The sequence below is a fragment of the Deltaproteobacteria bacterium genome (assembly GCA_016208165.1).
GTDB lineage: Bacteria > Desulfobacterota > Desulfarculia > JACQYL01 > JACQYL01 > JACQYL01.
In genome coordinates, this window is record JACQYL010000123.1 from 1 (window position 1) to 57,671 (window position 57,671).

A 57,671-nucleotide genomic window follows, 5' to 3' on the forward strand; every position below is an offset into this window, starting at 1 on the left:
CGAGCTCTGAATTCGAGAGGAAGCAACGAAGGCGCGCTGCACGAAGCCTGAGAGTCAACCACATAATAATAGAAGGGAAAACCGTTCGAGAGGTTAACATTTCATAATCTAAACATAATTATGTGAATACACAAGCCGCAACTCAGAATTACGGGCAAGTTCTTCAAGCAGGTCGATTGCGTAAGTGTAGTACAATCACACAAGCCCTTCAACGTTTGTGTTCGCGAAACAGGAGACGGTTGCCTTTTCCGCGCGAACCTCGCCGCCGACAGGTCGAAATGTCGCGATCTTTATTCCGAAGCCGGCTTGAGGCTTAACCTTGCTTCACTGTGGCTTTCCACGTCTTGACGCGTTGTCCAGGCGGGATGGTAGCCGCCTTTCAAGTAGAGATCGATCTGATCCGCGTAATGTGGACTGCCCAGGTGCCCCGATTCCCCGGTGGGCAGAACGTGAAGCGCTGTTTCAGGATTCGATAGATCTACGATCATACGCTGGGATACTCCATGAATCGCAGCATAGGGATGGGCGTTGTCATACTGCTTCTTGTCCACCGTGTGGTTGCTCCCGTCCACCGGGAACGGGCCCAGATTGAAGAAACGATCCAGCAGGACTTTCTTCCCGAGCACGTGTTCAAAGGTGAGCGTGTGAATTCGTCCCCACGACCAGTCTTCTACCTTGTCGCCGACGAGTCCTTCCAGCTCGACAAAGGCTTGTTCAGCAGCGGCTGAAATGATGTCATCCATGGTTTCCGTTTGGGGGGTTTTGGCGTCGTCGAACCAGGGTGAGGCGCCGTTTCGGATCATGGCTGTCATGGCCCGGTATGGAAACCCCGGTGTGCTCAGATAGTCTTTGAAAAGAGGCTCTCCCAATTCGTCCATGAAGGTCTTTTCCAGCATGTTGCGCAGGATCGCTTCGAAAAGACACGCTCCGACGCTTTCTTTGGACATGACGAAGTCCCATTCCGCCAGGAGTTTTACGGCCTTTTGGGACTTGTCGCTCGTCAGACCGGCCGTAACGGCTTGGATCAGTTTCGGGGTAACGTCCTTGGCGACTTGAGAATAGGCGTCCATCTGCATCCGTTTCATGTCTTCCACGGACAAGGTCTTTGAGCCGCCGATCATGTCGTGGATCCGGTAAATCCGATCTGACGGCTCCCAGTAGCGGCTGATCTCGTACGGGTAGCCTTTTCCCGTTAGCTTGCTGTTGGCCGTGGCGATGAAGCCCTCAGCGGGGTTGATGAGGTGGGGCTTTTCCTCGAACGGAACGAATCCTTCCCACTCGTATTCTCCGGACCAGCCGGGAACCGGCAGAAGGCCGTCCCCCTTAGGACGTCTGGGAATGGCGGCGCAACACCAGTAGCCTATGTTTCCGGCGTCGTCGGCAAAGACAAAATTGAGGCCGGGCAATTCCCAGTGCGCCAGAGCTTTCCTGATGTCATGGATGCTTTCGGCCTTGAGCAGCAGGTAGGCGGCACGGAACGGCTGAGGCCTTTCGGCAAAGGTCCATCTCGCTGAAACGACCGGCTCTCCCTCGACGGGCTCCGCAGGGTTTATAACCGGCCCGTGGCGGGTCAAACGGATCTTGATCCTTTCGGAAGATTTCCCCTTGACATGGATTTCCTCCTCCACGGTTTCCATATCTTCCCAGTGGTCTATGTACCAGTATTGATTGGGATTCTCCGGACGGATCTTCTCGATGTAGAAATCCACGTCATCCACCATCACATTGGTGATGCCCCAGGCCACATGACGGTTGTGCCCTGCGGACACCCCGGGCACGCCGGGGACGCAGAAACCGGCGGCATGGATCGTGGGACATTCCAGATGCACTTCCCACCAGAAAGAGGGATTGGACAGGCCTAAATGGGTGTCGTTGGCGAGAAGAGGCTTTCCCGTTACGGAGCGCCGGCCGGACACTGCCCAGTTGTTGCTTGCGCATGAAAAAGAAAGGCCCGAAAGACGTTGAGCGGATCTCATGATTTTCTGATGAATTCTATTGAGCCGGGCGAGGGGAATGGAGGCATCGGGAACGATCAAGGGCGCACTGTCGGGCCATCCGGGGAACGCTTCCTCGAACTTAAGCTTTCCCACCCGATCCAATACCTCCGAGGCGGTCAGATCCACCTTCCAACCGGAACTCAATGCCCAGTTGACGACCTTCAGAATGGGGAGGAAATCGAGTTCCATCCAAGGTTCGGGTCGATAGCCCAGTAATATGAACTCGGGAGGAAGACGATCGCGGTGCGTGTCTATGTAGGCGTTAGCGCCGCTCGCAAAGGAGCGGGCGAGGGGGACAAGCTCGGGAAGGATTTCTTTCTTCATGCCTTTGGCGGTCAGCATCCTGAAATACCGATCCACTCCGATGAAATCTTCGCCGAACAGTTCGGATACCCGGCCGCTTCCCAGGCGGCGGTGGAATTCCATCTGCCACAATCGATCCTGGGCCATGGCGTAGCCCATGGCTAAAAAGAGATCGGATTCGTTTTGGGCGTAGATATGGGGTATTCCGTAGTTGTCCCGTATGATTTCGACCGGGAGTTCCAGGCCCGCGCAGACGATTTCCCCATCGATTCGGGAGAGACTTCTCGAGAGGGTATATTGGATCCAGAGATAGCCTCCTCCGGCAATCAGAAGGCAGAGGCATACCAAGCCAAGCGCGATGAATGTGATTCTTCTCCTCACAGCCTGCTCCTTGCGTGCCGGCCCCGGATCCGCTCGACACATTAAATTCATGGGGTTCGAAGACCGGGTAAGAATCCGTTATCCCAGGACGTCCGTAAGGCGATGAGGGACGAACAGCCTTTGGTTCGTTCGAGGCCGGGCCCGCGAAGTTCCGTCGGGTTGAAGAGCTTCTGTGGGATATTTCTCCGCTTCATCGGGAAGTGTCCATGGGGTATGTAATGGAATCGGACCCCTTATTCCTCCATGTATTCTCCCGGACGCGGCCGGATCCGGGGAGTTGTCTTGACACTTCCGGCCTGTTAAATTATCATCTTCTCCACATTGCATCACATGTTGAACACCAGGATGTTGCGGGTACAGATGATCGTGTATCAATACTTGCGGGCTCAAGCGGCATTTTGGCATGGGCGACGCTAAGGTGACACTCGAATACCTTCTGGCCTCCCCGATATACCTTTGAAATTACCACGAAAAGTCCAGCCTCGCAAGCAAGATCGGCCGCACGAGGTATTGAAGACCCGGTCCAGTCCGGCGTTTACATCCCACCAATCCGTCCGGGTGGAAACGCCTTCCGCGCACAGGAACATCTTGACTGCACGCAACACCGGTCCGATGCTCTTACCGTCAGGGCGTATATCGAGGGGAGATCCATTGCATCCGTTTTGGGAGAGCCCGGCGATGAAAGGAAGAGGCCCTATCGCTCCGATATGCCGGGTGGCGTGCTTGTGGGTGGTTATCAGCGTCCTGGCTGCCGTTGGCGTGGGACTGTGGTGTCCGGTTTCGATGGCGGAGACCGGGGAAGCCTGGCTGGAGAGAGTCCGGGGAGAGCAGACCGGCGTCGACTTCTCGGATGTGGCCCTCAAATTTCCTCGTTTCAAGACCATTGTGCTTCTGGTATTTCAGCCGAAGCTCGATTTCGAGCGCTTGATCCGTCTGTTGGATCTGGGCGTTCAGCCTTTGGGAGATGACTCATCGAATTTGCTCGGGCGGAGTTGGGCCGTTTGCCACACCCGAGCCGCCCGCCTGGATGAAATCAAACGTTCGGGCGTGGCGCGGGAAGTGATACCTCTTACGCGGTTCAGGATGAGCGGGATTTACCGCATCCACTTTAAGATCGTGGAACCGGAATTCAACGGCCCCATTTCGTTTCGCGTATCGGCGCCGCGCGAGGGATTCGGGAAAACGCTCCTTGCCGCGGAGGAGCATGTCCGGCCGGACCTGCCGTTGTCATTGGCTGTCGATGACGCGGGGAACCGGTGGTTCGAAGTGCGGATTCCCGATGCGCGTCATGATCAATCCGTTCATTTCGATTTCTTTTTCAGGTATCAAGTCGATGTCGGACAACTCCTGGAGCACGCTCTTCCCATGGCGCCGGGGGGAGAGGGAGGAGACCCGCCGGACGGGCATCCAGCTCTGTCATATCTTGCCTCCTCCCCGAAAATCGATGCCACCTTACCGGAAATCAGGTCACTGGCGGCTCGGATCTTCGGAGACGAAAAAGATCCTCGAACGATATACTTGAGGTTGAACGACTACCTTCAGCAGACGGTTAGGTACGATTCCGTCAAACGAGAGCAGTTTTTCGGAGGGATGAAAGTGTATCGAACGATGGCGGAGTGGCGGGGGTGGGTGTCTACATCCGTGACACCGACGGGAATACCCCTGGTGGTGGATCCGGGCGAGCGCCATGAGCCGTTTGTGCGTTGGGATCCGGCCGTGGCCGTGCAGACCACCCTGTGGTCGGGCAGCACAAGCATCGATTTAGAGGGACCAAATGAGTAGTATCGAATTCGCCGATCTGTCAATCAGACCGTTGACCGATGAAGACTACCCGCAGGTGGACCTGCTCTTCCAGGAGTACCCCCATAAAGACTTCCAACTCAGGCAATTGAACATTCCGAAACGCAAAATGGCGGAATTTCTCAAAACCACGCTGGCGGACCCGGAATTGGAGAGCGCTTGTCTCCGGCAAGGACAACGTCTTTCGGGGCTGATCAGTGCACGAAGTTTGCCGTGGATGTCGGAGATGTTCGGAGCCAGGATGTTCGCCATACAGCACTTTCTAACTCGCCTGGACAGTGTCGCCTACCTGAAGACCATGCTGCGGTATCTCCTCGATCACATGACAACCGCCGACTTCTTGGACTGCCGGGTGGCGAACGGCGATACGAACGCCATCCAAGCCCTCGAGGACAACGGGTTCCGATTCGTTGGAAACGAGGTGTATCTCGCGCGATCGCTCATCGAGTCGCCGGCGCCCGACGAATACGGCGACAACAACTGTGTATCATGCCCCGAGCAATTGCAGAACCAGGTGATCGATCTGGTCCGGAATACTCATTTCCACAACCGTTTCATGTACGACCCGGAAGTTTCCGAGCATGACGCTGCCGAGATATATAAGCAGTATCTTTCGGGTTTTGCGTTCAAGAAAGACTTCCGTTCCCGGATTGTGCTTCGTGAGGGTCAGGTCGAGGGCTTTATCCTGTACCGATTTAACGCCGCGTTTTCCAAGGCCGTGGGCGGAAATTACGCGAGTTTGGACTTCATCGGCGTCAATCCGAACAATCGAAGCGCCGGCTTGGGCGAGGAACTCAACAAGGCGGCGCTCTACGATTTGGCCAAGGCGGGCGCTACGCACGTCGTAGTCAGAACTTTCGGAAGCAATTACCCAGCCGTCCGGATATGCCATAAGGTGGGGTTCAAGATCACCTCCTCGGACCTTCATTTTCATCTCTGGTTGCGGCCCAAATATGACAGCAGAAGAAACGAGAAGGTGGGGCCGAGTCCCGCATCGGGTCTCGGCGAACTCGAGCGAAAAACTTCACTGTAAACGAAACCGGAATATTACCCTATTGGGAGGATCTCCATGAATGTTACGAACCTGAAACATCTGGAAAAACTCGAAATGACCCTGGAAGGGGCCAAGAACGTGGCCAAGCAGGTGCCCATATCCAAAGACCACGGCTCGCCCAATTTTTCGCTCCGCGTGTTTACGATCTCGCCCAACGGGCACACGCCTTTTCATTCACACCCATTCGAGCATCTGAACTATATTATAGAGGGGGAAGGCGTCATTGTCTCGGAAAGCGGCGAAGAACGGCCTGTTGGAAAAGGGGATTTCGCCTTGATCTTGCCTGATGAAAAGCATCGGTACAAGAACACTTCGCCCACGAACGCCTTTGTAATGATCTGTGCGGTTCCCAAAGAGTACGAGTAGTTTCTCAAGATAGTATGGTATGATTCCTGAAATCTCTTATTCATCGCATACACGCAAACACCATCGATTGTGATCCGGAACCGTTGGAAACAGAAGTCTACACTGTAACTCGACTCACCAGAGAGATCAAAAACCTCTTGGAGTCCCAGTTTCCCCTCGTATGGGTTGAAGGGGAAATCTCGAATTTTCGCGTGCCGTCTTCGGGCCACTTCTACTTTGTTCTCAAAGACAAGAAAGCTCAGATTCGCGCCGTGATGTTCCATCACCAGAACCAGCTTCTGCGGTTCAGGCCGGAGGACGGGATGGCCGTGGTCTGTCTGGGCCGCCTCACGTTGTACGAACCGAGGGGGGAGTACCAGATCATACTGGAACGTCTCGAACCTCTGGGACAGGGCGCGCTTCAACTGGCATTCGAACAATTGCTGAAGAAGCTTCAGGAAGAAGGACTTTTTGACGAGTCCTTGAAGAAGCCGTTACCCTTTCTGCCTCGGCGCGTGGTGGTGATCACCTCTCCCACGGGCGCGGCCTTACGGGATTTCATTCACGTCATGGATCGCCGTTACGGCGCCATGGAGATTCTGATCTATCCCGTGAGGGTACAGGGGGCGGAAGCCGCCGGAGAGATCGCGGAAGGTCTGGACCTCGTGAATGCTCAGATCGACGCCGATGTCATCGTTCTTACCAGGGGCGGCGGCTCTCTGGAAGATCTCTGGCCGTTTAACGAAGAGGTTGTGGCGAGGGCTATCTTCCGAAGCCGCATTCCGGTGCTTTCCGCAGTAGGACATGAAATCGACTTCACGATTTCGGATTTTGTGGCGGACAAACGGGCTCCCACTCCGTCCGTGGCCGCGGAGATACTGTCTCCTTTGAAAACGGACCTGTTGGCGGCTATTGCTTCACATGCGTCGGCACTCGGTCGGACGTTGACGAACCGGTTGGTCCTGATGCGTGAACGTTTGGAAAATCTGGCGCTGAGAGTCGCGGATCCCCGTCGGCAGATCTCCGAAGGCCGGCTTCGAGTGGACGATTTTCAGGACAGGCTGGCCTTTTATCAGAGATCGCTTTTGACGTCCAGGGAGCATAGGTTAGAGACGGCGGTTCAGACGCTTCATGGGCAACGCCCCTTGGAAAAGATCGAACGGTACGGCGACCGGCTGATCGATATCCACAGACACCTGACGTTTCTTCAGGACAGACTGCTCGAACGCTGCCGGAAAGATGTGCAGCGGCTCACGGAGCGTCTCAACGGGGTCAATCCGCTGAACGTGCTCGAGCGGGGCTACAGCATCACGACTCGGTTGCCCCAGAATACCGTACTCGTGAAAGCAGGCGATGTAAAATCCGGGGACAAGGTGCGGGTGCGTTTGCATAAGGGAACCATTCGATGCTCGGTGGAGCGGGTGGAAGACAGCTGAAATTTAGCGGGAAAACGCGTTGCCGCGTGTCGGGCAGGCGCATTCGGCTGCTTCATACTTCTGGCGGATCCGTATGGTAAAAGGCAGAAAAGTGACAATGTCAAAAAAGGAGATGACTGCCGGACCGTTCGCCGGATATGTAGGGCGCATCGGAGGAGTTCTTCTGGCATTCGCTGTTCTGATGACCGTTTTGGCTGCATCGGCAGGATCGAATCCGAGTTCTCCCGAGATCGCTTGGTTTCCGGATACGCTTTATCAGGGCGCCTTGATGCGGCTCGAGGTTTCTTTTCCGCATAGGGCGGAAGGCCTATCCGGGGACTTTTTGGGGCGCGAACTGCATGTGTACCGGGATGACGACCAGGCGAACCGATGGATCGGTTTCATCGGCATCGATATCGATCAGGAGCCCGGCCCCGTTTATCTGACGCTTCGCACCAAGGATGATGTGTTTACCTCCAAGGTGCATATCCTTGAAAAGGGGTATGGAGTCCGTCGGCTCGAGATCAAGGAGAAAGAGCCGGACCCGCAAACGTTGGAGCGCATCCGGGAAGAGAGCGAGCTTTTGGAGGCTCTGTGGATCCGTGTCGATCCCACGCGATTTTGGAGGGAGTCCTTTCTTAGGCCTATTCCGGGGAAATTAACCGGCGAATTCGGTGTCAGGACGTACATAAACGGCAATAGAAGAAGTCCACACTCCGGGGTTGACTTCCGGGCCCAAAAAAATGAAAATGTAATTTGCTCGAACGACGGCAGGGTGGCTTTGGTTCGAGACCTGTATTACTCGGGAATCAGCGTTTTTGTGGATCACGGTCACAGCTTGTACACCATGTATTTCCATCTTGAACGTCCCCTCGTTCGGCAGGGAGACCGGATTCGCCGGGGAGAGGTCGTCGGTAAGGCCGGAAGCACCGGACGTTCCACCGGCGTACATCTTCACTGGGGCGCCCGTCTGAACGGGGCTCGTATCGATCCGCTTCAATTGCTCGATCGGTCGCACATGTTAAGTCACTAAACCGGATTCATTGATGCCGATCTCCGTGGGCCCTAGCGGCGCGCATCGGGCGACTCTCCGCGACATCGTAGAACATCTCCGCCGGCTGGGTCGACCTGGTTCGGGAGGCGGGAGCAGGCCTCTGCCTTCAGCGATGCGCGAAAGAGAGTACCGGGGATACAGCGGAAAAATGGAGCTGAAATAGTGGGCAAGCCAAAAAAGTTTGAAGAGGCGTTGGTCGAACTGGAAGAAATCGTCCGGAAAATGGAAGGCGCGGAATTGTCTCTCGACGATTCGTTGGAAGCCTTCGAGACCGGCGTAGGGTTGGCCCGCTATTGCAGACAGAAGCTTGACGAGGCAGAACGAAAAGTGCAAATCCTGCTGCAGGACGAGAAGGGACGTTTAAAACCCGAACCTTTTGAAGTGGACGAGTCCGAATCCGGGCACGGCAAGTGAAATGGATCTGAAGGCGTATTTAGAGGCCCGCCGGAAGCGGATTAACGAGACCCTAGAAGCGCTCCTGCCTCCAGTGGATACTTTGCAGAAGACCGTGGTTGAGGCCATGCGGTACAGTCTTTTGGCCGGCGGGAAAAGGATCCGCCCTGTCCTTTGTCTGGCGGGCGCCGAGGCAGTAGGCGGAGACTTCGACGGCATTCTGAACTTCGCGTGCGCCATAGAAATGATCCATGCCTATTCCCTGATTCACGATGACCTTCCGGCCATGGATGACGACGATTTCCGTCGGGGCCAACCGACGAATCACAAAAAATTTGGAGAGGCCGCAGCCATTTTAGCGGGTGACGGTTTGCTTACGGAAGCCTTCGCAGTGATGACCCGGCGTTTCTTATATCCGGGTGTGGATCCCTGGAATCTGCTCGAGGCTACTCAGCTCCTGGCACAGGAAGCAGGATTCCGTGGAATGGTCGGCGGGCAGGTCGTGGACATGGAGGCTGAGGACACGCAGCCATCTTTGGAACTGGTCGACTTTATGCACGCCGCCAAAACAGCGGCTCTGATACGGGCCTCGGTCGCCGGCGGGGCGATCCTTGCCGGCGGGGACCGGGCTTCGGTATCCGCTCTATCCGAATATGGCCGGTACCTCGGATTGGCGTTTCAAATTCGGGACGATCTGCTGGATGTTTTGGGAGACAGCCGTGAGCTGGGAAAGCCCGTGGGGAGCGACGAACAAAGGAAGAAGGCCACGTATCCCGCTGTCCTGGGCATAGAGGAGTCACAGAGACGGGAACGCCGGACGGTGGAACTGGCGTTAAACGCTCTGTCCGAAATGGACGCCAGGTCGGACCCTTTGCGGGCCATCGCTGAGTACCTGTTGACCCGGAATAAGTAGTCGGATCGGTCTATTCCCTTTGGTAGCGACTTCCAAAGGGTTTTTTGCGTTTTTTGTTCCCGGGAAATAGCCGTGATGGCCGTGTTACCTCAAGAGTTGTCCATTTAAGACAACGGAGTGATTCCGCTTTTTTCCGAAATTTGCCCATCGGAAGTTGGTGAACGGCGAGTAGAAGGACGGGTGATTCATGCACATTCTCGACCGACTGAGGTCTCCGGACGACCTGAAACAGTTGGAACTTTCCGAGCTGCAAGATCTTTGCGGAGAACTCCGGGAGTTTATCGTGGACTCGGTTTCCAAAACAGGGGGGCACCTTGCCCCGAATCTGGGAACCATCGAGTTGGCTGTAGCGATTCACTACGTATTTAACTCCCCCACGGACAAAATCATCTGGGATGTGGGCCACCAAGCGTACGCCCACAAGATCCTCACGAGTCGAAAAGACAGGTTTCACACACTTCGACAATATGGGGGGATCAGTGGTTTTCCCCGCAGAGAAGAGAGTCCCTACGATGCATTTAACACGGGACACAGCAGCACTTCCATCTCTGCCGGGCTCGGCATTGCCGTGGCGAAGGATTTCAAGAAAGAACTCGGCAAGGTTGTCGCGGTCATTGGCGACGGGGCAATGACGGCGGGACTGGCCTTCGAAGGGCTCAATAACGCGGGACATCTGGACAAGAACCTGATCGTTATCTTGAATGATAACGAAATGTCCATCTCCCCCAATGTGGGTGCGCTCTCCGCGTTCCTGAGTCATAGCCTTACCAGTAAGCGATACGTAAGGTTCAAGAAGGAAATGGGCAATATCCTCAAGACCATGCGCGGAATCGGTGAAAACATCATTACTCTGGTGAAAAAGACGGAGGAATCCTTCAAGAGCTTTTTCACGCCGGGCATGTTGTTCGAGGCGCTCCAGTTCGACTACGTGGGACCGATTCAGGGACATCGGTTGGATAAACTGATACCGTCGCTTCAAAAGGTGAGCGAGCTGGAAGGTCCTATTCTCATGCACGTTTTGACCACCAAGGGAAAGGGATACGAGCCCGCCGAATGCGATCCGACTCGATTTCACGGAGTGGGCTGTTTTGACGTGAACAGCGGAAAAAGTTCGTCGAAATCGACGAAATGCAAGGACTATACATCCGTGTTTGGTGAAACCATAACGAAGCTCGCCGAAAAGGACAAACGGATCTTTGCAATCACGGCCGCCATGCCCGAGGGCACCGGGCTGTCGTTGTTTGCGGAACGAATTCCCGAGCGTTTTTACGATGTGGGCATAGCCGAGCAACACGCGGTTACCTTCGCCGCCGGTCTGGCCACCGAAGGGCTGATACCGGTGGTGTCGATCTACTCCACCTTCATGCAGAGAGCTTACGATCAGGTCATCCATGACGTGTGCATTCCCGGGTTACATGTGGTATTTGCTATGGACCGGGGCGGCTTGGTGGGCCAGGACGGCGCCACTCATCAGGGAGGTTTCGACCTGAGTTTTATGCGATCGGTGCCGAACATGGTGGTCATGGCGCCTGCAGACGAGGATGAACTCCGGCGGATGTTGTTAACGGCGATCCGGCACAACGGCCCTGCCTCCCTTCGGTACCCCCGCGGAGCAGGAGAAGGCTTGTTGCTGGGAGATGAAATTTCGCCCGTGGAAATCGGACGTGCAAAAGTTCTGCGAGAACCTGGAGAGATCCTGATCATCGCCATAGGCAACCGCGTGTACCCTTCGGTCCGGGCGGCGGAGAAGGCGGAAGAACTGGGGGTCAGGGTAGGGGTAGTGAACGCGCGTTTTGCCAAGCCGCTGGACCGGGAAACCATTCTGCAAGCCGTGGACAAGGCCCGATCGATTATAACCGTTGAAGAGAACGCGCTTCAAGGGGGCTTCGGCAGCGCAGTGCTCGAACTGCTTTCAGATCAAGGGGTTTTCAAGCCTTTCAAACGTCTGGGCCTGCCCGACAGATTCATTGAACACGGCACACCTGAGGAGCAGCGTCGGCATGTGGGCATTGATGAAGAAGGCATCCTGAAAACCATAATGGAGATGTCGGGGATGCCCCATGGTAAAACTGAGGGCGGATGAACGGTTGGTCCGGGAGGGACTCGCGGCGACCAGGAGTAAGGCCCAGGCCCTGATACTGAGCGGTTCCGTATATGCCGGCGGGGAGTTGGTGTCCAAGGCGGGAACGCGGATCGAAGACACGGTTCGACTGGAAGTCAAGTCCAGGATACCCTCGTATGTAAGTCGTGGGGGGAACAAGCTCGAAGGCGCCATCCAATCGTTCGGAATATCCGTAGCCGGACTTGCGGCGCTGGACGTGGGGGCCTCCACCGGGGGGTTCACCGATTGCCTGCTCAAACACGGCGCCCGGAAGGTCTTCGCCGTGGACGTGGGTCACGGACAATTGGACTGGAGTTTGCGGAACGATCCGCGCGTGGTGGTGCTCGAGAAGACCAATGCCCGCAATTTAACCAAAAGCACTCTGGGAGAGTCTATAGCAATTGCGGTTATCGATGCATCCTTTATTTCCCTTACTCTCCTGATTCCGCCGGTGCTGAACGTCCTCGAACCCCGGGGGCTGGTAGTGGCGTTGATCAAACCCCAGTTCGAAGTGGGCAGGGCGGAAGTGGGTAAAGGAGGCGTGGTCAAAGATCCGGAAAAACACCTGCGCGTATGCCGAAAAATCGAGGAGTTTGTCCTCGAACTTGGATGTGAACCTGTAGGCGTGATCGAATCCCCTCTACTGGGCCCCAAAGGCAACAAAGAGTTTTTTATCGCCTTTTATAAAGGAGTGAATCAGCCATGACACTTTCCAACAGAATTCAAAAAATCAAACCATCTCCTACTCTGGCCGTGGATGCGAAAGCGAAAGCGATGAAAGCCCAAGGGGTGGACCTGGTCAGTTTCGGCGCCGGTGAACCGGATTTCGACACCCCCGACAACATCAAAGAGGCTGCGATCAAAGCCATACGGGACGGCTTCACCCGCTACACGGCGGCGGGAGGCACCGATGAACTGAAAGACGCCATAATCGAGAAGTTCAAGAATGACAATGGGCTCGACTACGCCAGGAACCAGGTGGTAGTCAACTGCGGCGGGAAACACTCGTTTTACAATTTGGCTCAGGTCTTGTTCGGAGAGGGTGACGACGTCATTATCCCTGCGCCTTATTGGGTTTCCTATCCTCCCATGACCATCCTGGCGGACGCCAATCCCGTGACCGTGGAAACCACCGCGGAAGAAGGATTCAAACTTTCGGCGGATCGGCTTCGGGAGGTGCTGACGCCGGCCACAAAAGCTCTGGTGCTCAACAGTCCGTCCAACCCTACCGGTGCGGTGTATACCCCGGAGGAGCTGGAAGCGATCGCGGAAGTGGCCGTCGAGAAGGACTTCTACCTGATTACCGACGACATGTACGAACGGATTCTGTTCGACGGTGCGGTGTTCAAAAGCGTTGCTTCTTTTAGTCCCGAGGTGAAGGCCAGGACCCTCGTGCTCAACGGCGTGTCCAAAACGTATTCCATGACCGGCTGGCGCATCGGCTATATGGCCGGACCCGCAGAAATCATCTCCGCTGTAACAAAGATACAGAGTCAGAGCACCTCGAATCCCAACTCGATCGCCCAGAAGGCGGCGGTGGAGGCGCTTCGTGGTCCCCAGGATTTCGTAAAAATGATGACCGAGGCATTTCAGAAAAGGAAAGATTACATAGTCGAGCGACTCAACGCCATAGACGGGATCTCCTGTTTTGATCCCAGGGGCGCGTTCTACGTGTTCCCGAACGTTTCCGAATATTACGGTAGAACCCTTCGGGGCCGGTCCGTCCAGGATTCCAATTCCTTCACCGACTTTCTTTTGGAGGAGGCGAAGGTGGCCGTAGTGCCGGGCATTGGATTTGGGTCGGACGAATTCGTCCGGCTATCTTTCGCCACCTCTATGGACCAGATTCGCGAGGGTTTGAATCGAATAGAAAAGGCTCTGGCGGAATAGGGATAAGAAGCCGCCTTAAGGATAATGCACGTAAATTGCGGGAAGAGACACTCTGCTTTTCCTCCATGGGAAGCATCACCCGGAGCGGGCAAGGTCTCTTCCAGACATCCGGCTTTATGTCGGACGGTGTCCGGGAATCGAAGAAATATGGCGAGGATTTCTTTGGCCGTTTGCGGCGGTCAAGAAAACGTGCTCTGCCGGTCGGATTCAAAACTCACAGACGAATCCATGCGAATCCGAGAAGACCGGTGAGAGGTTGTCTTCCGAGATATCGCAACCCGATGAATATGGAAATAGAGACAAAAAAGGCAGCCTCTTATTAAAAGGGTACCTTTTTGTCTCGTCGATCTAAACAAAAGACGGCGGGCAAGCGTTCAAGAACCTACTTCACAACGTCTTTTAACCTGTTTCCAGGTTTGAACTTGGGCACGTTGGCGGCAGGGATCTTGATCTCTTCTTTGGTCTGAGGATTTCGGCCTGTTCTGGCAGCCCTTTTCGCAACCGAAAACGTCCCAAACCCCACCAGCGTGACCTTGTCACCATCTTTCAGTGCGCCCTCGATCGCACCGAGCATTCCGTCCAGAGCCTTTCCCGCAACGGCTTTGGAGACGCCCGCTGCGTCGGCCATTTCCGCGATGATGTCCGCTTTGTTCATACTCTTTACCCCCCCTTTTTTGCTTCAACGAAAGGCTTCCCGTTCCCTGTTGAACTAGGGAGTACTATGCCATAGCGCCTTTTCGGTTGTAAAGAAGAAAATACCGCTGTTTGCCGCTTCTTCAAAGGATTTGACGTTTGAGAGTGCATCATGGATTCAAACCCGAGGTTCATGTATCTCGATCGAGAGCCCTGTCGTGATTTTTTGGATTCGGGCTCGCCGGCAAACGGGGGAGCGAAGGAAGACTTGATCGTCAGTGAGGGGTGCGTTATAAGCCGAGGCTGCGCCATTCGAGGAAACGGGCCGTCTTCGTCCGAGTATTCGCGATCCGCCGAAACGCCTCTTCCGGAAAATGGATGTCCGATTCAGTGCTGCCTGCCGGGATTCCCTAATGAATACATGTGAGCATTTCCTGACGCACCTAAAGCGTTCCCACGAGTTTGGGCCGAGTCTGGTGTATCACAAAGAGATCCCGAAACGGGCCGCCCAATACGCACCGCCGTCGACTCCATTGCCTCCCCCGTTACTCCGGTTGCTGCGCCAAATGAACATCGAACGCCTGTATACCCACCAGGCAGAGGCTTTGGAACGCGTGCGCAAGGGGCAGAATGTGGTTGTGGCTACTCCCACTTCGAGTGGCAAAACGCTGGTCTACACCCTGCCGTTTCTCGAGAAGATCTATACGGAGCCGGAGCCGGTCTCGGCTCTGTTCGTGTTTCCGTTGAAAGCCCTGGAACAGGACCAACAAAGGATTCTTCAACAGGCGAAACGGTTGCTGGAGCCGGACATGGTTGTCCGCTCCGCCGTCTACGATGGGGATACCAGTCCCAACGATCGGAAGCAAATCCGGTCCGATCCACCGCATGTGTTGATTACCAATCCCGACATGCTGCATATGGGTATCCTGGCCTCCCATGCCTCATGGGAGACCTTCTTTCGGCGCCTCGCATACGTGGTCGTCGACGAACTGCACACGTATCGGGGCATTTTCGGTTCACACATGGCCCAGATTCTCCGCAGACTGCAAAGAATCACGGCCTTTTACGGTTCCGATCCGCGCTATATATTTTCATCCGCTACCATCTTGAATCCCGAAGAGTTTTCGGAACGGCTTACGGGCAAAAGGTTCAGCGTCGTTCGTCAGAGCGGCGCACCCCAGGGAGGCCGCCACTTCCTGTTCCTAAATCCAGAGACGGTCGGTCCGGCGCATTTCTCCGCCCGTTTGTTTATCCATTGCCTTCGCGAGGGACTGAAGAGCATCGTATTCACGCAATCGAGAAAGGTCACGGAGCTGATTCACGTATGGGTGAAACAGATGGCGCCCGAGTATACGCGGCTGGTGAGTTCTTATCGCGCGGGCTTCCTGCCCGAGGAAAGGCGATCCATCGAACGGGATCTGGCCAGGGGCGCCCTGATGGGAGTCATTTCCACCAGCGCTCTGGAGATGGGTATCGATATCGGCGGATTGGACGTATGCATCCTTGTGGGCTATCCGGGAACGGTGATGGCCACATGGCAACGCGGGGGGCGCGTAGGACGCGAAGAACGGGACTCGATTGTAGCTCTGATCGCTCAGCCGAATGCTCTTGACCAGTATTTCATGCACAATCCCGAGGATTTCTTTGCCAGGCAGTACGAGCGAGCCATCGCGGACCCCGAGAACTCCGAGGTCGTCAAAGCTCATCTGCCCTGCGCTGCGGCGGAGCTCGAGCTGGATGGGGACGATCCGTTCTACCCGTCCGAGCGATATGCCCGGGAGTATCGAGAACTGGAAGAGAAGAGGATCCTCGGAAGAAATGAAAGCGGGAACTCGTGGTTCTCGATCCTCAGGAATCCTCACCGTCAGGTGAGCATTCGAAGTGTGGGGGAAACCTTTACGGTGATGCACGCGGAAACCCAGAAAGTGATCGGGCGCGTGGAGGGCTTGAGGGCGTTTCGGGAATGTCATCCGGGAGCAGTGTATCTCCACAGGGCCACTCAATACGAGATTCTGGCCATGGACTTCGAGCACTCGAACATCAAGGCCCGTGCGGTCGATGTCCCCTACTACACCCGGTGCGAATCGGAAAAGGAGACGGAGGTCCTCGAGATTCTCCGCAGTCGTCCCTGCGAAAACTTCCTGATCAAACAGGGACGCGTACGCGTAACGGAGCGCATCACCGGATATGAGAAGCGACGCATACGCGGCCAGGAGTTGCTGAGTCGTCACTTTCTGGAGTTGCCTGAACAGGTTTTCGAGACCGTTGGCGTCTGGATCGAGATAGACGATGTAATCAAGCATCGGATCGAGGACCTGGGGCTTCATTTCATGGGCGGCATTCACGCCATGGAACACGCGGCCATTGCCATGTTTCCCCTGCTGGCGTTGTGCGACCGAAACGACGTGGGGGGCATTTCGTACACGTTTCATCCTCAAGTGGGTAAGAGCGCCGTGTTTCTCTATGACGGTTATCCGGGAGGCGTGGGATTGGTGGATCAGGGCTACGAGCTGATCGAGGAATTGCTCGAGAAGACCCTGGTAATGGTATCGTCTTGTGAGTGTGAGGACGGATGCCCTTCATGCATCCATTCGCCCAAATGCGGCGCCGGAAACAAACCGTTGGACAAAGCTGCGTGTATTCTCTGCCTCGAGCTGCTGCTGAACCGAAAGAGCCTGGGAACGAGCGACGCACCATCTTCGGGCCCCCGATCGGACGAGCCTGGAGTGGATAAGGCTGAGACGAAACGACCCCTTAGGATCGCGTATCTGGATCTGGAAACCCGTCGTTCCGCAGAGGAGGTAGGGGGATGGCGGAACAAACATCTCATGCGCGTAGCCGTTGTCGTACTATACGAGCAGCCCGAGAACCGCTTTCTTGAATTCTATGAGAACGATGTGGGGGACTTGATCAAGCGTCTGCCCGAATATGATCTGGTGGTTGGGTTCAATATCAAAGGTTTCGATTATGGAGTATTAAGCGCCTATACAAATACGGATTTTGGTCGCATATCCACCTTTGACATATTGGAATACGCCAAAAACAAACTGGGGTTTCGTGTCTCATTGGATAACTTTGCGCGCCGGACGCTGGGGATCGGCAAAAGTGGGGACGGCTTGCAGGCGCTCGAGTGGTTCAATGCGGGAGAGATGGAAAAAGTCGTAGAATACTGCAGAAAGGATGTAGAGATTACCCGTGATCTTTTTCTGTTCGGTCTGGAGAAAGGTCATCTTTTGTTTGAGGATTTAAAAAAAGAGGTGAAGAAGCTTTCGGTTGATTGGAATCTGGATCGATTGTCCCGCGTACCGTTGTGACACAACCAGGGCATGCGACTTGACATAGGCGGATCCTATATGTAATATAAAGATTAAGAGAGTGTAAAAAGAAGTCAGGTCTGGTCGGATGGATATAAGCGAAATCGAAAAGTCAGTACCGGAAGTAGGAGCGGGGCGCGGATCCCCCATGCTGAAGGGGAACGTGGACAGAGGCATGGTGGGCATCGAGTCTAAGCCGGAGGAGAGGCTGATGCGGGCCGGCGGGGGAGAGAGCGGTCGTACCGGAAGCAGGAGCCGATCCGGAAAGACGACCGAATCGCCTGTGAGCCCAAGGCTTTCAGAGGTTCCGGAATTGACTCACTTGGGGCGTGGAATCGACATCTTTGCTTAGCCTTCGTATTTCATAGTCCTACGTGCTGAAATCAGAATCACGGAGCCGTCTGTCATCGAGCGAGAAGGGGCGGTTCATTTCGATTATTAGGCGCCGAGTTCCGGCGCTTTTGTTATTCTGAACGGTTTTGATCATGATCGCTTTTGAGCTCAGGGCGGACGCGAAGGCCCGTGGATGTCTTGGCTTGGTAAAGTTGTGTGTCCGCTGCCGTCAAGATTGTCTCCGGATCTTCCGTATCGATGTAGTCCGTGGAAGCCACGCCGAAACTGGCTCTCATGAGTACGGTTCCCTCCTCCCATGGGATGGAAGCGGCGGCGGACAGACAGGCGAGTTTATTCGCGGTGATCAGCGCCTGTTGCGAGCTTGTGTGTGGGAGCACGACTACGAACTCGTCGCCTCCGTAACGCGCACAGATGTCCGTGGTTCGGACGTTGGATTTGAGTAGCTTGGCAAACTCGACTAAGAGGTAGTCTCCGGCTGCATGCCCCAGGGAATCGTTGATGGTCTTGAATCCGTCCATATCGATCATGATGCATGAAAAGGGAGTGCCATAACGGTTTTTCCGGTTCATTTCGTTGTTCAGCGCTTCCCTCAAGTGGCTTCTGTTGAACAGCCCCGTTAGAGGGTCCGTGGCGGACTGATGTCTGAGTCTCTCAAACATCAGCACATTATCTATGCCGACCGATATCTTTCGTCCCAAGCGAGCCAGGAAGCTGGTGTCCATGCCGGACTGATACCTGCCTGCCTCTTCGCTTCCTAAAGCCAGCCCTCCGAGAAGTCTGTTATGGGAACGAAGAGGAATCACGGCCATGGAACGGATCGGCTTGGCAAGGGATCCCAAGAAGTAGTCTGCATCGACGGACAGTGGTTCCTTGAGTAATACCGGATCTTCGCTGCCGTACACCCGTTTTGTCAGATCTTCCGACCATACCCATTTGAATTGTTCGTGTTCGATTTTCGGACAGAATCCTTCGCCCAGACCTTGGTGCTCGCAGGTCAGGACGAGCGCGGCCGAGACCTGAAAACGTTCTTCCAGTTGCGCCAACAATCGGTTGACGAATTCTTGGAGCGTGACCGTTTCCAGGAAGAGAGCCTCGATATCGGCGAAGTGGTTCATGATGCGCTCGTTTTCAACGACTCGCTCGACGACTTGCTGCAACTTCTTTCGGAGTTCCGTATTCTCCTGGGAAATCTTTTTGATGATTCGTTCGTTGGAGTCGATGACCTTGCTGTCGTCTTTCATATGAACATTCTCCGCGTCTAAAGGCGTATTCAGTTAGATAGCAGGTTCTTGGCGACCTGTACGAGCGCATCTTTCTTTTCTTCGATCCGATCTAGAATTTTTGAGACGAGCTGATCATTCAGTTTCAGACTGTGCAAGGCCGCAGGATCCAGTGGATCCGCGCACGCATTGCCGGAGTTTCCAATTTGGAGTTTGACGGCGATATGGTCGGCAAGGTGGACCATGGCCGTTTCTATAAAATAGACGCTTTCCGGGTCGGGTTGGTGGTGTTGACGGATGGTGCCGCATAATCGTTCGGGCAGATTCCATTTTTCGCCCAGATACCAACCTACCTGGCTGTGGGACAATCCGACGATTTCTTCGGCTTGTGCAAACGAAATCTGTCTGGATTTGGCCAGGGTCATCAGATCCCCCATGAGTTGGGGGTCTTCTTTCAGGTAGGCCACTTTTCCGATGTCGTGCAAGAGTCCTATTGTAAATGATTCCTGTTCGCAGCTCAGATCGAGGTTCTTTGCCAGAAATCTCGATATGAAGGCCACGGCCATTGAATGAAGCCAGAAATCAGACACTTTCAGGCCGGCAATGGGTTGCCTTGCGTCCAGCACATTGATGATTGCGGCGCTCACAACAATGTTTTTCAGCTCCTTGAATCCGAGCAGCACGATGGCCTTTGAGATGGTTGTCACATCGGAGTACCCGTAGAAGGGAGAGTTAATGATTTTTAAAACACGGATGGTTATGGCTTGATCGAGTTTGATGATCTGTTCTATCTCCCTGATGGTGGTGGATTCTTGATCGATCATATTGATGATCTTGTCGAAAGTGGAGGATATCGTGGGGAGATGTTCCACCTGCAGGAAACGTTTCTTGACTTTTTCGATACGTTCCGGTGACAGTCTTTCTTTTAACGACATAGGCTTAATCGCTTCATGTTGGGCCGGCAACCCGACCTGGATAATCGGAGTCGCGGAGTCATGGACTCCGGCGAGTGGGGGACGTCCGAGGAGCAGATTGACCCGTCCCGGATGGATTTCCCAATAGCCGTTCGTACCTTGCGAAGGGTATGTGATCTAATCATGAAGTGTCAAGGTTCATGCTGACTCTGTGGATAATCCGAGCGGAGGAAGAGTTTGGACCGGCGGGACGAGGGCCCCGGAACGAATCGGGGTGAAGGGCAATGGGACCATCAGGATTCCAGGCTGAGAAACACACAGTCCGTTCCTATCAAAACGTCCTCATGAGGAGTGATCTTTCGGATGGCTTTGATGAACGCTATCCGACTGTCCTCGTCACAATAACGGTTGAAGCAGATTTCCCAGGCTGTGTCCGCTTCGCGGATCAGGCACCAAAGCCGCTGGCGATCAGAAACCAGCAGGTAGCCTTCCTCCTTGCGGATGTCCAGATCAAGCCCGGAGAGCGCGCCCAAATTCCTCAAGTCATGGTAGAAACGCCTGAGTCTATTGCTTTCCACAGCTCTATTCTCTCTTTGCTATGTTCAAAATGGAAAGGGGGGAGCAGAAAGATGCCCTTATTTTAATTAGTTAAGGGTTGATGGCTATTCGAGAAAAAAATTACAAGCGTTCCACTTTTTTGTTGCGATTTGAAGAGGAATGCACTAAAAAGGACCCTAACTTTTGTTCCAGTATGTGTCAAGCAAGTGACCCTCCAAGAGCCTTGCATTCAAATTTCATATCTTCTTCCGATAAACGCCGCATTAGATTGGATGCGACGCGTAAAAATTTCGAAGGGTTCTTATGTGGAAAAGAACGTCGTTTAAAGGAATGCATATTCCTGAATGGCAGGGGGTGGACTACAAGATTGAGACTTTCCCTCTGCCTAAGAAAGTAATTCTGCCCATGGAACAGCACCATGGCGGAATGTGCGAGCCGGCCGTATCCAAAGGAGAGAAAGTCAAGACCGGTCAGATCATCGGGAAAAGCGACCGGTTTTCGGTGGCGCCGGTTCACGCCAGCATCTCGGGAACGGTAACGGACATTCTTCCTTGGCCGGAGCCCCGGGGCCGCAACGTGTTGAGTCTGGTCATAGAATCGGATGATAAGGATGAATGGATAGAGACCGCCCATCCGGATCCTGATTTCCTGAGTCGAAAACCATCTCAGCTTTTGAGCGATCTCAGAAATTCAGGCATCATCGAGATCGGAACTCCCGCCCTGCCGCTGCACGTCAAGCTCGCTCCCCCGGAACGGCCCAAAATGTACCTTTTTCTGGTTGGAATACCGGTTTTGAAGAAGGTGCACACACTCATCGTTAGCGCCATCGATCCGGAACCCGGCGTGTATGTTCGGCGCGCCGTCCTCCGTAACTTCCCTGAAGAGATCCTTCAGGGTATTCAGGCCGTACGGAGGATTTCGGGCGTAACTCGGGTGGTTTTGGCCATTTCCGAAAACGATCCCATTTCTACGGAAGTGCTGAAGCGGTTCGATGAAGCGGGAGTCGAGCTGTTCGTGGCGTCCGGCAAGTATCCGTCGGCCCTAGAACCGATTCTGATAAAACAATTCATGGGCGAAGAGATTCCCCTGCCGGACGGAAACTGCCGCGACGTCGGCGTTCTTGTTCAGGACGTGGTGACGGTCTATAATCTCTTGGCCGCCTTGCGCGACAAGAAACCGCACATAGAACGCCTCGTTACGGTGTGGGGTAACGGGATTTCAAAGCCTCGGCTTTTCATTGTGCGTATTGGAACGCCCGTGGGCGAAATCATCTCCTATCTGGGCGGATCGATCCCCGGTACCGGGAAGGTAATTATGGGTGGGCCGCTGATGGGTTATGCTCAGTACTCGTTGAATGTGCCTGTGACGAAAGAGACTTACGGCATTATGCTTCAGGCGGAACGGGACGTCCATAAATTCTCCCCGGACCCGTGCTTCAACTGCGGCGCCTGCGTGGGCGTCTGCCCTACGAATCTGCTGCCAAACGAGTTGAGCAAGTACTGCGAATTCGGCAGATTCGCGGACGCGGAACGGAATTATGTGTTTCATTGCATTGAATGCGGGTTGTGCGCATATGTGTGTCCCGCCAAACGTCCCATGGTTCATCTTATGAGGTACGGCAAGTCTGAGATTAATGCCAGGAAGGTGTCCGCATGAGTGCACACAAGTTCTATGTTTCCATGTCCCCGCATCTTCATCGGGGAATGACGGTTTCCAAGATATCCCGGCATATTCTGGTGGCGCTTGCGCCCACCATGCTGGTCGGCGTCTACTACTTCGGGTGGTCGGCGGTAAAAGTGCTTCTGGTCTGCATGATTATGGCTGTTGCCGGCGAGGCCGGAATGCAGCGCATCATGGGCAAGAAGATCACCCTTCATGATGGTCACGCACTGACGATCGGGCTTTTGTTGGGTCTGATGCTGCCTCCCGGTTTGCCCTGGTGGGGCGCGGCGGTGGGTGCGCTGATCGCCATCGTTCTGGGCAAACAGATATACGGCGGTCTCGGCAACAATCCTTTCAATCCGGCCGCCGTCGGATGGATCGTTCTCAGCGTGTCCTATCCGGGATACATGGACCTGTATCATGCGCCCCTAACGGGTCTGAAGAGCTTTACCACTTCCCCCGCGGCGGCCGATTTGCCGCTGAAACTCGTGCGCGAAGACCTGAGCGAACTGATTTCCTATCCGCCCTGGGATTTGTTGATCGGACTCAAGGCCGGAGGGATAGGAGAAGTCTGTATATTGGCCCTTGTGCTTGGAGGTCTCTATCTGATTCTTAAGCGTGTGATCACCTGGCACGTACCGGTTGCCTGCCTCGGCGTGGCGTGGATTTTCAGCCTCTTGTTCAGTCAGATTGATCCGGAAACTTACGCAGGCCCGTCTTTTCACCTCCTCAGCGGAGGTTTGGTGTTTGCTTCGTTCTTTTTGGCAACGGACAAGGGCACAATGCCCGTAACGGCGCCTGGAATGCTGCTCGCCGGCGCTATGGTGGCGTTGATCACCATGATCATCCGTTACTGGGGCGGGTACGTGGACGGCGTATATTTTGCCATTTTGCTTACAAACGCGGTTGTGCCGCTTATGGACCGCATCCGGCCTGCCGTGTATGGGAGGGTGAAGGAAGTTGCGTGACATAATCCGAATGATAGTCGTATTGACGGTGATCTGCGGCGTCAGTGGCTTCACTCTGGCGTTTGTAAAGCAAGTCACGGAGGAGCCTCGAGAATACGCGTATCTCAAGTTCGTGAAGGAACCCTCCATAAAGGCCGTGCTTTCAGGGTACGACAACGACCCGATTAAGGACCGCATCACTCTGACTCTTGGCAAAGACGAAACCGGCAAGCCTGTGGAGAAGCAGTTCTTCCCCGCCAAACAGGGCGGAAAGGTCATCGGGGTGGCGTTCGATTCGAGCGCCCCCGGATACGGCGGGCCCATCGACGTCATGATCGGGGTGAACGAACAGGGCGTCGTGGACGGCATCTCGATTATGAAACATTCCGAGACGCCCGGGCTTGGCGCGCGCACCACGGAACCTTCCTTTACAGGTCAGTTCAAGGGATTGAATCTGGACGGTGCTCTGAACTTGACCGGGAATGGCGGGAAAGTCCAGGCTGTCAGCGGCACCTCCGTTTCCAGCGGCGCCGTTGTGCGAGCCGTGCGACAGGCGCTCGAGCTATTGCCAAAAATCAAGCAGGAGGTATTCTCATCATGAGGCTGCTGAACGAATTTACCAAAGGCCTGTGGCGCGAAGTCCCTCCTTTTCGTCTGGTGTTGGGGCTGTGTCCCACACTGGCGGTTACCACTGCCGCTGAAAACGGTTTGGGTATGGGATTGGCGTTCACGTTCGTCCTTGTGTGTTCAAACATGTTAGTGGCTCTTCTTCGGAAACTGATCCCCAGCAAGGTCCGACTCGCATCGTACATAGTGATCATCGCCTCTTTCGTGGTTGTTGTGGAACTCTGCATGCAGGCGTATACCTTCAAATTGTATGAAGCGCTGGGCATCTTCATTCCGCTTATCGTGGTGAACTGCATCGTGCTTGGACGGGCCGAGGCCTTTGCATCCAAGAACGGCGTGATGCTCTCCATGGCGGATGGCCTGGGGATGGGAATCGGATACACGGCGGCTCTTACCGTGATAGGGGGAATGCGTGAATTGTTGGGAAACGGAAGCGTTTTCGGAGTGAGTGTCATGTGGTCTTCGTTCGAACCCTTCGGTTTCATGCTGAAAGCGCCCGGCGCGTTTGTCTGCCTCGGTTTTCTTCTCGGCCTCATGAACATAATCGGAGCCAAAAAGTAGGAGGGCCTGCTCCCATGACCGAATACATTTTGCTCATTGTAAGCGCCATATTCGTAAACAACATCCTGTTGGCTCGATACTTGGGGAACTGCCCGTTCCTGGGAGTATCGAAGAGCATGGACACCGCCATCGGCATGGGCATGGCGGTCATATTCGTCATTACCTTGTCGGGCGTAATGACCTGGATGGTCCAGAAATACATGCTGGATCCCTTCGGGCTGGGCTACTTGAGCACCATTGCTTTCATCCTCGTTATCGCCGCTCTGGTGCAGCTTGTTGAAATGTTCCTGCAGAAATCCGTACCCGGCCTGTATCGCGCCTTGGGTATTTTCCTCCCATTGATCACGACCAACTGCGCCGTGCTGGGTGTCGCGATCATTAACATCCAAGAAGAGTACGACCTTCTCACAACCTTGGTGTTTTCGTTTGCCTCCGCCGTAGGATACAGTCTGGCGCTGGTCCTGTTTGCCGGTATCCGGGAACGATTTGCGGTGATGAAGATGCCCAAGCCGTTTGACGGAACGCCGCTGGGGTTGATAACGGCGGGGCTGCTGTCCATGGCCTTTCTCGGGTTTTCGGGTCTTCTGAAATAGGAGGCGGTTCGGGGCAAGCGGGTCTCACCGGCTGAACCAAGGTTGAAAAAACAAGGCGCGGCCTGTAGACCGCGCCTTGCTCACCGATTTCAACAATCCGTTGATATCAGACATAGAATGCTTAAATTTATAAATTGAAATTCTTTTGTAACTGTATCGGCCCAGGCTGCAAATCAAGTGGAACGGTGGCGGATCGGGCCTGGGCATGGACTCTCGGGTATCTACCTATTAGAATGTGTAACATATTTTTTGAAAGGTTTTTTTATGATTGAAGCGGCTCTGGCTATAGGCGGACTGGGGTTGTTTGCCGGATTGGGCCTTAGCATTGCCTCTAAGGTGTTTGCCGTATACGTGGACCCCAAAGTGATGGAAGTCGAAGGAGCTCTTCCCGGTGCAAATTGCGGCGGATGCGGATTTCCGGGCTGCAGCGCCGCAGCTGTCGCCATCGTGGCCAAGAAAGCTCCGGCGAACTGCTGCGTAGGCGGAGGGCCGTCGGTTCAGGTTGCCGTATCCGCCATCATGGGTGTGGCCATGGAAGAAAAGGAACCGGAGTTGGCCCACGTGAAGTGTACGGGAACCGTAGAGAAATCCGACCGAAAAATGATCTATTCCGGCGTGCACGACTGCGCCGCCGCCGTGATGGTCGCCGGAGGCGATCGCATCTGTAACATCGGATGCGTCGGGTTCGGCACGTGTGCGGCAAACTGTCCTTTCGACGCCATACACATCGGTGAGAGCGGCATACCCGTCGTGAATCACCTTAAGTGCACCGGATGTGGGACCTGCGTCCGAAATTGTCCCAAGAATGTTTTGGAGCTGGTGTCTGATTCCGCCAGGGTGCTCCAATTCAATTCGAGTCAGGAGTGTCAGGCGCCCTGCGCGCAAACATGTCCTGCCCAGATCGATATACCACGATACATCTCCCTGATCGCCGACGGACAATATGAGCAAGCGGTGAAGGTGGTAAAGGAACGAAATCCCTTCCCGCTGAGTATTGGGCGCGTATGCCCCCATCCCTGCGAGTCGGTGTGCCGTCGTCTGAAGGTGGATGAAGCGGTCAATATCAACCATCTCAAACGGTTCTGCGCCGATTATGAATTAAGAAGTGGAAAACGGATCGATGTGCCCATAGCCCCTAATTCGGGCAAGAAAGTGGCGGTGATTGGAGGAGGCCCGGGCGGTTTGTCCGCAGCTTACTACATCACGCGTCTCGGCCACAAGGTGGCTCTGTTTGAAGCCATGCCAAAATTGGGAGGCATGCTCCGATACGGTATTCCGGAATATCGCTTACCCAAAAAAATCCTGGATTGGGAAATTGAAGGCATCACGGGCCTGGGCGTAGACGTGCACCTGAATACGTCCTTCGGAGAAGGCGTTACCATTGAAGGGTTCATGAAGGACGGCTACGACGCGGTGTTCCTGTCCACGGGAGCATGGGACAGCAGACGGCTGGGGCTGGACAATGAGGGTGAAATCCAGGGAGTGCTTTCCGGTACCGAGTTTCTCGTCAAACGAGGTCTTGAAGAACCGATCAACATAGGGAAGAAAGTGGCGGTCATCGGTGGCGGCAACACGGCCATAGATGCGGCCCGTACGAGTTGGCGACTTGGGGCCAAGGAAGTAACCATCGTGTACCGGCGCTCTCGAAATGAAATGCCCGCCAACGAGATCGAGATCGTCGAAGCGGAGCACGAAGGTGTCAAGTTCCAGTTTCTGGCCGCTCCCACCCGTCTGATCTCGGAAGGCGGAAGGCTGAAGGCCCTTGAATTTGTGAGGATGGAACTGGGGGAACCGGACGCCAGCGGGCGCAGAAGACCCGTTGCGGTGGAAGGCTCGGAAACCGTACTCGAGGTCGACAATGTGATCAGCGCCATCGGTCAGTTTCCGGACCTCACCTTCCTCAACCAGGGGAAGTATGAGTCGGAGGTTGTGATCACCAAATGGAACACGATTGACGCCAATGAAGACACAATGCAGACGAGCGTTCAGAATGTCTTTGCCGGCGGAGACGCCGTCAGCGGCGCCGCGACGGTAGTGATGGCCATTGGAGCCGGACGCAAGGCGGCTCGATCCATTCACCTTCACCTGAGCGGAAAGGAAGTGGCGGCCCCGAGGTACTTGCGCAAGGAACTCTTCGATGGTGCGAACGAGTTGGATCTGCAAAGTAGAGTGGACAAATCGCCCAGGGTTCACATGCCGGAATTGACGGTCGACCAACGCCGCCTGAATTTCGATGAAGTCGAGCTGGGGCTTTCGGAGGCCGACGCGGTCCGCGAGGCACAGCGATGTCTGCAGTGCGGTCTTTACTGTTTCCGGAAGACACTAGCCGAGATTCAGCCGGAACACAAAGGGTAACGACATGTTGGATCGTCGCGCATTTCTGAGATTGTCGGGCGTCGGTGGCATGGCCTTGGCGACCGGAGCCGCGGCCAGCTCGTTGTCTAGTGTAAAGTTTAATCACGAATGGCGCCAGGTGTCGAAGACCCGGCTTCAAATGGGGACCTTTGTCAATATAGCCGTGTTCCACGAGTCGGGTTCGTTGGGCGAAGAGGCCGTAGAAGCCGGTTTCGATCTAATAAGTCAGAAGGAATCGATACTAAGTCGCTTTTCCGATCAGAGTCCCGTTTGTGCGCTAAACAGGGAGGCAAGTCTCAAAGATGTGGCCCCTGAAGTATCCCGCGCGCTGAATCTCTCGGTTTTGTTCCACCGTGAAACCGACGGCGCCTTCGACATCACGGTCAAACCATTGCTCGACTTGATGCGCGAGTGTTTCGAGCGGAGCCAGAAGCCCCCTTCAAGGGAGGCTGTCAGGCGCTGCCTCAAGTCCGTAGGCCTGGGGTATATGGAGATGTCGCCTTCGGGCGTATTTTTCCGAAGAGAAGGCATGGGTATTACTCTGGACGGAATCGCCAAGGGTCTGATTGTGGATTGGACGGCTGAAGAACTCACCCGGCGAGGAATAGAGCATTTTCTGATCAACGCAGGCGGGGATATTCGCGTGGCCGGCGGCAAGGGTGATGGAGCGCCGTGGAAAATCGCCATACGGGATCCCAAGAGTTCGGATTCGTATGCGGCCATAATCCGACTTCGGGATGGCGCCCTTGCCACCTCGGGGAATTACGAGGTCTATTTCGATCGTGAAAAGCTTTACCACCATATCGTGAATCCCTGGAACGGAGTCTCTCCACGATTTTACTCCAGTGTTTCCGCGCTGGCGCCAAGAGCCGTGGAGGCGGACGCGCTGTCCACCGCTGTCTTCGTCATGGAACCGGCCGACGGGATCGCGTTCATGGAGCGGAGGTATGGGGTGGAAGGGTTTGTGATTACGGAAGACGACCGAAAACTGCATACGTCCGGTTGGAAGAAGTACCAAACATAGCGTTTTCAGCGTTCAGATGAAAAAAATCCCCCTCGACCAAAGGGGGATTTTTCATTCTGGAGCAGCGTTCACTTGCGATAGAACCCGGCCGGCTTGATGTTCCATCGCCGATCCCGGCGGCGCGGGTCGTCTTCAACGGGGTGAACGAAAAACGAAAGTCAACTTACTATGCAGACGGTACATCCTTTCAAACCTTTGATCACTGAACTGCTGAGGTCTCCGGACAAGACACTAAAAATGTTCGTGGTAGCGCGATAGGGCATCACCAGGGTGCCGAAACCGCCCTCCTGGACTTCGCGGATGATCTCCTTGGCAAGATGGCGCGTCTCCTGGAACTTCATGTCGATCCGCTCGCACTGGATTCCGGCCTTGGCCAAAAGGTCCACCGCACCGCCTATTTGGGCTTTCATTTTTTCCTGCTTGATCTCCATGGAGTGGAAACTGGCTCTGAGTTTGTCCATGCCGGGGGCATCTCCCTCGAGGTCATGGCCCGGAATGTGCTCGGAGACTCCGATCAGTGTTACCGAGACACCCTGGACTTTCCCGAACATCTTTCCCACATATTCCACAGCTTTGAGGGACGTCGGGGAATTGTCATAAAGCAATAAAACGCGATTCCAAAGCATAATTCCTCCTGCTCCTTGAGGCGGGCAAAACACCTCGACAAACTGTGTGCGTCGATGTGGTCAACCGGTTGCTGTGTTCGATGCCTGCTCTTTGGCCAATATCCTCGTAATAATGGGGACATACTTCGACTGCCGGCCGAGCTTTCTGCCGCCTTGACGTACGATGACCAGGGATACGGCGAAAGCGACGATCCCGAACAGGAACGCTGCAATGTCGGTATCCTTCTCCAAGCGCGCCCCCAGGATTTTGCCGATAGCCGCTCCAATCAACAGCATCACCACGGGAATCAAGTAGACAAATACCGAGGCTTTCAGAACAGACGTTTCTTCGATGGAAATCTCGACGCGATCGCCAACCGACGCCTGGGCCTCATTCAGAGCTTCAACAACCATTTCACGCCCGCCGCCCATGGCATTGCACGCTCCGTGCGCACCGCAGGATTCACAGGCCGTTCCCCTATGGGTCGACACCACGGCGTTGTCTCCATGCACACTCCTGACAATGCCTTCTTCGTGCAGCATCCGTCACTCTAAAAGAAGTCTTCCGGGTCGAAGATGAGTTTGGATTTGTTTTCATTTATAATGATAGCGTCATCGACTTCAGCGATCAATAGGCTGTGATCACCCACGTTGTGGGTCCTAACGAGTTTGCAGTTGAAGTACGAATGGATATCTGGAAGAACGGGACACCCATTGGAGGAGAGGGAGTAGTTGATTCCCTCGAACTTGTTTTCCGAGTGCCCTGTTTTGAAACCGAAGTCCCGAGCCAACTGTTCCTGGCCCTCGGTCAGAACATTTACCGTGAACTTCTTGCTGCTCAGAATCATGCCGTGAGTCAAACGCATGGGAGATATCCCAACGCCGATGAGCGGCGGATCCAAAGAAACCTGGGAGATCCAGATCGCCGTCATTCCGTTGATACGGCCCTGATCCTCAACAGTGATCACGTAAACTCCGCTAACCAAAGCTTTCAGCACATTATCGTACATTATCGACACCTCGTTTTCTGCTGCAGACAGAACAAATGGAACAACGAACCACCGGGTTCATGGTGGCCGGAGGCCGAAAAGGAGAATACTTTGGTAGCACGTTTTGAGGACGGTATGCAACTGATTCCGGTAGGAAAAGTGAGATCTCACTGGAGCCGAATCGGAGAGGCCCCGAAGCAGGGAAGGGAAACGGATGTGCCTTCCGCTCTCGAGGTTTTTGAAACCTTTGAAGCGGCGCTGGAGGGTCTTGCAAATATGCAAACCCTGGTGGTGCTCACATGGTTTGACAGGGCGGATCGCGAGATACTCAGGGTCCATCCCAGAGGCGATCGGTCGGAGCCCCTCAGGGGCGTGTTCTCGACAAGGAGTCCCCATCGGCCGAACCCCATAGGGCTCCATGTGGTTGACGTACTTCGGATTTCGGGGAATCGCATCGAGGTGCGAGGCATGGACGCCCTGGACGGCACCCCGATTCTGGACATCAAGCCATGGCTGAAGAACCTGGATGCGCCCGAAGCCAAAGCCTCCGCGTCCCCACCGGACCGATAGAAATCTGAAGACAGGGGACGGAAAGCTGTTGTTGCGGGCTGCCATGTTCTCGGTTCAGCCTGTTAGGCTCCGTCCTTGGAAACACTCGTCCCGTGTTTTTCCCGGCTGAAGCCGTCCTATAGAAAATCCTCCCTTGGAGGTGAAAACACTTCCACCACACGCGCGGGTTTGTCGCCGGCCTTGCCCCCGTGAAGTATGTTGGAACGCACGTGATATGCGTGACCGGGACTTACCGAACGTCGCTCGCCGGCAATGTCCAGTTCGATGGTCCCCTCGATCACCATGCCCATCTGCTCGTGGGGATGCGAATGCATGGGAATCACTCCTCCGGCGTCGATGCTGTAGAACACCATCATCTCCCGATCTCCGGGCATGACCTGGATGTGTACCCCGTCCCCTAATTTCTTGCGGTCCAATTCGTCAATAACGTAAAAGGCCATTTGCGCTCTCCTTTAAAGTGCGGCCACGCAATCCATCTCGACCCGAGTTCCGAAGGGAAGCTTCGCGGCCTGAATACAGGTTCTTGCGGGTGGATCGATCTTGAAATAACTCCGGTAAACCGCATTGAATCGGTCGTATTCCTCCATGTCCAGCAGGTAGACGGTCACTTTCAGCACCTTTTGCAGTGAGGAACCCGCTTCCTCGAGCACAATACGCATGTTTTCGAGGCCCATTTGGGTTTCTTCTTCAATCGTGCCAAGAACCAACCGGTTCGATGAGGGGTCTACTGCGCCCGCTCCGGACAGATAGATGAGCCCGTTGTGGATAATCGCCTGAGAATACGGTCCTCCGGTGACTGCGGCCTTTGCCGTGAGAAACGGCTTCCTTTCAGACATAACTGGCTCCGTCCATTTGCATACCGACAGGGTGACATGGCATCCAGATCTCTTTTTCTTATAGCAGAAAACGCACTTTCAGGAAAAGGGCTCGGCTCGTCGGGGCATCCTTTTTCCGGAACCGGAAGACGGAATCGTCATGACATGATCAAATAGGGTTGCTCCAGATATCTGCTCACGGTTTGCAGGAACTCGGCCGCAGGCGCGCCGTCCACCACTTGGTGGTCGATGGTCAGGCTCAGAAACATCATGGACCGTATAGTGATTTGACCGTTATAAACCGCCGGCTTTTCCTTGACACGCCCGACGCCGAGAATACCGGTCTCCGGAGGTTTGAGAATCGGAGTCACTCCGTCCACCTCGAACATGCTGACGTTGGTTACCGTGAAGGTTCCACCGGTGACCTCGTCCACGCACAGGCGGCCTTCGCGGGCTTTCCTGGCGAGTTCGCGCGCATCCCGTGCGATTTCGAGAAGTCCCTTTCTGTCCGCATTCCTCAGCACGGGCACAATGAGCCCTACCGGCAACGCCACTGCAACCCCCATGTTCACCGCATCATGGACAAGAATTTCATCGCCCGACAACGTAGAGTTCATAATGGGAAAGCGCTTCAGCGCCCTGGATACGGCGAGTATGATGATGTCATTGTAAGACACTCGGACCGAATCGTCCCTTTTGTATTCCTCCCGAACACGGTCGCGAAAACGCACCATTTCAGTCACGTCCACTTCCACAAAGGTGGTCAACTGGGCCGTGCTCTGCAGGCTGGATCGCATGTTCACCGCAATGGCTTTGCGCATACCGGTGAACGGAATGGACGTCGCAGGAGGGGGCGGTTCTTCTTTGGTCTCAGCGGCCATCGAGCGCTCCACGTCCCCGCGCGTGATTTTTCCTCCTTCACCGGTTCCTCGAATGGAGGCAATATCCAGGCCTTCCTGCATTGCCATCTCCATGGCCAGAGCAGTAATTTTCGGCGCGGGCGGCCCTTCTTCATGAGCCTTTCTGACGTCCCCTTCCCTGACGCGTCCACCGGGCCCTGTACCTTCCACCAGGCTCAGATCGACGCCCAGTTCCGCGGCCAATCGTCTCGCGGCCGGGGACGATGGCGAAGAGGGTTTTTGCTCCGGAGCCCGGGCTTTTGGAGGCGCCTTCGCAGCAGCGGTTTTGGGGGGTTCAGCCGCCTCAGCAACCGCGCCGGAGGGCTGCTCGACCTGGACCTGTTTCAATTCCTCTTCCGTCCCGGCCAGCAGTCCGATCACCGTTCCTACATCCGCTTTATTTCCCCTGCCCAGAAGTATATGAAGGAAACCCGCGCCCGGCGCCTCCACTTCGTAGGTGATCTTTTCCGTTTCTATGACCAGCACGATGCCTTTCTTTTCAATCCAGTCGCCCTCTTTGGCCCTCCATTCGACTATCAGGCCTTCCTTCATGGTCATCCCAAGTTTGGGGACGTGGATGGGAACCGCCATAATCGCACTCCTAACGCTGGTTATTGTTTCATATGTATCTGAACGGACCAAATGGGCGTTCCGATACCCGTGCAGGCTCTGTCCCGTTGGGACCGGGATGGAGCCGCGGCTTTCCCGGTTTCAATCGGGCGTCATCCGGCGCCATTCCTGAAAGCGTCAACACCCGATGTTCCGGGTTATCGCCTTTCCGGTCGAACCGATTTGAGCGCCGAGGGCCCGAAAACCGTCTCTAAGATGTGGTAAGGTATCCGAGGGGGCCCCCCCTTTAAGGGGTCCCCTCGAACGATTTCATCGTAATCCTGTTGAGGTGAACCCGTGCGCATGGCGGGGTTGCGCACCGCGATTCCTGAACGGTGAACCCTTTTTTAAAACACGCCCTTGGTAGCAACTCGACCTGCGACATTCAAGGGTTCGGAGTCACCCGTCACTTCCGCCACGGCGTTGGCAATGTCCTGCGGTTGCGGCAGAACGAACTGCTCGAGATACGCGCCGGCAATGGGATAATTCTTCGCTGCAACCCGCTTGACCGGAGCGTCGAGATAGTCGAAGGCGTTCTCCATGATCTGCATCCCAATCTCGGCTCCCGGTCCGCAACGCATCGTATCCTCGTCCACGATGATGGCGCCCTTGGTCTTTTTCACCGACGCGAGGATGGTGTCCAAGTCCAGAGGCTCGAGGGTTCTGGGATCGATCACCTCGACGTTGACGCCTTTTTCTTTCTGCAGCAGATTCGCCACCTGGAGCGTCACGGAAACCAGATAGCCGGTGGCCACGATGGTAACGTCCGTGCCTTCCCTTTTGATTTCAGCCTTTCCGAAAGGCACGGTGTAGGTCTCTTCGGGGACGGGGCCTTCCATGCCCATGAGGTTCTTGTGTTCCAGAAATACCACCGGGTTATCGTCCCGGATGGCGGTTTTCAGCAACCCTTTGGCGTCGTAAGGATTCGAAGGGATGGCGATCTTCAGCCCGGGCGTTCTCCAGACCCAGGATTCCATGCATTGAGAATGCTCGGCTCCTATGCCCGAGTAGCCGCCGATGGGCGCTCGGACGACCAAGGGGATCTTCACCTTGCCGCCGTGAGCAAAGCGCCATTTGGCTGCTTTGTACAGGAGTTCATCCGCGCCGCACATCATGAAGTCAGCGAACATCATGTAGGAGATGGGCCTGTAACCGGCTAGAGCGGCTCCCACGGAAGAACCGATGATGGCCGCCTCACTGATGGCCGAGTCACGAATTCGATGGGCGCCGAACTTTTCGCTCAATCCTGCGCTCGTCCCCCAGACACATTGGCTGCATTCCTCACCGATCATGTATACGGTCTCGTCCCGTTCCATTTCTTCATGCATGGCTTCGTTTATAGCCGCGTTGTATAAGATCTGTCTCACGTCGCACCTCCTTTCTCAGTCGGCATAGAGCGCTTTGTCGAAATCCTTGGGATCCGGCCATGGACTTTCGGCGGAAAAACGTTCCGCCTCGGCCATCTCGTCGTCGGCTTCCTTATCGATTCGTACGACGTCGTCTTGAGTGAGCACTCCCTTTTCCATCAGAGAGGTTTTGAAGAGCCGGACGGGGTCTCTCCGCATCCACTCCTCTGTTTCCGTGGAAGGGCGCATGCCTCCCTGGGTTTGAACCGAAAAATCGGGGAAACCCTCGGCATGGGGACGGAAGCGGTAGGTTTTCATCTCGAGGAACGTGGGACCCTTTCCCGATCGGGCTCGTTCGACGGCCGGACCGACCGCCTCGTACACGGCCATCACATCCTGGCCGTCCACAATGGCGGCCGGTATGCCGTAGCCTTGGGCTAGATCCGACAGATCTTCTCTTGGGTGCGTCACGTTCACTCTGGTCCATTGGGCGTATAGGTTGTTTTCACAGAACCAGATTACAGGGAGCTTCCATGCGGCGGCCATGAGCATGCCTTCATGCAAGGGCCCTCTCCCCGTGGCTCCATCCCCGAAGCAGGACACCACGACCTGTCCCTTTCCTCGGAGTTGGCAGGCGATGCCGGCGCCCGCGGCCAGCGTGAGTTCTCCCGCCACCATGCCGCCCATTCCGGGAAGACCCAGGTTCAGATCCGCATAGTGGAAGCCTGCAAAACCATTGCCGCCCCCCGTGGCTCTTCCAAAGTGCTCGGCCAGGATCTGTTTGGCGGGCATACCCTTGGGCAAGCACTTGTTCAAACCATGCGAGCGATGATTGTAGAAGACCATATCGTCGTCGTTCAGGTGCGCGCACAGGGCGACGCCGGGAGCCTCCTGCCCTTGGCCGCTGTGAAAAAAAGTGCGCAGTTTGCCCGCAAACAGGCACTCGATCATCTTCTCATCGAGCTTTCGAACGCGCACCAGTTGAGTGTAGAGCTTTATCAAAAGTTCGTTCGTGACCTCCATTGCCTTCCGACCTCCTTCCGCAGATAAGTGGTTGAAGCGATCAGCCGACTTATTACCCTTGCCTTGTCTGTTTCCTCCTTTCCATTTGGTTAAATCGGTGAGTACGGAGAAGCTGAACCCGCTTGCCTTACGAGTTGACGGAGTGAGTCGGCCTAAAGACCGTCTTTTGTCCCGGTTTTCCGCACTCGGCATGCGATACCTGTGACAAACAGAAGTTGTTCGAGGGTAATCTACTATTTTACGATCATTTTGCCAGGATCCGAGCGGCAGTCAATAGCTGAAATCAGTCATTTATCTTGCCCTCGAAGCGGTTTGCTGATAGTTTTTCAGAAAACCCTCAAATCCGGACCGGGCTATGTCACGCTTGATGGAACGAGACTTGAAGGACGTGCTCCTGGTTACGCGAGCGGCCCTCGAGTGCAACGAGATGGACGAAGCGAGGAAAGAGTCGCTCCGTCAACTGGAACACATCTTTCGGTGTGACAAGAGCACGTTCTTTCTGGCCGACGCCCATGGTATTGGCCTCGAGTACGATGGGGTCGTCACGCGCGGTTTCGATTTCGAATTCATGAATCTGTATGAAGCCTATTTCCATGCCCTGGATCCTTACGTCATCGGACTCCCCGACATGCCGTGCGTGGTTACCACACCCCGGCTCATTCCCTTCGAGGAGCTGATCCGAACCGAGTATTACAACGATTTTCTTGCGCCTCAGTCCATCTATTATCAGATGGCGATCATCCTGAAAAAGTACGGAAAGCTGCTGGGAGCCCTGGCCTTTCTGCGTCCCAGGATCGCGGACGATTTTTCTCCCACCGATATTTCCAAGGCCGAATTGCTGGCGCCGTATCTGTACGAGATATTCCGGAAGTTAAGGGACCTGGAGTCAAGAGAAGCCCGATCCGACGGGAGGGACGGCGATGGGAAAAGGATCAGGAACGCGCCTGTGTGCGAACGTCTGGCTGAACGGGGCCTGGGTCGACGGGAATGCGACGTGGCGCTTCTGGTCAGTCAGGGGTTCACCAACACGGAAGTGTCGGAGAGACTGTGCATCAGCAGATATACGGTCGAAAATCATCTTAAGTCTATCTTCGCGAAATGGGGGTACGCAATCGAACCCGTTTGACGCATCACCTCCTTCAACTGTACTAAATCCGTTATCGTTCTTGGAATAGCTTTCCTCAAACATCCCTTCCGTGCATCCACCCCATCCTGCGTCAGGAGGGTCTTTTTCTCCGTGCCGCAGCCCGGAGCCGGAGAACCACGACGAGCGCCCTTGACAACGGTCTTCTCATGTTTAATAAAATCAGTACACCCAATTTTGTATAGATGGGCTACAGGCCAAGGCTGTTTTTTGAATCATTCACCCAAATCAGCAGTGACACCCTGGCCCCGCGTGTTTTGGGGCGGTTTCCGGGGGGAGAAACGTCATGTACAACTGGATGTGCACGAGTTGTGAATATACAACCGAGTCCGAGCGGTGTCCCACCTGCAAATACGCAAACTGCAGAGGCTGTCATATCATCGAATACGCCAGAAAACCCCCGGCCGTGTGCCCCAGATGCCGCCGCTCCACCGAATTTATCGATCTTGATGAACACGAGGATCCGCGCACGCACTGACGGGCGGTGTGGTGCCGGAAGCGAACGTTGAGAAACCGATCGTTCCGGCCAGGGCCCAGGAAGGAGGATTCGGCTCCCTGTCGAGCCTTCTCAGGCGGCCCCGGGAGGCCAGGCTTCATTCGGATCAAGGACTTAGATCTATTGCACCATTTCCGTTGAACCTATTCGCGGCGAGTCCTTGCTGTCCTGACCGTTTCCAGCCGCTTCCGGGCTATCCCTATTCCTACTCCGATTCTATAACGAGATCCGTGTACACGGTCTTGGGAATGAGTTCGATCCGGATTTCCTTCAGCGATTCCATTCCCGAAAACGTTTCACTCCCCAGTTCCCCGTCATTCAGGAAAACGGAAACCGTGTCCCCACGCTTGACAAACCGGACATGCGCCCAGTGCGACGTTTTGTTCAGGTCTTTCCGAACGGTCTTGACGTTCCGGCTCTTGGGAACGAACTGAATAAAAGGCGTGGGGGCGCAAGCGAGGCAGAACAGGATTCGATCCTCCCGCTTACGCAGGCCGTCATCCAGAGAGAACCACATACTGTCCGTTACGCTGCCGATGAGCACGTACATCCTGAAGGAGATGGTAAAATCATCCGGGAGCCCGACATTTTCCCGATTGAACGCCAGATAGGAGGAAGAGGACGAGGCTTCGATCGTCTTCTCGCCGATCCCCTTTTCCACGTATGGATTTCGGGCTACGCGGATCATGGAGCCGTATTTTTTCAAAGGATCTCCGACCTGATAGTCCGACGGATTTAGCGTGAACACCGTGCGACCTCTGACCGGTTTGTCTTCGGATGTGGGTGGAGCCGGTTCCGCTGCCGACACACGGTACTGTTCGATGGCAAGGGGGGTCACGGAAAGACGGAAGTCGTAGCAGTACGACAGAGTCGACATGTCCAGCTTTTCGTTGCTGAATACAGCGCCTTTTCCCAATCGATCGAGCGTTTCGGAATCCGCGTTGATCATGGCAGGATTGATCCGCATCAGGGCTTTCCTTACGGCTTCCCTTCTCGCGGCCTCCTTCAGGCGGCCGATGGGCAATGCTTCGTTGCTATAGCAAAAATCAGGGAGCTCGATGACCTGAGGCGTCACTTTCTCCAAGTCCGGTTTCGCTATGAAGAACACGCCTTCGAGACACATTTCTCCGAAATTGGACCCGCTGAAAAAGCGTGAGGTCCCTTTAACTTGAACCATGTCCGCAGCGAGATCGGAGAGGCCGAGGTCACTCAGTTTCGCGCCGGGCGGCCCTCCAGCGGCTGTCGTCTCATTCGTGAGGATCTCGTTCAGCGCTTCCCGTTTCGCCCTTTCCAGCAGAACTCGTTTGATTTCCGAAAGCGATTTCTCGCCATAATCCTCGGGGCTCACGCACACCGTCTTTGGCGAAGACACGCCGCCTTCCTGGGAAAAGACGGAAAAAGGCGCCATCATTGTCAGGGAAAGAACGGCAGCGCCAAAAACACGGGCGGATGTTCGCATCTCGAAGCCTCATTGGATCCGTATGTATTCAAGGGGCGCCGGGTGGGATCCCCTCGTCGATGGTTCGATTTCGCCTTTTCGTCCGGACAGAGCGGACTGGATCTGCGGACCCTTAAAATCTCTTCCATTTTTTGCGTTATGTCAATAAAGTCCGGTGGAGAAAATGGTTGAAACGCTTTCCAAGCTACGACTTCTCCGGATTTCTCAGGCTGGCCCTGCCCCCCGATGGCTTTTGCCGCCTTCGGGCAGTTGCGGAATCGCCTCACGAAGACCGCGTCTTTTTTCGGGGTCTAGCCGGAAAGCCTTGTGAGCGGGTTGTATACAACGTATGGACAGCGACGCTCGTCTCGGATAGAAATGCGAAAGACGGCGCAGGGCGCTGGAAAATTGAGATTCTTGGGTTGAAATCGGCTGGAGGACCTGCAGGCATGGCGCGTGGGCGCCGGCTTCGCGCAGCGTAACCAGGAAACACGGACTTCCCGGCCGAAGGATTGGAAAAAACCGACGTTGTCATGGAGGCTCGTGGTTGGATCGATATCTGGTCCTGTTGAAACAGGCGGTCAGAACAGAGGAGTGGGACTTCTCGGCCAAGTACCTCGCGGTGTGCGAACTTCACAACCGGGCTAGAGAAGAAACGGACTCCATTTGCTCCGACACTCTCCGTGCCCTGGAAAGCCTGTTCGAGGACAAAACGGTATGCGAGCACGAGGTGCAAACCGTTCGCAGGGCCGCTGCCGAGGCCATGGGCTCGCTGCCGTTTTTTGTTCATGGACCTGTGCTCGATATGCCGCTTTGCCGGAGCCGACCACTGGTGTCCTGGAACGAGTTGATCGAGAGGGCGGGAACACCTGCGCAAGCGGACCCGACCATCATGGGGAGGAGTCTCGTGGTGCGGACGGATCCCAAGGGCGGACTATTGGTGGTGAAAGTGGCTCGCGCCGGGGAAACACCGGACCAGCTTTGCTCAGAGGCGTTATGGATGGAACGCTTGAGATCCGACGAGCACCGGTTTCCGGTCCGATTCGAAATACCCGAACCTATGTGCTTCCAGGGCTCATACGTGTTCAGGCTGGAGGACCTGCCGATCTTGACTGATGGTGGCGGGCAGTGGCATCCCGAACGCTACGCCATGGCCTATCGAGCCACGGAAGATTACTTCTCCTATCCAAACCGGCCCGAAGAGGCCAAAGGACGCCGGAAGAATGAACTGCCGGAAGTACTATTCCGTAACGCCCTGCTTCTTGGAACGCTTTCGTCCAGAGGTATCGTTCATACGGCGCCCATACCGCTTTTTCACAACCGGGTCCAGCGAGGGCGACGCGAGGACGGCGGTGTCTACGAATGGCCCCTTCGAGGCAGGCTTGATAAATGGCTCGAATCCTGCGCGTACCCGAATGTCGGACTGAGCGGGGTGCGGGACTTCGAACATTTTTCGGTCTTCAGGGGGCAGGGAAGAGGACTCTATCGTCCTGTGGGAACGCAATTGCTGAGCCTGCTGCTGGTGACGGGAAGCTGTTTTCGAAACAGAGAACCCCGTCGAATCGGATTGGACAAGGACGGACTTCCAGTGGACGCGAGAGATCTGTTCGACAGGGGCCTGCTGGAAGAACTGATTCGGGGGATCTTCCTTCATTATTATGAGGGATTCGTGGGGGTGGAATACGACGGAGACCTTCCGGTGGACGTATCCCGTTTGGCCGATCGGATGATTGAGGAAATGGGTGTGGACCGCCACATGGAGGAGTTCCTACGGGTCGCGGACCAGGAGCGTATGACGGACGACGAGTTTAAAACGTTCCTGCGAGACCGGGGAGTATCGGAGCTTCGTTTGCAGGCCCTCAACCGAGCCGAGGAAGAAATCAGTCTGATGACCGGGCCACATCTGGGAGCATTCAACAGCACCATATCCCTTCCAGAACTTATCGATTTTGTCGAGACCGCTGCCGCCCTTTGTATGCTCGGACGATATCGCAGGGAAAACGCGGCGTCGATGCCCGTCAAAAGACAAAGGATTGTGAGCCGTTGAATAGGTCTGATGGATTACAGAGCGCCTATCAGCCTGGCGATGACCAGGCGCTGGACCTCGGATGTGCCTTCTCCGATCTCGAGGAGCTTTTGGTCCCGGTAGAACCGCTCGACATCATATTCCTGCATGAGACCGTAGCCGCCGTGCAACTGCACGGCGTGGTTTACACAGTCCCGCATAACTTCCGAGCAATACAGCTTGGCCATGGCGGATTCCTTGCTGAAATTCCGGCCCGACTCGCAAAGCCAGCAAGCCTTGTACAGAATGAGGCGGGCGGTTTCGATCATCGTTGCCATGTCGGCCAGTTTGAATGAATTCACCTGAAACTTGCCGATTGGCTGTCCAAACTGTACCCGCTCGCGGGCGTATTTCATGGCGAGATCGTATGCTCCCTGGGCCCCGCCCAATCCCATGGCTCCGATGCTGAGCCGGCCCCTGTCCAAAGTGCCTAACATCTGATGAAACCCTTCGCCCCGGGGCCCCAGCAGATTTTCCTCCGGCACGCGGCAGTCGTCAAAATAGAGTTCGCTGGTGTTGGATGACCGCCACATCATTTTTCCGTGCATGGGTCTGGCCAGAAATCCGGGAGTACCGTTTTCCACGACGATGCAGCTGAGTTCCTTTTTTCCGTCCTCCCGTTTTCCGGTCCTGCATAACACCGTGGAGCCCCATGTAATGTCCGTTGAGGCATTGGTGATGAAGATCTTACTGCCGTTTATCACCCATTCGGATCCCTCCAGGACGGCCGAGGTCTGGGTGTTGCCTGCATCCGAACCGGCGTTGGGTTCCGTGAGTCCGAATCCCCACAAGGCTTCCCCGGTGCAGAGCTTGGGTAAATAAGTTCTTTTCTGCTCTTCGCTGCCGTAATAGTAAAGAGGGCCGATGCCCAGGGAGTTGGCGGCTGCAACGGTGGCGGCATGGGAACCGTCCACACGAGCGATTTCTTCGACGGCAATGATGTAGGAGGTATAATCCACCTCCTGACCGCCGTACGCTTCGGACACGAACATGCCGAACAGGCCCAGTTCTCCCATGGCCCGCATGGTATTATATGAAAACGCTTCCTCTCGGTCCAATTCCTGCGCCACAGGCTTGATGACGTTAAGGGCGAAGTCCCGAACGGATTTGCGCAGTATTTCCTGTTCCATGGAGAGCGAGAAGTCCATTTCGGCTCCTATGTTTGGTAAGAAATCAACCCCATCAAATTCGTCCAAACTATAGGCGGAAGACGAAGTTAGTGTCAACAGAAAAGGGGAGGCCCCCCGCGGTATCGATCATGTTTTTTGGCTTTTATTACAAGTAGTTAAACGCATGCAAGCTCCGGGAGCCCGGCAGCTCTAGTTGTATGCAGTATACATGACGCCGGCGATGCTCCGTCTCGGGCGGCCCGCTCAACCTTGATCTTATGCCTCTCTCGGTGTAAAAAATGAGGGGAGTGAACACGCGAAGACCTCTCGGACGCCCGACGGAAACGGATTGGAAGATCCCGACCGGCAAAACTGTTTTGTGCTTTCCCGATAGTACTTTCAACGAACGACCTTTATCAAGGAGACCTTATGCCTTTCCAACGAGTTGCCAAGCGTCTCGATGAAATGATTCCGGATTTTATCGAATGGGAGAAGGAGCTGACGGCTATCCCGGCCCTTGGACCGGATAACGACGGGGAAGGTGAAGAAAGAAAAGCCGAACTCATCGCGCAAAAAATGAGGGAGTTGGCGCCGGACGAAACTCACGAGATTCATGCGCCCGACGACCGGGCGCCCTGCGGATACCGGCCCAATCTGGTTTATGTATGGAAAGGCGCCGATTCGAGCAAAAAGATCTGGGTGCTGAGTCACATGGATATCGTGCCTCCGGGGCAACGGCAACTTTGGGACAGTGACCCGTATGAGTTGAAAGTGGACGGAGACAAACTGTACGGGCGGGGCGTGGAGGACAATCAGCACGGTTTGGTCTCGTCCGTTGCCGCCGTAAAGGCGATCCTCCAGGAAAACATTACGCCTCCTCACGACATGGGTCTGGTGTTTGTGGCGGATGAGGAAACCGGCAGCAAATACGGTCTGCAATATATTCTCAAGCATCGGGCCGATCTGTTCGCGGCCACCGATCTGATCGTCGTTCCGGACGCGGGGAATGAGGATGGGACCCTGATCGAAGTGGCGGAAAAGAGCATGTTGTGGCTGAGGTTTCGCGTTGTGGGCAAGCAGTGCCATGCGAGCATGCCCCAGCGAGGGATCAATTCCTTCCGCGCCACGGCCCGATTGGTAATCGCCCTGGAACGTCTGTATTCTGAATACGCGGCCGAGGATCCGTTGTTCCATCCGCCCCAGAGCACGTTCGAACCCACAAAAAAGGAAGCCAACGTCCCCAATGTAAACACGATTCCGGGCGAGGACGTGTTCTATCTGGATTCGAGGGTGCTTCCACAATATCCCATAGATGACGTACAGCGGGAAGCGGAGCGTATCTGTCGATCGGTGGAGCGGGATACCGGCGTGCGTGTCGAGGTTGAAGCGGTGATGAAAGATCAGGCCTCGCCTCCCACGCCGGCGGACGCCCCTGTTGTGCTGGGCCTGCAGAAAGCCGTGGAAGCGGTGTACGGCCGTAAGGCGCAGCCGGGCGGAGTCGGAGGCGGCACCGTGGCCGCGTTTTTCCGGAGGGCCGGACTCCCCGTCGCCGTCTGGTCTACGTCCTGCGAAACGGCGCACCAACCCAACGAGTACTGTCCCCTCGACGCTCTGGTTGGTGACGCCAAGGTATTCGCGCACCTGTTCCTGAATCCCTAACAGGCTGTCGAAAAACGCGATCTGCGGCGTTGCGCTTCATCCTTCGTCACTGCGACGTACTCTATGTACGCCTTCCTCAGGATTTGCGCGCCTTGCATCTCATCGTTTTTCAACAACCTGTGATAACCGGGGTTTCTCAACACCCCGCTAACCCATAAAGACAAAAGGAAAACCCATGATTCACAAGAAGCCGGGCCCCATCACGGATCAGTTGTTTTTTCTGGGCGACGATCATATTGCCATGTACCTGATCAAAGGCCAGAAATACCTGATTATCGGCGGGGGCATGTCCTTTTCGGTCCCCCTGGTGGAACGCCAGCTGGATGAATTCGGCATCGACCGGAAGCGTATATACGGCCTGTTGATTCTTCATTCCCATTTCGATCACTGCACGGCCGTCCCTTATTTTCAGAGGGCGTATCCCCACCTCGAGATTATGGGCTCCGCTGAAACCAAGCGCATTTTCGGTATACCTAAAGCCGCCGAACTGATGTCCGGTTTCGAGGAAAGGGCGAGAACGATGCGGGGTATGGGACCGTCCTTTAAGGGCATAGACCTCTCGTTTTCTCCGCCGAAGCTGACGCGGGTGGTGGGCGAAGGCGATCAATTGGATCTTGGGAATGGCGTGGTCGTGCGGATCCTCGAGATCCCCGGACACAGCAAGTGCTGTCTGGGCGCTTACGTGCCTGAACTCAAGACTCTCTTTCCGTCTGATGGCGCGCCTATTCCGGTACTCGAAAAAGATGAAATGTGTATCATGGCCAACGACGATTTGCCTGCATATATTGAATCCATGGAGAGAATGAGCGCGCTGGAAGTGGAAATCTGCGCCTTCGAGCACGGCGGAGTTGTGAGCGGTGAGGAGGCCCGGTCCCACATTCAACGAGGCTTGGACGCGGCCCGATCCCTACGCGAGCAGCTCCGGGAACGGCTCGGAAAAGGCGAATCCGCGGAGGATCTGGCCCGCGAAATCATGCAACGATATACTACCGGAGACCATTTCGATTTCATTCCGGACAACGTGTTTCTCAGTGTAACCAAGCACATGGTGTCCAGTGCGGCCTGAATCGGCTCCATGTAGTTCATGTATGGCAGGGCCCTGCGTTTCATCTCCGTTTAGGGCCTGCGTCAGATCCCTCGGAACCCGCCCGATGTCCTACAGGGCCATATTCAACACATCCACCTTGCCGGTGTCCTCTTCCATGATCTGAAGGCGGAGGTTTTTGGCGGAAGACGCCTCTCCGGGGAAAAAGAGAAATCCGTGGGCAATGGTTTTGGGCTGCACAGGGACATTCTCGAGGGTCTTCTCTCGAAGGTCGTTGATGATTTCCTTGCGGGCTTCACCGGAGGCGTACCCTTTGGTTCCCCCGATGGTCGCTCCGGCCGCGCCGCCCAAAGCAGCACCTTTCCCCAGCGCCGCCCCGACGTTGGCGCCGGTTACAATGCCTACCGCCGCGCCTATGATGGCTCCCGCCGCGGCCCCAAGCGCGCCGTGGTAAACGCCTTCTGAAACGATCTGCTTGCTCTGGGCATATTTGGTAGCCCGGTCATAGGCTATTTCCCTTTCAAGTATGGGCCATAAATTGCCCTCGTTATCTTCGAGGAAGGTCTGGCCGGGGTTGATTTTGATCGGATGATCGCCTCGATTGTCGAAAACCACCTGAACGGGAAGCATCCCGGCTCCCCGAACGTCAAATCCGAAGGCCTGTTCGGCGTGTTCCTTGTCAGCGTAAGCCTGGGCGCCGACCCATGCCCCTGCCACCTCTTTCGCATTGGAATACGATTCCGCCGCGCGAAAAGGCAGTGGTTTGGCTTTATAGGCCGTCGAGCAGGCGATCACAAGTGCAATTGAGAGTGCGATCGCCAAAATCTTACCGAAGTTCCGCATGGCTTGTCCTCCAGTCAGGTCACTATCGTGCGGGAAAGTACGTTAGTGTATTATTTTTGTATTTGAGGTTCTCCCGGACACGGATCAGTCCTACGCAATCCGGAATTATGGGAACATACAATACTCTAATTTTTCTTAATTGTAACACGCTTTCGATCCTTGGGAACAGCTGTAGGCCGCGACCCCGGAGGGCCTGAGTCAAAACCGGAACCGCTTGCCTCCAAACGTTCAGCCCAACATCGGCGCCTGGGCTCAGAGACCAAAAAAATGATACAACGCGAATGTCGGCTTCCGCTCGTTCCACTCGCTACCTCAACCTTGTCTGCATCCTAATCCCTTACTGAGCGTGGGAGGCGCATCGCGCAGGTTGGGTCGAGCTCGGCGATACGCGACGACACTTGGGCGCCTCCAAAAAGGCGCGTCCCGGACGGCATCGACTGTTTTTGCAATTATATTTGAATCGACTTAAACTTAAAAGATGGATGACAAGGAGTTTCGGGAATTGCTCGACTGGTATGGGTACTCGTGGGAAGGATACCGCCGGGTTCGAAAAGGAGTGATGAAGCGGATTTCCCGACACATGCAGGAGTTGGAATCCCGGTCCGTGAAGGAGTATGTGAGTCTGCTGGACGTACAGCCGGCGCAGAAAGCCCGAAGCGAGCGCCTGATGTCCGTCACCATAAGCCGCTTTTTAAGAGATCGGAGCATGTGGAATGCACTGGAGCGAGAAATTTTGCCGGATCAACTTTTAACGGCAGGGTCGTGTATGAAAATCTGGTGCGCCGGATGCGCTTGTGGGGAGGAAGTGTACACATTCCTGATAGTGTGGACCCGGTTGGAGGAACGCTGCGGCCCTCTCCCCGAGTTTGAATTATGGGCCACGGACATGAACGTGGAGGCGCTTACCAAAGCCCGGACAGGGATATATCCTCGCAGCAGTCTCAGAGAACTGCCGGATGAATGGCGATCCCGGTACTTTTCAGCTTCGGATGGGGGGAAAAGGTTCGCTGTTTCCGAGAGCTTGAAACACGGCATTCGCTGGGAGGTGCATTCCCTCGACCGCGAGAACCCTCCGGCATCGGGCTTTCAGCTGATCTTACTCAGGAACGGCATTCTAACGTATCTGTCCGGTGCGCGTCGGAACGATGCGTTCTTAAAGGTTTTTCAAAGCCTGGCCGCCGGAGGCGTCTTGGCCGTGGGCGCCCACGAGCAGTTGCCTTCATGTATATGCGGCCAAATGGCGAAAACGAGTCATCCCCTCCTCCATCGGAAACGGCCTCTGGAAGGAGAAAATGGATGAACAGGGGAAACGTTCTCGTCACCGGGCCGCCGGGAATCGGTAAATCCACGGTTATCGAGAAGTTGCTTCAGCGGCTGGGACTGCCCGCAACCGGCTTTTTCACACGTGAGATCCGGGAACAGGGGAGACGAGTAGGGTTTTCCATCCTCACGTGCGATGGCAGGGCGGGCGTACTGGCTCATGTCAACATAAAAAGCGCGCATCGCGTGGGCCGGTATGGGATCAATTTGGAGGCCCTGGATCGATTGGCCGTTCCCTCCATGGTTCCGCAAACGTCGAAACAGGTTGTTGTGATCGATGAGATCGGGAAAATGGAATGTTTCTCGAAGCTGTTTCGCGAAGCGGTCGTTCGAGCCCTCGATGCGGAGAATCGGGTGATCGGTTCCATTTCGATGAAAGGGGAATCCTTTATTCAGAACGTCAAGGCCCGGCCTGATGTACTGCTGGTGAAGGTGTCGGAGGAGAATCGGGATTCTCTGGTGCCATACCTGCTGGAAGCGCTGTCATAACAAGGTCGTTTGATTAATCAGACCATCATGATGTAAAAGGATAGGGTCCGATCGGCAAGGCCGTCTATCGCAAATGAACCCGACGGAAGCAAAACAGAGACCATGAGAACCGAAAAATCGCCCGACAGCAGGGATTTTCAGAATTTGGAATCGAATACCGGCTCCCCATTTGCTCCTTTAGCTCAGCGAATGAGACCGAACGATCTGGATGAATTCGTGGGGCAAAAGCATCTTCTCGGAGAGGGGAAACTCTTGCGTCACCTGGCCCGGAGCGGGGAACGGGCTTCCATTATTTTCTGGGGACCGCCCGGTTCCGGTAAGACCTCGCTCTGCAGGATTCTGGCGAACCGAATGGGGGGGCGTGTCGAGACCATTTCCGCGGTTCTGTCGGGTGTGAAGGAGCTTAGAAAAATCGTCGAAGGCGCCGAGTCGAATCGTGACGTGCCTACGCTCTTGTTTGTGGATGAGATCCACCGCTGGAACAAAGCGCAGCAAGACGCCTTGTTGCCTTATGTCGAAAACGGGCTCCTTACGCTGCTTGGATCTACAACCGAGAATCCATCGTTCGAGATCATTCCGCCGTTGCTGTCCCGCACCCGGGTCCTGGTGCTTCGCCCCTTGGAAACCGAGGAAGTGATCGGGATTCTTCGCGCCGCTCTTGCGGACAGGCAACGGGGGCTGGGGGAGGCCGGCATCGAGGCGGACGAAGAGGCCCTTGTGTTCCTGGCGGAATTCAGCTCCGGGGACGCCCGGGTTGCGCTGAATCAGCTCGAGTTGGCGGTGGGAGTGCTGTCATCCATGTCCGAAAGGCCGCGTCGGTTAAACCTGGAGCTCTTGAAAGAGATCTCTCAAAAGAGGATCCCGAGTTATGATAAAGACGGCGAAGCACACTACGATTTAATATCAGCCTTCATCAAGAGCATGAGAGGAAGTGATCCCGACGCGGCGGTCTACTGGCTGGCCCGCATGCTGGAGGCGGGGGAGGATCCGCGCTTCTTGGCCAGGCGGATGGTCATTCTGGCCTCGGAAGACGTAGGAAACGCGGATCCGAGGGCGCTGCAGGTAGCTGTTGCCGCCTTTCAGGCTTTCGAGTTCGTTGGATTGCCGGAGGGTTACCTGCCCCTGGCTCATGCGGCGATCTATCTGGCTGCCGCTCCAAAAAGCAACGCAGTGTACACGGCCTACAAGGACGCGGAAAAAGAAGTAAAAACGAAGGGGTCCCTTCCGGTTCCGTTTCACTTGAGAAACGCGCCGACTGAGTTGATGAAAAAAATGGGCTACGCCAAAGGATACCAATACGACCACGATTATGAGAACGCGTATTCGGGTCAGGTCCATCTTCCGGCGCAGCTTGCCGGCAAAGTGTTCTATCAGCCTCGGAGCAGAGGCTACGAGAAAAAGCTGGGCGAGTGGCTGGCATGGCTCAAGAGAGCCCATAAGGCAAGGGATCCACAATAGAACCGGCAGTAACATAGGCGTTGTTTTGTCCTGCCGGGGAAATACGGACACAGGTTTCCTGAACAGCCCCACCAATTTTGAACACGGAGACCTCGACTTCGGCGGAACGGCGGGGGCCCCGGAAGAATGATGAGTTCCCGAACCCCGTCCGGGCGGGGTTCGGAGGTGCTCGCGGGCGTCACGCCCTCGGGTGGTGTTGGACTGCAACTCAGGCATCCGGTTAATACACTCATGCATACGACACAACATAATGAGCTGGAACTTCAAGGAAAAGCGCTGAAGCCCTTTCGTTTGGTCAAGTATTTCTCGGTGGCCAGTTTCGTGGTGATCCTTGTGGCTACAATCCTATTGTCCTTCTTCTTCTTCCAGAGGGACAAGAGCATGCTGCTCAAACGGAACGAGGAGTTCGCCGTGCTGCTGGCCGAGAATTTGAACCATCAGGTGTTTCAGAAATTCGTAATGCCCACGGCATTGGTCTATGGAAAAATGTCGTTAAGGGATCCCAAGCAGTATAATTTGTTGGATAAAGTGGTTCGCGGCACCACATACGGTTTCAACGTCGAACGTGTCGTTATTTATAGTCACGATGACTTGATGGTCTACTCGACCGAGTACACCATCGACCAGATGCTCGAAAAAAGCCGGCAGGAGGGACCGTTCGGGCTTTCCATCAAGCCTGACGAACACTATCTGAGCGCACTCAGGGGCAGAGCGTCTTCTTTGCTCGAGACAACAGGTTCTATCGCGAGCCTGCTGGTGCGCGGCGATCGAGGTGACGGCGTCAGACTTTTGAGTACTTATGCTCCCTTTCGAGTGGATCTGACGCTGGAAACCAAATCGGAGAAAGTCATCGGCGTTTTGAAGATCACTCAGGACATTACCGTCGGTTATCTGTCCATATTGAAAAACCAGACGTTGACCATCGCCATTTTTATAGTGGTAATGACGTTTCTGTTTGTCAGCCTTCTGCTGATCGTCCACAGGGCGCAGCGGATCATCCATCGACGCGCTGAAGAGAAGAAACGGCTCGAAGAACAGCTCAATCATGCCGAACGTCTTGCCGGCCTGGGCCAGATGGTGGCGGGCGTAAGCCATGAAATCCGTAATCCGTTGGGAATCATTCGAAGTACGGGAGAAATGCTGGCGCAGAGAATGGAAAAGTACGAGCCGGGTAACCGGCTTTCCCAGGTGATTGTCGAAGAATCGACGCGCCTGGACCGGATTGTAACGGAATTTCTGGATTTTGCCAGGCCACAGGTACCGAATCCGGTACCGTACGATCTTCGTCAGTTGATCCTCAGAAACCTCGAAGTCTTGGAGCCCGAGTCGAACCGGTTTCAGATAGAGATACAGACCTCTCTGCAAGCCGACCTGGAGCCCATACACATCGATCCTAATCTGATGTACCGGGGACTCCTGAATGTATTCAACAACGCCATCCAGTCCATGCCGGACGGTGGAAAGATGCGCGTTTCTCTGTCCAATGGCATGCATGCCGGCGTTCCCGTTCAAACGGTGCAGGTGGAGGACACGGGAGACGGCGTACCGGCCGAAACCCTCAAACATATTTTCCAGCCTTTTTTCACTACTCGGGAAAAGGGTACCGGACTGGGGCTTTCCATCGTGAAGAATATTGTAGAGGGGCATGGAGGCTGGATTGACGTAGAGAGCCCGGTGACAAGCGACTTGAACCCTTCACGAGACAGGGGCACACGGTTTACGATCATCCTGCCCATGCGCCGGGAAAGCATCTACCAATAAAGGAAACCACATGGAAACCATACTGATCGTCGACGACGAAAAGAACTATCTCGTCGTGCTCGAGACGCTGTTGAGCGAGGAAGGATATGAGGTACTGACCGCCGAAAGCGTGGTTGATGCCATGAGGAAATGGCGCGACAGCGATTTGGATCTGATCGTTACCGATATGAAGATGCCTAAAGTCAGTGGGATAGAACTGCTCGAAATGGTGAAGAAGCAGGATACGGACCTTCCCGTAATCATGATGACCGCCTACGGTACGGTGGAAAAAGCCGTGGAAGCCATGAAGAAAGGAGCATTCGACTACGTCACCAAACCATTCCAGAATCAGGAGCTGAAACTCACTGTCCGGAAAGCCCTGGAAATGCACCGCCTGCTCAAACAAAATCGCTTGCTGAACAAGGAACTCAGCGAGCGATACCAGTTCGATAACATTGTGGGCAAGTCCAAAGCCATGTTGAAAGTGTACGAACTGGTACAGAAGGTGGCGAATACAAAGGCTACGGTGCTCATCAGCGGTGAAAGCGGCACCGGGAAGGAACTCATCGCAAGGTCCATCCATTTCAATAGCGACCGAAAGGGAATGCCCTTCATTTCCGTAAACTGTTCGGCGCTAACGGATACCCTGCTGGAAAGCGAGCTGTTCGGACACGAAAAAGGTTCTTTTACGGGCGCCGTATCCATGCGAAAGGGGCGTTTCGAATTGGCGGACACGGGAACGCTCTTCCTGGATGAGGTTGGCGACATGTCGTCCAATCTTCAGGTCAAGCTCCTGCGCGTGCTTCAGGAGAGGGAGTTTGAGCGCGTGGGTGGAAACCGGACCATCTCTGTCGATACACGGATCATCGCGGCCACAAACAAAGATCTATGGTCGGAAGTACAGGAGGGGAATTTTCGGGAGGACCTTTATTTCAGGCTGAATGTAGTGCATATCAACGTTCCTCCCTTACGCGAACGGGCGGACGATATTTCGTTGTTGGTTTCGTATTTCCTCAAGAAATACTCGGAGGAAAACGGCAGGGGACCTATGGAATTGAGCCAGGAAGCCTGGCGCATCCTATTGAGTCACAAATGGCCCGGCAACGTGCGGGAACTCGAGAACGCCATTGAAAGAGCCGTGATACTGTGTAATGAGAAGCAAATTAGGAAAGACGACCTGCCGGAGGAACTCCTGGTCGTGAAACAGTCGGAATTCGACGTCGACCGGTGCGTTCCCATCGGTAAGAAACTTCCGGACGCGCTGGCTGAAATCGAGGAGAAAATGCTCAGGCGCGCTTTGAAGCAGAGCGAGAACGTTCAAACACGAGCTGCGGAACTGTTGGGCATCGAAAAGAATCTTCTTCGCTACAAGATGAAAAAATATAATATCGTACTTTGAAGCGGTACAATTTTCTTTACCAGAATAAGTTACGGGATATCAGACTCTTATTCGACAGCAGAAAAAACGGGGGATATGAACGGTAAAACATTTTTTACTTTTGTGTTCGCATCGCGTTGAAGGCAATACAATGGCTGGATATAATCTATTGATATAATTCACTGTTTTTCATTTCGCCGGGCTTTACTGGTTTGGCCCGAAACTTGCTTTTGCAATAGGGCAAGTAACCCCCGCAACGGTAGGCGGCTTTTTCATAACTCTTTTCTCCTTTCTTGTTAATGCCAACCGGACTAACAGTCCGGTTGGCATTCCTTTGTGTGCCGAAGGCCCCCAGAACCACCCATAAGGACAGGTCGCTTTTCCAGGGTATTCGAAAAAAAGGGCCTCTCGGCGGCGACCCATGACTGAAACCGCCGAGAGGGTTAGGGGAACGCCTATCTGAGCAATGTCATCAGGGTCTGGGGCATGGTGTTTGCCTGTCCCAGCATCGCCACTCCGACCTGCTGCAGAATCTGGTATTGAGTCATCTCGGATATGGCCTTCGCCATATCCAAATCCCGGATGGTAGACTCAGCTGCAAGCTGATTCTCCTCCTGGACCGCCAGACTAGCTATGGTGTGATCCAGGCGATTGACGTAAGCGCCGATCCGAGCCCGTTCCGATGAAACCATCTGAATCGCCTGATCGATGCGATCCATCGCCTGATACGAGGTGGCCTGGTTGATCACCAGCGCATTCTGGACGCCCAACGCGAGCGTGTCCATTTGAGCGATGTACGCGTTCATGGTCTGTCCGGGGTTGGCGCCGATTTGGAAGTCCGTGGTTGAGCTGACAATGTGGAGATACTCGACTTCCTCGCCGGGGGAACTGTAGAAATCGACCTGCTTGGTTGTCGCGTTCCATGAAGAGGACACATCCACGTTCGAGTCGATCATCACGTCCACACCCTCGATCACGCCATGGAGCACGTTGTCGCTGACTTTGTCCGAACCGATCAGTTCACCGGTGTGCGCGTTGTAGACCTTTACGGTCAGAGGATCGACCTCGTCGGCAGGATCATTGATGGTCGCCAGACTCAGCGCTTTAAGAACATCTTCCTCCGCACTGAAGTAGAGATAGCCTCCTGTGCCTTGCTTCGGCGAACGAATAACGATGGTTCCCGGCACGGCTTCGTCGGAATTTTCCGTGCTGTTCATGACGTAATCCGTCACGTGGTTGATTCCGACGTCATCCAGCACCCGGCCCAAATTCAGGCCGGTCCAGCCCTGGTCCGTCGTATCGAGGCTGATGATCTGCTCGAGTTTGTCCGCCAGCTCTTGTATGGTGTCGCCGCCGTCTATGTAGAGCGTCGCATTGCTCCCGTCGGCGGTGTACACATCGATCCATTTCCCATCTTCGCCCAAAACGAAATTGCCATTGGAGTCATAGAACCGATCCACTTTGGACAACAAGGTGTCAGGTCCGGCTACGTCCCCGGAACCGAGCACCCTGACGTTGGTGCTCCTGTCCGTAAACGTGCTGCCGAACTGCACGTCCATGGAACCGAATTGAATCCGCCCTTCCTGGTCCATTCGGGCAAAGGTTAAGCTCGCACTTCCGTTTGCCGGGTTATCTCCGGCGCTTTCCCACAAGCCGTGGTTGAAGGTGTTGAAATCCGCCCCGGCGCTGCCTTCTCGGGGATTCCAATCTCCGTCCGCCGACTGCACATTTATCCACTCGTTGGCCGAACCGGTCAGCCTGACAGCTCCGAACTCATCCGTAATCGCGTTCTGCAATCCGAGAAGGAATTTGTCTCCTGCCCGAAATGTCCCTGTATCCAACGTGAGAGTGAATTGATTGGTCGCATCCCCTTCCACTTTCTGAATCGCATCCGCGCCGGAAGTATAGTCGAAATGGGTGGACCAGGTCGAACCTTGGTCCCAGGAAACCCGCAGGTCCAGGGCCCCACTGATGCCTTCGCCAATGACTTCCACAATCGCGTAGGAGTTTTCCGCCAACGCCACACCGCCGATACCGGTGATTTCCCCGGTGGATTCGGAGGTCCGAAAAGCTCCTATCAGGAAAGCGGCGTCCGTTTCCAGATCCAGTGATCGGTTGGCGTCGCCGGCGACAGTGATGATGTCGTAGTCACCGTCCGTCAGTCCCCGAGCGTCGTTCACCTTGTCGATGACCACGTTGTCCGTGTTGTTCTGACGATCGCTGCCCAGAGTGCCGGCGGTTCCGCCCTCGATGGTCAGTGTGTCGAATCCGGTGAAGGCAACCCCTGTGTTCCAGATGGCCGAATCCGTGGCGAGGTTACCGCCGGTCCAGTCACTGATCTGACCCTGCCAGGTTGTGGTCGATCCCCCCGTGACGGTCATGGTCAAACGATAGAGATCGGTGGAAGTGTCCATGCCCTTCGCGCGAATGATGATATCCCCACCACTCACCAGCTCGGCCTCCACAAACGGACTGATGTCCTGATCTGAATTGATGGATCGCGCCAGGACTTCGGCGTCGGAGAAACCCGCCGCAGCGCCTGAACCGGAGTTGACGGACACGGAAAACGTGGTAGCTCCGCCGTCAAAGCTGAAAATCAGGTTCAGGTTTCCGGTGGTGGTGGCATCCGTCACGTCTCCATTGGTTCCGAGGGAGAAACGGAACTGGTTGGGGGACCCGTCCTCCACCTGTGAAATGGCGCCGTCCTTCACCCTGAAAATGTCCGATTTCAACACGTGGTTGGTCAAAGGTTCGGCGCTCTTGACAAGCTGATAGTTGCCTTCCGCCACCTTGCCTCGGATAATCGCCTTGATATCCGAGTTGTCCGCGCTCCAGAGAGCTGCAGAAGAGCCATCCAGCAGCTTCTTCGTATTGAACTCGGTAGAGTATGCGATCCGGTCGATCTCCTGCTTAAGCTGATCGATCTCCCTCTGAATCTCAAGCCGATCGCTACCCGTGAGTACGCCGTTGGCCGCTTGCACAGCCAACTCGCGCATTCGCTGCAAAATATTGTGTGTTTCCGCCAAAGACCCTTCAGCGACCTGCAGCATGGACTGAGCGTCCATCGCGTTTTGAGTAGCCCTGGCGAGACCTCGAATCTGCGTGCGAAACCGCTCCGAAATCGCAAGACCGGAGGGATCGTCCGCTGCCGAGTTGATGCGAAGTCCCGTGGAGAGATGGCTCAAGGCCTTCTCCAGATGGGAAGTGGTTCGCGCCAACGACTGCTGCGCAGTAAATGCAGCCAAGTTGTTTACAATAGATAAAGCCATACGAATCCTCCTTGATTACGCACCCGGGGATTCCCTTCCCCAGAAGAGCTTTTCGACATCCCGCCTATCGGGAGTCCTCTTTTTCCTGTCAATTACCGTCGCCCACCCGGGGGGCGGGATAGGTATCAACAGACTGACGCCGGGTAGAAAGATCGGATAACACTTCGTTGCTATCTGCTTCACGTGCCTCGATCCCCTTTGTCGCCATGTTTGAGTAGCCAAGCCGTCATATGGTCCGATATCTCGGCTGTACCAGTTGCTTTTATATATCGACAATTGGCTGTAGAACTTTACTTTCAAATTCATGATCGAAGTCATTTTTTTTATTTTTTGTAATTCAGGCTATAATAACAATGAATTGCACTGAAAAGCAGGATGTAAACTTAGCAATTATTTTTAAATCGGAGGGAAAAGTTCATGTTTATGAAAAGGCCGGATGAACGGATGACCGGTCCGGAGATCGAAGCGGGCCCGGGCTCAAGCCGGGTGCAACGACGGCGGCTCGTCCGGTACATGCGGTTTCGGGTCGTGGTTGAAACGCGGGGTCATGACCGGCGTTGGCCTCGATGGGGATGGGCGGAGAGAGGATCGTTTAGCGTTGAAGAGTTGGAGCGAGCTCCCCTCCGCCTTTGCATGCACGGACACTCTGTCTCCGTGCGAGGCACGCGGCTGAAAAGGACCAATTCAAGGCGCCCCATCGTTTGGATGAGTCCGGCGCACCTGAAGACGCCCTTTTGACCGCGTGCATCCGCTCCGTCGGAGGGAAGGATCGATTCTCGGGGCCGGTTCGGGGGACGGGACGGTTTTGGTGAGACTGAAACAACGGAGAGTATCCGCGCTGACCGTTAGCCCAAGGCTTTGGGGAGGGTGGTGACATCCACGAGGGCCGAGAGCTCTGACGTCATCGAGGCGCACTTCACGTGCGCGAGGCTTTCCGGTCCTCGTATTCGCATTCCGTTACAGGCTTCTTTTCTTTAATCCCGGATACTCGAGAACGCGCGCCGGTCCGTATCAGTCGATCCATTTCAGGGCGTCGGGATAATTCTTCCGTTTGGGCACGTAGAGTCGGCTTTTGGATGGATAGCCGAGGGTTATGCCGTTAGCCAGCCGGCCTTCCGACACCTGGAGTTCGTTTCGGATCTCATCTTCACAATACAGCACTCCGGCGAACCAACAAGTGGCCAGTCCTTTTGAGTGGGAAGCGAGAAGAAAAGTCTGGGTCCAGGCCGCAGCCGATTGCATGTCGATTTCCACACCATGACCGCTTGGAACCACGAAAACGAAGATCATTGCCGGGGCGCCGCCCAAGGTAGAAAAGAAACCTCGTGTACGCGAAACAACTTTCGGCTTCTCTTCGAGCGCCTTTCCAAGCTTTTCCTTGATCTGTTTATCAAAGGCGATGGTCAGGAATCGTTTGATTCTGTCGAGCATTTCCGGATTCCGAACCACGACGATTCTCCAATTCTGTGCATTCTCAGGAGAGGGAGCCCAGTTGGCAATTTCAATCAGCTCCTGAAGCGTCTCCGTAGTCACGGGCCTTTCCGAGTATTCCCGTATGCTGCGCCGCGTTTCGATGATCGCCCGTACCGTATCGTAAACGGACAGCGCGCCTTTCTCATGGGAAATTCCCAGCCAATTAGGAATAAGCTCTTCCGAAATGCGTAATGTAGATAAATCCATCATAGGCTATCTCGATCGCAGAAAACCATGTTGCAGTACATGAGTGTTCTCCTTGTACGATCGCTGCCTTGAGACTATTCCGTTTCAGTGCGTTGGCGCCCGACGGGGGGGTGACTCTGAAGGCAACGTCAGGCGGCGAATCGCTTCAGACGATGGAGATCCTTCCGTCTATAGGTATACATATACACAATGAAGCAGAAACCTTCAAACGCAAAAGCCAAACTCCCGCGCGGTCCTTTTTTCGATGGGATACGGCAGCCCGGCAGCCCATACCGGGACGGCCTTATCCCTCTCCGCCGGGCAGATGATGGAAATGGTATGGTTTGGTCCGCAAGCGAAAGTGTTACTCAGTGAGAAGAGCGTTGCCCGAATCGGACGTCCGAGGATTTAAGTTTGCCAGAGTTTGATGAAGTCGAGATTGCAGTGATGCAAATGAAAACGCGTTCCGTACCGTTAAGAGGAACATGTCCCGATTTCGAAGCAAAGGTTTTTCAAAATAACCGAAAATGTCCGGATCCTCCAGATCCACCAGAGGCCACCTTTCCTCCATTTCAAAGATCAGAATGATTTGAACGAAAGGATTCTTCATGCGGAGTTGAGGCAACACGGCGTGTCCGTTAAGCCGATATTCATCGCTGGACACGATTACGACCTGAACGTTGCCCATATCCGACCAGTCGGCGTTGTCCGACGGAGTGATCCGCAACACCCGGAAACCCTTCTGGACCAGATAGTAGGCCAGCAAGTCGTGAAATTCGTTTTGTTCCATTAAAAGCAGTATCGAACCCATGGTTTTTCCCCTCGACGTCCTACGGCTCACCAGAAGTTGTTTCGCGCGTTTGCCGGGCTTTACCAATACAGCACAGGCAAAGCGGCTCCTCGATGTCCCCGCCGTCACGGAAACCCGAGCCCAGTGCTCCTCAGTAAAGCAAGATACATGCCAAGTAGGCCGCGATTCGCAGCGAGATTTGGGGGCGGCTTACCTATTGATATTACATACAAAATAGCGATAGACGATCTTGATGCGAAAAAGAGGTCGGGGAGCCGCTCAATAATTGAGCAATTGGTGGGGTTCAGCCTACTCCGGATTGCCCAGATTTTGAGCAATGGAATCCAATTCCTCCTCCATGCCATAGGCCTTGATTTTCGAAATGAGCGTATTTCGACTGACCCCAAGCAGTTTGGCGGCCAAGGTTTGGTTGTTTTCAGCTCTGACCAGAGCAAGGCGAATCATACGCCGCTCCATTTCTTTCAGGTGGAGCGAGCCGGCGCGA

49 protein-coding genes (1 of these 49 running past the window's edge) are annotated in these 57,671 nt (G+C 55.0%); 29 read left to right on the top strand and 20 right to left on the bottom strand.

Features of this window, described 5'->3' with window-relative positions; genetic code table 11:
* Positions 1 to 290: 290 nt before the first annotated feature.
* A complete protein-coding gene (locus HY788_22035; GenBank protein ID MBI4776824.1) occupies positions 291 to 2,681 on the bottom strand; it encodes a penicillin acylase family protein in 2,391 nt (796 codons plus the stop codon).
* Positions 2,682 to 3,359: 678 nt separating this feature from the next.
* Between HY788_22035 and HY788_22040 the strand changes: the two genes are divergently transcribed.
* The 10 genes from HY788_22040 to HY788_22085 all read left to right on the top strand — a co-directional run bounded on the left by HY788_22040 (position 3,360) and on the right by HY788_22085 (position 13,646).
* Complete coding sequence (locus tag HY788_22040; protein MBI4776825.1) at positions 3,360 to 4,463, top strand: hypothetical protein; 1,104 nt, start codon at positions 3,360 to 3,362, stop codon at positions 4,461 to 4,463.
* Positions 4,456 to 5,514, top strand: a complete 1,059-nt coding sequence (locus tag HY788_22045) for a GNAT family N-acetyltransferase (protein ID MBI4776826.1) — start codon at positions 4,456 to 4,458, stop codon at positions 5,512 to 5,514. The genes HY788_22040 and HY788_22045 overlap by 8 nt, the downstream gene beginning before the upstream one ends.
* 36 nt (positions 5,515 to 5,550) lie before the next feature.
* Positions 5,551 to 5,901 (top strand): cupin domain-containing protein, encoded by a 351-nt coding sequence (locus HY788_22050; GenBank protein ID MBI4776827.1) that lies wholly within the window; start codon positions 5,551 to 5,553, stop codon positions 5,899 to 5,901.
* Positions 5,902 to 5,963: 62 nt separating this feature from the next.
* The gene (locus HY788_22055) at positions 5,964 to 7,316 is read left to right on the top strand and encodes an exodeoxyribonuclease VII large subunit (GenBank protein ID MBI4776828.1); all 1,353 of its coding nucleotides are present in this window, start codon (positions 5,964 to 5,966) and stop codon (positions 7,314 to 7,316) included.
* Positions 7,317 to 7,413: 97 nt separating this feature from the next.
* The gene (locus HY788_22060; GenBank protein ID MBI4776829.1) at positions 7,414 to 8,328 is read left to right on the top strand and encodes a M23 family metallopeptidase; all 915 of its coding nucleotides are present in this window, start codon (positions 7,414 to 7,416) and stop codon (positions 8,326 to 8,328) included.
* 183 nt (positions 8,329 to 8,511) lie between these two features.
* Positions 8,512 to 8,763: an exodeoxyribonuclease VII small subunit gene (locus HY788_22065; GenBank protein MBI4776830.1), complete on the top strand. Its 252-nt coding sequence runs from the start codon at positions 8,512 to 8,514 to the stop codon at positions 8,761 to 8,763.
* A gap of 1 nt (position 8,764) precedes the next feature.
* The gene (locus HY788_22070; protein ID MBI4776831.1) at positions 8,765 to 9,655 is read left to right on the top strand and encodes a polyprenyl synthetase family protein; all 891 of its coding nucleotides are present in this window, start codon (positions 8,765 to 8,767) and stop codon (positions 9,653 to 9,655) included.
* 187 nt (positions 9,656 to 9,842) lie between these two features.
* Positions 9,843 to 11,738 (top strand): 1-deoxy-D-xylulose-5-phosphate synthase, encoded by a 1,896-nt coding sequence (locus HY788_22075; protein MBI4776832.1) that lies wholly within the window; start codon positions 9,843 to 9,845, stop codon positions 11,736 to 11,738.
* Positions 11,716 to 12,462 carry a TlyA family RNA methyltransferase gene (locus tag HY788_22080; protein ID MBI4776833.1) on the top strand — a complete coding sequence of 249 codons (747 nt, stop codon included), beginning with the start codon at positions 11,716 to 11,718 and terminating at the stop codon, positions 12,460 to 12,462. Before HY788_22075 ends, HY788_22080 begins: the two co-directional genes overlap by 23 nt.
* Positions 12,459 to 13,646: a pyridoxal phosphate-dependent aminotransferase gene (locus tag HY788_22085; GenBank protein MBI4776834.1), complete on the top strand. Its 1,188-nt coding sequence runs from the start codon at positions 12,459 to 12,461 to the stop codon at positions 13,644 to 13,646. The genes HY788_22080 and HY788_22085 overlap by 4 nt, the downstream gene beginning before the upstream one ends.
* A 382-nt stretch (positions 13,647 to 14,028) precedes the next feature.
* Here the strand turns inward: HY788_22085 and HY788_22090 are convergent, their stop codons facing one another.
* Positions 14,029 to 14,301, bottom strand: coding sequence for an HU family DNA-binding protein (locus tag HY788_22090; GenBank protein MBI4776835.1), 273 nt, complete (start codon positions 14,299 to 14,301; stop codon positions 14,029 to 14,031).
* 391 nt (positions 14,302 to 14,692) lie between these two features.
* On the opposite strand from HY788_22090, the gene HY788_22095 reads away from it, so the two are divergent.
* Complete coding sequence (locus HY788_22095; protein ID MBI4776836.1) at positions 14,693 to 17,593, top strand: DEAD/DEAH box helicase; 2,901 nt, start codon at positions 14,693 to 14,695, stop codon at positions 17,591 to 17,593.
* A gap of 148 nt (positions 17,594 to 17,741) precedes the next feature.
* A complete protein-coding gene (locus tag HY788_22100) occupies positions 17,742 to 17,945 on the top strand; it encodes a hypothetical protein (GenBank protein ID MBI4776837.1) in 204 nt (67 codons plus the stop codon).
* A gap of 112 nt (positions 17,946 to 18,057) precedes the next feature.
* Here HY788_22100 and HY788_22105 read toward each other — a convergent pair whose 3' ends face one another.
* The 3 genes from HY788_22105 to HY788_22115 form a co-directional block, all read right to left on the bottom strand.
* Positions 18,058 to 19,188 carry a sensor domain-containing diguanylate cyclase gene (locus HY788_22105; GenBank protein ID MBI4776838.1) on the bottom strand — a complete coding sequence of 377 codons (1,131 nt, stop codon included), beginning with the start codon at positions 19,186 to 19,188 and terminating at the stop codon, positions 18,058 to 18,060.
* Between the two features lie 29 nt (positions 19,189 to 19,217).
* Positions 19,218 to 20,102: an HDOD domain-containing protein gene (locus HY788_22110; GenBank protein MBI4776839.1), complete on the bottom strand. Its 885-nt coding sequence runs from the start codon at positions 20,100 to 20,102 to the stop codon at positions 19,218 to 19,220.
* Positions 20,103 to 20,374: 272 nt separating this feature from the next.
* Positions 20,375 to 20,659 carry a hypothetical protein gene (locus HY788_22115; GenBank protein MBI4776840.1) on the bottom strand — a complete coding sequence of 95 codons (285 nt, stop codon included), beginning with the start codon at positions 20,657 to 20,659 and terminating at the stop codon, positions 20,375 to 20,377.
* Positions 20,660 to 20,942: 283 nt separating this feature from the next.
* On the opposite strand from HY788_22115, the gene HY788_22120 reads away from it, so the two are divergent.
* The 7 genes from HY788_22120 (at position 20,943) to HY788_22150 (ending at position 28,408) form a co-directional block, all read left to right on the top strand.
* Positions 20,943 to 22,295 (top strand): RnfABCDGE type electron transport complex subunit C, encoded by a 1,353-nt coding sequence (locus tag HY788_22120; GenBank protein MBI4776841.1) that lies wholly within the window; start codon positions 20,943 to 20,945, stop codon positions 22,293 to 22,295.
* The gene (locus HY788_22125) at positions 22,292 to 23,269 is read left to right on the top strand and encodes an RnfABCDGE type electron transport complex subunit D (GenBank protein MBI4776842.1); all 978 of its coding nucleotides are present in this window, start codon (positions 22,292 to 22,294) and stop codon (positions 23,267 to 23,269) included. Before HY788_22120 ends, HY788_22125 begins: the two co-directional genes overlap by 4 nt.
* Positions 23,262 to 23,849 carry an RnfABCDGE type electron transport complex subunit G gene (locus tag HY788_22130; GenBank protein ID MBI4776843.1) on the top strand — a complete coding sequence of 196 codons (588 nt, stop codon included), beginning with the start codon at positions 23,262 to 23,264 and terminating at the stop codon, positions 23,847 to 23,849. The genes HY788_22125 and HY788_22130 overlap by 8 nt, the downstream gene beginning before the upstream one ends.
* Positions 23,846 to 24,436: an electron transport complex subunit E gene (locus tag HY788_22135; protein ID MBI4776844.1), complete on the top strand. Its 591-nt coding sequence runs from the start codon at positions 23,846 to 23,848 to the stop codon at positions 24,434 to 24,436. Before HY788_22130 ends, HY788_22135 begins: the two co-directional genes overlap by 4 nt.
* Positions 24,437 to 24,450: 14 nt before the next feature.
* Positions 24,451 to 25,029 carry an electron transport complex subunit RsxA gene (gene rsxA, locus HY788_22140; GenBank protein MBI4776845.1) on the top strand — a complete coding sequence of 193 codons (579 nt, stop codon included), beginning with the start codon at positions 24,451 to 24,453 and terminating at the stop codon, positions 25,027 to 25,029.
* Positions 25,030 to 25,293: 264 nt separating this feature from the next.
* On the top strand, positions 25,294 to 27,384 hold the full coding sequence (locus HY788_22145; GenBank protein MBI4776846.1) for an RnfABCDGE type electron transport complex subunit B: 2,091 nt from the start codon (positions 25,294 to 25,296) through the stop codon (positions 27,382 to 27,384).
* 4 nt (positions 27,385 to 27,388) lie between these two features.
* A complete protein-coding gene (locus HY788_22150; GenBank protein MBI4776847.1) occupies positions 27,389 to 28,408 on the top strand; it encodes an FAD:protein FMN transferase in 1,020 nt (339 codons plus the stop codon).
* A 158-nt stretch (positions 28,409 to 28,566) separates the two neighbouring features.
* Here the strand turns inward: HY788_22150 and HY788_22155 are convergent, their stop codons facing one another.
* Genes HY788_22155 through HY788_22165 form a run of 3 tightly spaced genes read right to left on the bottom strand, consistent with a single transcriptional unit; the run spans position 28,567 to position 30,023 of the window.
* A complete protein-coding gene (locus HY788_22155) occupies positions 28,567 to 29,034 on the bottom strand; it encodes a universal stress protein (GenBank protein MBI4776848.1) in 468 nt (155 codons plus the stop codon).
* A gap of 60 nt (positions 29,035 to 29,094) precedes the next feature.
* Positions 29,095 to 29,556, bottom strand: coding sequence for a SoxR reducing system RseC family protein (locus tag HY788_22160; GenBank protein ID MBI4776849.1), 462 nt, complete (start codon positions 29,554 to 29,556; stop codon positions 29,095 to 29,097).
* Between the two features lie 8 nt (positions 29,557 to 29,564).
* Positions 29,565 to 30,023: a flavin reductase gene (locus HY788_22165; protein ID MBI4776850.1), complete on the bottom strand. Its 459-nt coding sequence runs from the start codon at positions 30,021 to 30,023 to the stop codon at positions 29,565 to 29,567.
* Between the two features lie 114 nt (positions 30,024 to 30,137).
* Between HY788_22165 and tsaA the strand changes: the two genes are divergently transcribed.
* Positions 30,138 to 30,572 (top strand): tRNA (N6-threonylcarbamoyladenosine(37)-N6)-methyltransferase TrmO, encoded by a 435-nt coding sequence (gene tsaA, locus HY788_22170; GenBank protein MBI4776851.1) that lies wholly within the window; start codon positions 30,138 to 30,140, stop codon positions 30,570 to 30,572.
* A 116-nt stretch (positions 30,573 to 30,688) separates the two neighbouring features.
* Here tsaA and HY788_22175 read toward each other — a convergent pair whose 3' ends face one another.
* The 5 genes from HY788_22175 to HY788_22195 form a co-directional block, all read right to left on the bottom strand.
* Positions 30,689 to 31,012, bottom strand: coding sequence for a cupin domain-containing protein (locus HY788_22175; protein MBI4776852.1), 324 nt, complete (start codon positions 31,010 to 31,012; stop codon positions 30,689 to 30,691).
* Between the two features lie 12 nt (positions 31,013 to 31,024).
* Positions 31,025 to 31,408, bottom strand: a complete 384-nt coding sequence (locus HY788_22180) for a hypothetical protein (protein MBI4776853.1) — start codon at positions 31,406 to 31,408, stop codon at positions 31,025 to 31,027.
* Between the two features lie 137 nt (positions 31,409 to 31,545).
* Positions 31,546 to 32,877 carry a 2-oxo acid dehydrogenase subunit E2 gene (locus HY788_22185; GenBank protein MBI4776854.1) on the bottom strand — a complete coding sequence of 444 codons (1,332 nt, stop codon included), beginning with the start codon at positions 32,875 to 32,877 and terminating at the stop codon, positions 31,546 to 31,548.
* Between the two features lie 365 nt (positions 32,878 to 33,242).
* Positions 33,243 to 34,262, bottom strand: coding sequence for an alpha-ketoacid dehydrogenase subunit beta (locus HY788_22190; protein ID MBI4776855.1), 1,020 nt, complete (start codon positions 34,260 to 34,262; stop codon positions 33,243 to 33,245).
* A gap of 15 nt (positions 34,263 to 34,277) precedes the next feature.
* A complete protein-coding gene (locus HY788_22195) occupies positions 34,278 to 35,264 on the bottom strand; it encodes a thiamine pyrophosphate-dependent dehydrogenase E1 component subunit alpha (protein MBI4776856.1) in 987 nt (328 codons plus the stop codon).
* Positions 35,265 to 35,619: 355 nt separating this feature from the next.
* Between HY788_22195 and HY788_22200 the strand changes: the two genes are divergently transcribed.
* Positions 35,620 to 36,390 carry a hypothetical protein gene (locus HY788_22200; GenBank protein MBI4776857.1) on the top strand — a complete coding sequence of 257 codons (771 nt, stop codon included), beginning with the start codon at positions 35,620 to 35,622 and terminating at the stop codon, positions 36,388 to 36,390.
* 719 nt (positions 36,391 to 37,109) lie between these two features.
* Here the strand turns inward: HY788_22200 and HY788_22205 are convergent.
* Positions 37,110 to 38,363, bottom strand: coding sequence for a hypothetical protein (locus tag HY788_22205; GenBank protein ID MBI4776858.1), 1,254 nt, complete (start codon positions 38,361 to 38,363; stop codon positions 37,110 to 37,112).
* A 526-nt stretch (positions 38,364 to 38,889) separates the two neighbouring features.
* On the opposite strand from HY788_22205, the gene HY788_22210 reads away from it, so the two are divergent.
* Positions 38,890 to 40,389, top strand: coding sequence for a SidJ-related pseudokinase (locus HY788_22210; GenBank protein ID MBI4776859.1), 1,500 nt, complete (start codon positions 38,890 to 38,892; stop codon positions 40,387 to 40,389).
* Positions 40,390 to 40,403: 14 nt separating this feature from the next.
* Here HY788_22210 and HY788_22215 read toward each other — a convergent pair whose 3' ends face one another.
* Positions 40,404 to 41,555 carry an acyl-CoA dehydrogenase family protein gene (locus HY788_22215; protein ID MBI4776860.1) on the bottom strand — a complete coding sequence of 384 codons (1,152 nt, stop codon included), beginning with the start codon at positions 41,553 to 41,555 and terminating at the stop codon, positions 40,404 to 40,406.
* A 390-nt stretch (positions 41,556 to 41,945) separates the two neighbouring features.
* On the opposite strand from HY788_22215, the gene HY788_22220 reads away from it, so the two are divergent.
* Positions 41,946 to 43,175 (top strand): M20 family metallo-hydrolase, encoded by a 1,230-nt coding sequence (locus tag HY788_22220; protein MBI4776861.1) that lies wholly within the window; start codon positions 41,946 to 41,948, stop codon positions 43,173 to 43,175.
* A gap of 175 nt (positions 43,176 to 43,350) precedes the next feature.
* Positions 43,351 to 44,241: an MBL fold metallo-hydrolase gene (locus tag HY788_22225; GenBank protein ID MBI4776862.1), complete on the top strand. Its 891-nt coding sequence runs from the start codon at positions 43,351 to 43,353 to the stop codon at positions 44,239 to 44,241.
* Between the two features lie 90 nt (positions 44,242 to 44,331).
* Here HY788_22225 and HY788_22230 read toward each other — a convergent pair whose 3' ends face one another.
* Positions 44,332 to 45,063, bottom strand: a complete 732-nt coding sequence (locus tag HY788_22230; GenBank protein MBI4776863.1) for a hypothetical protein — start codon at positions 45,061 to 45,063, stop codon at positions 44,332 to 44,334.
* Between the two features lie 502 nt (positions 45,064 to 45,565).
* On the opposite strand from HY788_22230, the gene HY788_22235 reads away from it, so the two are divergent.
* From HY788_22235 to HY788_22255, 5 genes are all read left to right on the top strand, one after another.
* A complete protein-coding gene (locus tag HY788_22235) occupies positions 45,566 to 46,363 on the top strand; it encodes a hypothetical protein (protein MBI4776864.1) in 798 nt (265 codons plus the stop codon).
* The gene (locus HY788_22240; GenBank protein MBI4776865.1) at positions 46,360 to 46,872 is read left to right on the top strand and encodes an NTPase; all 513 of its coding nucleotides are present in this window, start codon (positions 46,360 to 46,362) and stop codon (positions 46,870 to 46,872) included. Before HY788_22235 ends, HY788_22240 begins: the two co-directional genes overlap by 4 nt.
* A 102-nt stretch (positions 46,873 to 46,974) precedes the next feature.
* Positions 46,975 to 48,330, top strand: a complete 1,356-nt coding sequence (locus tag HY788_22245; protein ID MBI4776866.1) for a replication-associated recombination protein A — start codon at positions 46,975 to 46,977, stop codon at positions 48,328 to 48,330.
* A 231-nt stretch (positions 48,331 to 48,561) separates the two neighbouring features.
* Complete coding sequence (locus tag HY788_22250; GenBank protein MBI4776867.1) at positions 48,562 to 50,091, top strand: two-component sensor histidine kinase; 1,530 nt, start codon at positions 48,562 to 48,564, stop codon at positions 50,089 to 50,091.
* Positions 50,092 to 50,101: 10 nt separating this feature from the next.
* The gene (locus HY788_22255) at positions 50,102 to 51,469 is read left to right on the top strand and encodes a sigma-54-dependent Fis family transcriptional regulator (protein ID MBI4776868.1); all 1,368 of its coding nucleotides are present in this window, start codon (positions 50,102 to 50,104) and stop codon (positions 51,467 to 51,469) included.
* A gap of 434 nt (positions 51,470 to 51,903) precedes the next feature.
* Here the strand turns inward: HY788_22255 and HY788_22260 are convergent, their stop codons facing one another.
* The 4 genes from HY788_22260 to HY788_22275 all read right to left on the bottom strand — a co-directional run.
* Positions 51,904 to 54,717, bottom strand: a complete 2,814-nt coding sequence (locus tag HY788_22260; GenBank protein MBI4776869.1) for a hypothetical protein — start codon at positions 54,715 to 54,717, stop codon at positions 51,904 to 51,906.
* 1,011 nt (positions 54,718 to 55,728) lie between these two features.
* Positions 55,729 to 56,400, bottom strand: coding sequence for a nitroreductase family protein (locus HY788_22265; protein MBI4776870.1), 672 nt, complete (start codon positions 56,398 to 56,400; stop codon positions 55,729 to 55,731).
* A gap of 340 nt (positions 56,401 to 56,740) precedes the next feature.
* Positions 56,741 to 57,187: a hypothetical protein gene (locus HY788_22270; protein MBI4776871.1), complete on the bottom strand. Its 447-nt coding sequence runs from the start codon at positions 57,185 to 57,187 to the stop codon at positions 56,741 to 56,743.
* Between the two features lie 288 nt (positions 57,188 to 57,475).
* Positions 57,476 to 57,671: the 3' portion of a sigma-54-dependent Fis family transcriptional regulator gene (locus HY788_22275; protein MBI4776872.1), read on the bottom strand. It continues 1,208 nt past the right edge of the window; 196 of the gene's 1,404 nt are visible here — the last part of the coding sequence; its start codon lies off the right edge, out of view — the gene reads right to left on this strand; it ends in the stop codon at positions 57,476 to 57,478.

Coding starts and splice junctions, on each gene's coding strand:
- HY788_22040 (MBI4776825.1), top strand. CDS start 3,360: ATGAAAGGAAGAGGCCCTATCGCTCCGATATGCCGGGTGGCGTGCTTG.
- HY788_22045 (MBI4776826.1), top strand. CDS start 4,456: ATGAGTAGTATCGAATTCGCCGATCTGTCAATCAGACCGTTGACCGAT.
- HY788_22050 (MBI4776827.1), top strand. CDS start 5,551: ATGAATGTTACGAACCTGAAACATCTGGAAAAACTCGAAATGACCCTG.
- HY788_22060 (MBI4776829.1), top strand. CDS start 7,414: ATGTCAAAAAAGGAGATGACTGCCGGACCGTTCGCCGGATATGTAGGG.
- HY788_22070 (MBI4776831.1), top strand. CDS start 8,765: ATGGATCTGAAGGCGTATTTAGAGGCCCGCCGGAAGCGGATTAACGAG.
- HY788_22075 (MBI4776832.1), top strand. CDS start 9,843: ATGCACATTCTCGACCGACTGAGGTCTCCGGACGACCTGAAACAGTTG.
- HY788_22080 (MBI4776833.1), top strand. CDS start 11,716: ATGGTAAAACTGAGGGCGGATGAACGGTTGGTCCGGGAGGGACTCGCG.
- HY788_22085 (MBI4776834.1), top strand. CDS start 12,459: ATGACACTTTCCAACAGAATTCAAAAAATCAAACCATCTCCTACTCTG.
- HY788_22090 (MBI4776835.1), bottom strand. CDS start 14,301: ATGAACAAAGCGGACATCATCGCGGAAATGGCCGACGCAGCGGGCGTC.
- HY788_22095 (MBI4776836.1), top strand. CDS start 14,693: ATGAATACATGTGAGCATTTCCTGACGCACCTAAAGCGTTCCCACGAG.
- HY788_22100 (MBI4776837.1), top strand. CDS start 17,742: ATGCTGAAGGGGAACGTGGACAGAGGCATGGTGGGCATCGAGTCTAAG.
- HY788_22105 (MBI4776838.1), bottom strand. CDS start 19,188: ATGAAAGACGACAGCAAGGTCATCGACTCCAACGAACGAATCATCAAA.
- HY788_22110 (MBI4776839.1), bottom strand. CDS start 20,102: ATGTCGTTAAAAGAAAGACTGTCACCGGAACGTATCGAAAAAGTCAAG.
- HY788_22120 (MBI4776841.1), top strand. CDS start 20,943: ATGTGGAAAAGAACGTCGTTTAAAGGAATGCATATTCCTGAATGGCAG.
- HY788_22125 (MBI4776842.1), top strand. CDS start 22,292: ATGAGTGCACACAAGTTCTATGTTTCCATGTCCCCGCATCTTCATCGG.
- HY788_22135 (MBI4776844.1), top strand. CDS start 23,846: ATGAGGCTGCTGAACGAATTTACCAAAGGCCTGTGGCGCGAAGTCCCT.
- rsxA (MBI4776845.1), top strand. CDS start 24,451: ATGACCGAATACATTTTGCTCATTGTAAGCGCCATATTCGTAAACAAC.
- HY788_22145 (MBI4776846.1), top strand. CDS start 25,294: ATGATTGAAGCGGCTCTGGCTATAGGCGGACTGGGGTTGTTTGCCGGA.
- HY788_22150 (MBI4776847.1), top strand. CDS start 27,389: ATGTTGGATCGTCGCGCATTTCTGAGATTGTCGGGCGTCGGTGGCATG.
- HY788_22155 (MBI4776848.1), bottom strand. CDS start 29,034: ATGCTTTGGAATCGCGTTTTATTGCTTTATGACAATTCCCCGACGTCC.
- HY788_22160 (MBI4776849.1), bottom strand. CDS start 29,556: ATGCTGCACGAAGAAGGCATTGTCAGGAGTGTGCATGGAGACAACGCC.
- HY788_22165 (MBI4776850.1), bottom strand. CDS start 30,023: ATGTACGATAATGTGCTGAAAGCTTTGGTTAGCGGAGTTTACGTGATC.
- tsaA (MBI4776851.1), top strand. CDS start 30,138: ATGCAACTGATTCCGGTAGGAAAAGTGAGATCTCACTGGAGCCGAATC.
- HY788_22175 (MBI4776852.1), bottom strand. CDS start 31,012: ATGGCCTTTTACGTTATTGACGAATTGGACCGCAAGAAATTAGGGGAC.
- HY788_22180 (MBI4776853.1), bottom strand. CDS start 31,408: ATGTCTGAAAGGAAGCCGTTTCTCACGGCAAAGGCCGCAGTCACCGGA.
- HY788_22185 (MBI4776854.1), bottom strand. CDS start 32,877: ATGGCGGTTCCCATCCACGTCCCCAAACTTGGGATGACCATGAAGGAA.
- HY788_22195 (MBI4776856.1), bottom strand. CDS start 35,264: ATGGAGGTCACGAACGAACTTTTGATAAAGCTCTACACTCAACTGGTG.
- HY788_22200 (MBI4776857.1), top strand. CDS start 35,620: ATGTCACGCTTGATGGAACGAGACTTGAAGGACGTGCTCCTGGTTACG.
- HY788_22205 (MBI4776858.1), bottom strand. CDS start 38,363: ATGCGAACATCCGCCCGTGTTTTTGGCGCTGCCGTTCTTTCCCTGACA.
- HY788_22215 (MBI4776860.1), bottom strand. CDS start 41,555: ATGGACTTCTCGCTCTCCATGGAACAGGAAATACTGCGCAAATCCGTT.
- HY788_22220 (MBI4776861.1), top strand. CDS start 41,946: ATGCCTTTCCAACGAGTTGCCAAGCGTCTCGATGAAATGATTCCGGAT.
- HY788_22225 (MBI4776862.1), top strand. CDS start 43,351: ATGATTCACAAGAAGCCGGGCCCCATCACGGATCAGTTGTTTTTTCTG.
- HY788_22230 (MBI4776863.1), bottom strand. CDS start 45,063: ATGCGGAACTTCGGTAAGATTTTGGCGATCGCACTCTCAATTGCACTT.
- HY788_22240 (MBI4776865.1), top strand. CDS start 46,360: ATGAACAGGGGAAACGTTCTCGTCACCGGGCCGCCGGGAATCGGTAAA.
- HY788_22245 (MBI4776866.1), top strand. CDS start 46,975: ATGAGAACCGAAAAATCGCCCGACAGCAGGGATTTTCAGAATTTGGAA.
- HY788_22250 (MBI4776867.1), top strand. CDS start 48,562: ATGCATACGACACAACATAATGAGCTGGAACTTCAAGGAAAAGCGCTG.
- HY788_22255 (MBI4776868.1), top strand. CDS start 50,102: ATGGAAACCATACTGATCGTCGACGACGAAAAGAACTATCTCGTCGTG.
- HY788_22260 (MBI4776869.1), bottom strand. CDS start 54,717: ATGGCTTTATCTATTGTAAACAACTTGGCTGCATTTACTGCGCAGCAG.
- HY788_22265 (MBI4776870.1), bottom strand. CDS start 56,400: ATGATGGATTTATCTACATTACGCATTTCGGAAGAGCTTATTCCTAAT.
- HY788_22270 (MBI4776871.1), bottom strand. CDS start 57,187: ATGGGTTCGATACTGCTTTTAATGGAACAAAACGAATTTCACGACTTG.